Annotated in this window: 69 protein-coding genes and 2 tRNA genes (2 of these 71 only partly in view); 11 read left to right on the top strand and 60 right to left on the bottom strand. The window is 44.7% G+C overall.

The genetic code is table 11. The features are described from left to right. From C1T21_RS06710 to C1T21_RS06550, 33 genes are all read right to left on the bottom strand, one after another. Nucleotides 1-139: the 5' portion of a phage neck terminator protein gene (locus tag C1T21_RS06710; RefSeq protein ID WP_103047695.1), read on the bottom strand. It extends 344 nt beyond the left edge of the window; 139 of the gene's 483 nt are visible here — the first part of the coding sequence; the start codon lies at nt 137-139; its stop codon lies beyond the left edge, outside the window. Continuing rightward, nucleotides 123-476 (bottom strand): hypothetical protein, encoded by a 354-nt coding sequence (locus C1T21_RS06705; protein WP_103047694.1) that lies wholly within the window; start codon nt 474-476, stop codon nt 123-125. The genes C1T21_RS06710 and C1T21_RS06705 overlap by 17 nt, the downstream gene beginning before the upstream one ends. A 10-nt stretch (nt 477-486) precedes the next feature. After that, nucleotides 487-966: a phage virion morphogenesis protein gene (locus tag C1T21_RS06700; RefSeq protein WP_258012383.1), complete on the bottom strand. Its 480-nt coding sequence runs from the start codon at nt 964-966 to the stop codon at nt 487-489. After that, a complete protein-coding gene (locus tag C1T21_RS06695; protein WP_103047693.1) occupies nt 957-1,511 on the bottom strand; it encodes a phage head-tail connector protein in 555 nt (184 codons plus the stop codon). Before C1T21_RS06695 ends, C1T21_RS06700 begins: the two co-directional genes overlap by 10 nt. 1 nt (nt 1,512) lies before the next feature. Beyond that, a complete protein-coding gene (locus tag C1T21_RS06690; RefSeq protein ID WP_103047692.1) occupies nt 1,513-1,851 on the bottom strand; it encodes a hypothetical protein in 339 nt (112 codons plus the stop codon). A 38-nt stretch (nt 1,852-1,889) separates the two neighbouring features. Then, entirely contained in the window at nt 1,890-3,122 is a 1,233-nt protein-coding gene (locus C1T21_RS06685) for a phage major capsid protein (RefSeq protein WP_103047691.1), read from the bottom strand. Nucleotides 3,123-3,165: 43 nt separating this feature from the next. After that, entirely contained in the window at nt 3,166-3,786 is a 621-nt protein-coding gene (locus C1T21_RS06680) for an HK97 family phage prohead protease (RefSeq protein ID WP_258012382.1), read from the bottom strand. After that, the gene (locus C1T21_RS06675; RefSeq protein WP_103047690.1) at nt 3,704-5,041 is read right to left on the bottom strand and encodes a phage portal protein; all 1,338 of its coding nucleotides are present in this window, start codon (nt 5,039-5,041) and stop codon (nt 3,704-3,706) included. Before C1T21_RS06675 ends, C1T21_RS06680 begins: the two co-directional genes overlap by 83 nt. A 16-nt stretch (nt 5,042-5,057) precedes the next feature. Beyond that, entirely contained in the window at nt 5,058-6,767 is a 1,710-nt protein-coding gene (locus C1T21_RS06670) for a terminase large subunit (protein WP_103047689.1), read from the bottom strand. Then, entirely contained in the window at nt 6,764-7,252 is a 489-nt protein-coding gene (locus tag C1T21_RS06665; protein WP_053324988.1) for a phage terminase small subunit P27 family, read from the bottom strand. Before C1T21_RS06665 ends, C1T21_RS06670 begins: the two co-directional genes overlap by 4 nt. 133 nt (nt 7,253-7,385) lie before the next feature. After that, on the bottom strand, nt 7,386-7,625 hold the full coding sequence (locus tag C1T21_RS06660; protein ID WP_103047688.1) for a hypothetical protein: 240 nt from the start codon (nt 7,623-7,625) through the stop codon (nt 7,386-7,388). Then, on the bottom strand, nt 7,622-7,849 hold the full coding sequence (locus C1T21_RS06655) for a hypothetical protein (protein ID WP_103047687.1): 228 nt from the start codon (nt 7,847-7,849) through the stop codon (nt 7,622-7,624). Before C1T21_RS06655 ends, C1T21_RS06660 begins: the two co-directional genes overlap by 4 nt. A gap of 204 nt (nt 7,850-8,053) precedes the next feature. Beyond that, nucleotides 8,054-8,314 (bottom strand): hypothetical protein, encoded by a 261-nt coding sequence (locus tag C1T21_RS06650; RefSeq protein WP_103047686.1) that lies wholly within the window; start codon nt 8,312-8,314, stop codon nt 8,054-8,056. Then, nucleotides 8,304-8,669 carry an HNH endonuclease signature motif containing protein gene (locus C1T21_RS06645; RefSeq protein ID WP_103047685.1) on the bottom strand — a complete coding sequence of 122 codons (366 nt, stop codon included), beginning with the start codon at nt 8,667-8,669 and terminating at the stop codon, nt 8,304-8,306. The genes C1T21_RS06650 and C1T21_RS06645 overlap by 11 nt, the downstream gene beginning before the upstream one ends. Before the next feature lies 1 nt (nt 8,670). Continuing rightward, a complete protein-coding gene (locus C1T21_RS06640; protein ID WP_103047684.1) occupies nt 8,671-8,943 on the bottom strand; it encodes a hypothetical protein in 273 nt (90 codons plus the stop codon). A gap of 190 nt (nt 8,944-9,133) precedes the next feature. Beyond that, the gene (locus tag C1T21_RS06635; protein ID WP_103047683.1) at nt 9,134-9,418 is read right to left on the bottom strand and encodes a hypothetical protein; all 285 of its coding nucleotides are present in this window, start codon (nt 9,416-9,418) and stop codon (nt 9,134-9,136) included. 150 nt (nt 9,419-9,568) lie between these two features. Continuing rightward, nucleotides 9,569-10,045: an ArpU family phage packaging/lysis transcriptional regulator gene (locus C1T21_RS06630; RefSeq protein ID WP_103047682.1), complete on the bottom strand. Its 477-nt coding sequence runs from the start codon at nt 10,043-10,045 to the stop codon at nt 9,569-9,571. Nucleotides 10,046-10,140: 95 nt separating this feature from the next. Beyond that, complete coding sequence (locus tag C1T21_RS06625) at nt 10,141-10,419, bottom strand: hypothetical protein (protein ID WP_103047681.1); 279 nt, start codon at nt 10,417-10,419, stop codon at nt 10,141-10,143. A gap of 5 nt (nt 10,420-10,424) precedes the next feature. Continuing rightward, on the bottom strand, nt 10,425-10,589 hold the full coding sequence (locus C1T21_RS06620) for a DUF3797 domain-containing protein (RefSeq protein WP_103047680.1): 165 nt from the start codon (nt 10,587-10,589) through the stop codon (nt 10,425-10,427). A 52-nt stretch (nt 10,590-10,641) separates the two neighbouring features. Continuing rightward, a complete protein-coding gene (locus C1T21_RS06615; protein ID WP_103047679.1) occupies nt 10,642-11,115 on the bottom strand; it encodes a hypothetical protein in 474 nt (157 codons plus the stop codon). An 80-nt stretch (nt 11,116-11,195) separates the two neighbouring features. Next, on the bottom strand, nt 11,196-11,876 hold the full coding sequence (locus tag C1T21_RS06610) for a hypothetical protein (protein ID WP_258012381.1): 681 nt from the start codon (nt 11,874-11,876) through the stop codon (nt 11,196-11,198). A 122-nt stretch (nt 11,877-11,998) separates the two neighbouring features. Further along, nucleotides 11,999-12,220, bottom strand: a complete 222-nt coding sequence (locus C1T21_RS06605; protein WP_103047678.1) for a hypothetical protein — start codon at nt 12,218-12,220, stop codon at nt 11,999-12,001. Next, the gene (locus tag C1T21_RS06600) at nt 12,217-12,510 is read right to left on the bottom strand and encodes a hypothetical protein (RefSeq protein ID WP_103047677.1); all 294 of its coding nucleotides are present in this window, start codon (nt 12,508-12,510) and stop codon (nt 12,217-12,219) included. The genes C1T21_RS06605 and C1T21_RS06600 overlap by 4 nt, the downstream gene beginning before the upstream one ends. Nucleotides 12,511-12,561: 51 nt before the next feature. Beyond that, complete coding sequence (locus C1T21_RS06595) at nt 12,562-13,269, bottom strand: hypothetical protein (protein ID WP_103047676.1); 708 nt, start codon at nt 13,267-13,269, stop codon at nt 12,562-12,564. A gap of 30 nt (nt 13,270-13,299) precedes the next feature. Further along, on the bottom strand, nt 13,300-13,707 hold the full coding sequence (locus C1T21_RS06590) for a hypothetical protein (protein ID WP_103047675.1): 408 nt from the start codon (nt 13,705-13,707) through the stop codon (nt 13,300-13,302). 86 nt (nt 13,708-13,793) lie between these two features. Next, entirely contained in the window at nt 13,794-14,315 is a 522-nt protein-coding gene (locus C1T21_RS06585; protein WP_103047674.1) for a Holliday junction resolvase RecU, read from the bottom strand. Next, complete coding sequence (locus C1T21_RS06580; protein WP_103047673.1) at nt 14,312-14,557, bottom strand: hypothetical protein; 246 nt, start codon at nt 14,555-14,557, stop codon at nt 14,312-14,314. Before C1T21_RS06580 ends, C1T21_RS06585 begins: the two co-directional genes overlap by 4 nt. 132 nt (nt 14,558-14,689) lie before the next feature. After that, nucleotides 14,690-15,538, bottom strand: a complete 849-nt coding sequence (locus C1T21_RS06575; RefSeq protein ID WP_103047672.1) for a DnaD domain-containing protein — start codon at nt 15,536-15,538, stop codon at nt 14,690-14,692. Continuing rightward, on the bottom strand, nt 15,531-15,932 hold the full coding sequence (locus C1T21_RS06570) for a hypothetical protein (protein WP_103047671.1): 402 nt from the start codon (nt 15,930-15,932) through the stop codon (nt 15,531-15,533). The genes C1T21_RS06575 and C1T21_RS06570 overlap by 8 nt, the downstream gene beginning before the upstream one ends. After that, nucleotides 15,929-16,330: a hypothetical protein gene (locus C1T21_RS06565; protein ID WP_103047670.1), complete on the bottom strand. Its 402-nt coding sequence runs from the start codon at nt 16,328-16,330 to the stop codon at nt 15,929-15,931. Before C1T21_RS06565 ends, C1T21_RS06570 begins: the two co-directional genes overlap by 4 nt. Before the next feature lie 103 nt (nt 16,331-16,433). After that, nucleotides 16,434-16,775, bottom strand: a complete 342-nt coding sequence (locus C1T21_RS06560) for a hypothetical protein (protein WP_103047669.1) — start codon at nt 16,773-16,775, stop codon at nt 16,434-16,436. A 151-nt stretch (nt 16,776-16,926) separates the two neighbouring features. After that, on the bottom strand, nt 16,927-17,205 hold the full coding sequence (locus C1T21_RS06555) for a helix-turn-helix domain-containing protein (protein WP_103047668.1): 279 nt from the start codon (nt 17,203-17,205) through the stop codon (nt 16,927-16,929). Further along, nucleotides 17,192-17,431, bottom strand: coding sequence for a helix-turn-helix domain-containing protein (locus tag C1T21_RS06550; RefSeq protein ID WP_053324965.1), 240 nt, complete (start codon nt 17,429-17,431; stop codon nt 17,192-17,194). Before C1T21_RS06550 ends, C1T21_RS06555 begins: the two co-directional genes overlap by 14 nt. Before the next feature lie 227 nt (nt 17,432-17,658). Here C1T21_RS06550 and C1T21_RS06545 point away from each other — a divergent pair, with 227 nt between their 5' ends. Then, nucleotides 17,659-18,030 (top strand): helix-turn-helix domain-containing protein, encoded by a 372-nt coding sequence (locus C1T21_RS06545; protein ID WP_103047667.1) that lies wholly within the window; start codon nt 17,659-17,661, stop codon nt 18,028-18,030. A 149-nt stretch (nt 18,031-18,179) separates the two neighbouring features. Beyond that, the gene (locus C1T21_RS06540; protein ID WP_103047666.1) at nt 18,180-19,364 is read left to right on the top strand and encodes a tyrosine-type recombinase/integrase; all 1,185 of its coding nucleotides are present in this window, start codon (nt 18,180-18,182) and stop codon (nt 19,362-19,364) included. Nucleotides 19,365-19,475: 111 nt separating this feature from the next. Here the strand turns inward: C1T21_RS06540 and C1T21_RS06535 are convergent. From C1T21_RS06535 to ilvB, 10 genes are all read right to left on the bottom strand, one after another. Further along, nucleotides 19,476-19,546: transfer RNA gene (locus tag C1T21_RS06535), tRNA-Gly, on the bottom strand. A 107-nt stretch (nt 19,547-19,653) separates the two neighbouring features. Further along, nucleotides 19,654-21,795 (bottom strand): bifunctional diguanylate cyclase/phosphodiesterase, encoded by a 2,142-nt coding sequence (locus C1T21_RS06530; RefSeq protein WP_103047665.1) that lies wholly within the window; start codon nt 21,793-21,795, stop codon nt 19,654-19,656. A 341-nt stretch (nt 21,796-22,136) separates the two neighbouring features. Further along, the gene (locus C1T21_RS06525; RefSeq protein WP_103047664.1) at nt 22,137-23,240 is read right to left on the bottom strand and encodes an ATP-binding protein; all 1,104 of its coding nucleotides are present in this window, start codon (nt 23,238-23,240) and stop codon (nt 22,137-22,139) included. Between the two features lie 337 nt (nt 23,241-23,577). Next, the gene (locus C1T21_RS06520) at nt 23,578-23,994 is read right to left on the bottom strand and encodes a hypothetical protein (protein WP_013309391.1); all 417 of its coding nucleotides are present in this window, start codon (nt 23,992-23,994) and stop codon (nt 23,578-23,580) included. 260 nt (nt 23,995-24,254) lie between these two features. Then, complete coding sequence (locus C1T21_RS06515; RefSeq protein ID WP_023987763.1) at nt 24,255-24,794, bottom strand: peroxiredoxin; 540 nt, start codon at nt 24,792-24,794, stop codon at nt 24,255-24,257. Nucleotides 24,795-25,116: 322 nt separating this feature from the next. Beyond that, nucleotides 25,117-26,193 carry a 3-isopropylmalate dehydrogenase gene (leuB, locus tag C1T21_RS06510; RefSeq protein WP_061829127.1) on the bottom strand — a complete coding sequence of 359 codons (1,077 nt, stop codon included), beginning with the start codon at nt 26,191-26,193 and terminating at the stop codon, nt 25,117-25,119. 204 nt (nt 26,194-26,397) lie between these two features. After that, nucleotides 26,398-27,939, bottom strand: a complete 1,542-nt coding sequence (locus C1T21_RS06505) for a 2-isopropylmalate synthase (protein WP_013309388.1) — start codon at nt 27,937-27,939, stop codon at nt 26,398-26,400. A gap of 124 nt (nt 27,940-28,063) precedes the next feature. Beyond that, nucleotides 28,064-29,056: a ketol-acid reductoisomerase gene (ilvC, locus tag C1T21_RS06500; protein ID WP_013309387.1), complete on the bottom strand. Its 993-nt coding sequence runs from the start codon at nt 29,054-29,056 to the stop codon at nt 28,064-28,066. Nucleotides 29,057-29,219: 163 nt separating this feature from the next. Continuing rightward, nucleotides 29,220-29,705: an acetolactate synthase small subunit gene (gene ilvN, locus C1T21_RS06495; RefSeq protein WP_023987760.1), complete on the bottom strand. Its 486-nt coding sequence runs from the start codon at nt 29,703-29,705 to the stop codon at nt 29,220-29,222. A gap of 1 nt (nt 29,706) precedes the next feature. After that, the gene (ilvB, locus tag C1T21_RS06490; protein WP_023987759.1) at nt 29,707-31,452 is read right to left on the bottom strand and encodes a biosynthetic-type acetolactate synthase large subunit; all 1,746 of its coding nucleotides are present in this window, start codon (nt 31,450-31,452) and stop codon (nt 29,707-29,709) included. A 613-nt stretch (nt 31,453-32,065) separates the two neighbouring features. Here ilvB and C1T21_RS06485 point away from each other — a divergent pair. Continuing rightward, nucleotides 32,066-32,506, top strand: a complete 441-nt coding sequence (locus C1T21_RS06485) for a GNAT family N-acetyltransferase (RefSeq protein WP_025724102.1) — start codon at nt 32,066-32,068, stop codon at nt 32,504-32,506. Between the two features lie 34 nt (nt 32,507-32,540). On the opposite strand, the gene C1T21_RS06480 is transcribed toward C1T21_RS06485, so the two are convergent. The 9 genes from C1T21_RS06480 to C1T21_RS06440 form a co-directional block, all read right to left on the bottom strand. Next, on the bottom strand, nt 32,541-32,888 hold the full coding sequence (locus C1T21_RS06480; RefSeq protein WP_023987757.1) for a hypothetical protein: 348 nt from the start codon (nt 32,886-32,888) through the stop codon (nt 32,541-32,543). Between the two features lie 263 nt (nt 32,889-33,151). Next, nucleotides 33,152-34,111 carry an ABC transporter permease gene (locus C1T21_RS06475; protein ID WP_010349245.1) on the bottom strand — a complete coding sequence of 320 codons (960 nt, stop codon included), beginning with the start codon at nt 34,109-34,111 and terminating at the stop codon, nt 33,152-33,154. A gap of 1 nt (nt 34,112) precedes the next feature. Beyond that, entirely contained in the window at nt 34,113-35,192 is a 1,080-nt protein-coding gene (locus C1T21_RS06470) for an ABC transporter permease (protein WP_039269736.1), read from the bottom strand. Next, on the bottom strand, nt 35,185-36,723 hold the full coding sequence (locus tag C1T21_RS06465; protein ID WP_023987756.1) for an ABC transporter ATP-binding protein: 1,539 nt from the start codon (nt 36,721-36,723) through the stop codon (nt 35,185-35,187). The genes C1T21_RS06470 and C1T21_RS06465 overlap by 8 nt, the downstream gene beginning before the upstream one ends. A 140-nt stretch (nt 36,724-36,863) precedes the next feature. After that, the gene (locus C1T21_RS06460; RefSeq protein WP_061829124.1) at nt 36,864-37,901 is read right to left on the bottom strand and encodes a BMP family lipoprotein; all 1,038 of its coding nucleotides are present in this window, start codon (nt 37,899-37,901) and stop codon (nt 36,864-36,866) included. Nucleotides 37,902-38,279: 378 nt separating this feature from the next. Then, a complete protein-coding gene (rplT, locus tag C1T21_RS06455) occupies nt 38,280-38,639 on the bottom strand; it encodes a 50S ribosomal protein L20 (protein ID WP_007429517.1) in 360 nt (119 codons plus the stop codon). 52 nt (nt 38,640-38,691) lie between these two features. Then, nucleotides 38,692-38,892: a 50S ribosomal protein L35 gene (gene rpmI / locus C1T21_RS06450; RefSeq protein WP_013309379.1), complete on the bottom strand. Its 201-nt coding sequence runs from the start codon at nt 38,890-38,892 to the stop codon at nt 38,692-38,694. A 20-nt stretch (nt 38,893-38,912) separates the two neighbouring features. Beyond that, complete coding sequence (infC, locus tag C1T21_RS06445; protein ID WP_013309378.1) at nt 38,913-39,410, bottom strand: translation initiation factor IF-3; 498 nt, start codon at nt 39,408-39,410, stop codon at nt 38,913-38,915. A gap of 310 nt (nt 39,411-39,720) precedes the next feature. Continuing rightward, complete coding sequence (locus tag C1T21_RS06440; RefSeq protein ID WP_103047663.1) at nt 39,721-40,959, bottom strand: glycosyltransferase family 2 protein; 1,239 nt, start codon at nt 40,957-40,959, stop codon at nt 39,721-39,723. Nucleotides 40,960-41,569: 610 nt separating this feature from the next. Here C1T21_RS06440 and C1T21_RS06435 point away from each other — a divergent pair. Further along, nucleotides 41,570-42,097, top strand: a complete 528-nt coding sequence (locus tag C1T21_RS06435) for a phosphatase PAP2 family protein (protein WP_103047662.1) — start codon at nt 41,570-41,572, stop codon at nt 42,095-42,097. Between the two features lie 51 nt (nt 42,098-42,148). Further along, nucleotides 42,149-43,282 (top strand): MGDG synthase family glycosyltransferase, encoded by a 1,134-nt coding sequence (locus C1T21_RS06430; RefSeq protein WP_023987753.1) that lies wholly within the window; start codon nt 42,149-42,151, stop codon nt 43,280-43,282. 40 nt (nt 43,283-43,322) lie between these two features. On the opposite strand, the gene trmB is transcribed toward C1T21_RS06430, so the two are convergent. Then, nucleotides 43,323-44,036 (bottom strand): tRNA (guanosine(46)-N7)-methyltransferase TrmB, encoded by a 714-nt coding sequence (gene trmB / locus C1T21_RS06425; RefSeq protein WP_013309374.1) that lies wholly within the window; start codon nt 44,034-44,036, stop codon nt 43,323-43,325. A 104-nt stretch (nt 44,037-44,140) separates the two neighbouring features. Beyond that, nucleotides 44,141-44,338 carry a hypothetical protein gene (locus C1T21_RS06420; RefSeq protein ID WP_013309373.1) on the bottom strand — a complete coding sequence of 66 codons (198 nt, stop codon included), beginning with the start codon at nt 44,336-44,338 and terminating at the stop codon, nt 44,141-44,143. Between the two features lie 306 nt (nt 44,339-44,644). Between C1T21_RS06420 and mnmL the strand changes: the two genes are divergently transcribed. From mnmL to C1T21_RS06400, 4 genes are all read left to right on the top strand, one after another. Then, complete coding sequence (mnmL, locus tag C1T21_RS06415) at nt 44,645-45,598, top strand: tRNA modification radical SAM protein MnmL/YtqA (RefSeq protein WP_103047661.1); 954 nt, start codon at nt 44,645-44,647, stop codon at nt 45,596-45,598. After that, nucleotides 45,599-46,180, top strand: coding sequence for a tRNA 5-(aminomethyl)-2-thiouridylate-methyltransferase MnmM (mnmM, locus tag C1T21_RS06410; protein WP_103047660.1), 582 nt, complete (start codon nt 45,599-45,601; stop codon nt 46,178-46,180). 169 nt (nt 46,181-46,349) lie between these two features. Next, the gene (locus C1T21_RS06405; RefSeq protein WP_103047659.1) at nt 46,350-47,324 is read left to right on the top strand and encodes a type I phosphomannose isomerase catalytic subunit; all 975 of its coding nucleotides are present in this window, start codon (nt 46,350-46,352) and stop codon (nt 47,322-47,324) included. 25 nt (nt 47,325-47,349) lie between these two features. Then, nucleotides 47,350-48,327 (top strand): alpha/beta fold hydrolase, encoded by a 978-nt coding sequence (locus C1T21_RS06400; RefSeq protein WP_103047658.1) that lies wholly within the window; start codon nt 47,350-47,352, stop codon nt 48,325-48,327. A 126-nt stretch (nt 48,328-48,453) separates the two neighbouring features. On the opposite strand, the gene C1T21_RS06395 is transcribed toward C1T21_RS06400, so the two are convergent. From C1T21_RS06395 to C1T21_RS06385, 3 genes are all read right to left on the bottom strand, one after another. Then, nucleotides 48,454-48,984, bottom strand: a complete 531-nt coding sequence (locus tag C1T21_RS06395) for a YfiT family bacillithiol transferase (protein ID WP_025724260.1) — start codon at nt 48,982-48,984, stop codon at nt 48,454-48,456. 136 nt (nt 48,985-49,120) lie between these two features. Continuing rightward, nucleotides 49,121-50,419: a 2-oxoglutarate dehydrogenase complex dihydrolipoyllysine-residue succinyltransferase gene (gene odhB, locus C1T21_RS06390; protein ID WP_103047657.1), complete on the bottom strand. Its 1,299-nt coding sequence runs from the start codon at nt 50,417-50,419 to the stop codon at nt 49,121-49,123. 5 nt (nt 50,420-50,424) lie between these two features. Then, nucleotides 50,425-53,322: a 2-oxoglutarate dehydrogenase E1 component gene (locus tag C1T21_RS06385; protein ID WP_103047656.1), complete on the bottom strand. Its 2,898-nt coding sequence runs from the start codon at nt 53,320-53,322 to the stop codon at nt 50,425-50,427. A 704-nt stretch (nt 53,323-54,026) separates the two neighbouring features. On the opposite strand from C1T21_RS06385, the gene C1T21_RS06380 reads away from it, so the two are divergent. Next, on the top strand, nt 54,027-55,298 hold the full coding sequence (locus tag C1T21_RS06380) for an MFS transporter (protein ID WP_103047655.1): 1,272 nt from the start codon (nt 54,027-54,029) through the stop codon (nt 55,296-55,298). A gap of 14 nt (nt 55,299-55,312) precedes the next feature. On the opposite strand, the gene C1T21_RS27800 is transcribed toward C1T21_RS06380, so the two are convergent. Both C1T21_RS27800 and C1T21_RS06375 read right to left on the bottom strand, forming a co-directional pair. Further along, nucleotides 55,313-55,435, bottom strand: a complete 123-nt coding sequence (locus C1T21_RS27800) for a hypothetical protein (protein WP_258012380.1) — start codon at nt 55,433-55,435, stop codon at nt 55,313-55,315. A 112-nt stretch (nt 55,436-55,547) separates the two neighbouring features. Next, a tRNA-Pro gene (locus tag C1T21_RS06375) sits at nt 55,548-55,621 on the bottom strand. Nucleotides 55,622-55,786: 165 nt separating this feature from the next. Between C1T21_RS06375 and C1T21_RS06370 the strand changes: the two genes are divergently transcribed. Continuing rightward, complete coding sequence (locus C1T21_RS06370) at nt 55,787-56,092, top strand: hypothetical protein (RefSeq protein ID WP_103047654.1); 306 nt, start codon at nt 55,787-55,789, stop codon at nt 56,090-56,092. Nucleotides 56,093-56,133: 41 nt separating this feature from the next. On the opposite strand, the gene C1T21_RS06365 is transcribed toward C1T21_RS06370, so the two are convergent. Beyond that, a protein-coding gene (locus C1T21_RS06365; RefSeq protein ID WP_076158064.1) for a hypothetical protein crosses the window boundary here: on the bottom strand, nt 56,134-56,251 show its end. Its footprint extends 287 nt past the window's final position; 118 of the gene's 405 nt are visible here — the last part of the coding sequence; the start codon falls outside the window, past its right edge; it ends in the stop codon at nt 56,134-56,136.

Below are 56,251 nucleotides of genomic sequence, written 5' to 3'. Positions count from 1 at the left end.
CGCCTACTCCCTCGAAAGTATAGGTGAGAAAGGAACCAGTTGGAACCGCTGCAGTACCATTCATGTTAATGACCTGAATAGCCAGGTCCTTTTTAATCCCTTCCGCCCACACTTTGCGAATATCATTGTACTGGATCATTGGCAACCCTCTTTTTAACGACATATTTATTTACATCCATGTAATCACGGTCCTGTTCCGAATCCACGGTATACTGTTCGCCTTGATATTCGATTAGATCACCGTTTTTATGGGTTCCGGTAGTGTATAACGTACGGTCTTTATCTGTATATTCGCCGCCTTCTGCAAGCTGAAGCTTTGCGTCAACAGGTTGAAAGTTCCCTTTCCTGATTTGGCGGTTCGGTTTTGCGGGAATAGCATCCCCGTATTCGTCATACTCCTGTCCGGTTGCAGGCTGGATGAATACATATGGCACGGTATATTTTCGAAGGATGCCCCCAAATCTAAACTGACGCATAACTTCCCTCCTATTTGTCCACGATCACATGAGTAATGCTGTCCCGTAGGTCCGCATCTGCAATGAGGATTTTTTTCCCCTGTTTACGTCGGGCATAAAGCGGTGATAGTGGCGGCTGCTTAATCCTATTAAAATTAGCAAGCGTCTTCGTTTCCCCGATTACTCCTATTTCCTCCAAGAAGGCCATAACGTCCATATCGCCCATAGCGACAGGCGTTATGTTCGTGCGGACCCATTTGGAGATACCAGCAGCAGATTTCTTTTTACCAGTCCCGATAAAGCTACGGGCCGGGATTTTCATCTTTGCACTGCCGTACTCATGAACGCCTGCAATCATGGCTAAATCGGCGTTGCCTTGCATACCTATGTGAACCTCTTTTTTGGCAAGCTTGTTTAAGTTGGCCATAATTGCCGGAAGGAAACTCGTTTCATCCAACTCCACGTTAGCGCGGCGAGTTCGTGTCCGTCTTGCTCCAGCTATTACACCCACCTCCCCACATAAGGCGCAAGAAGCGCCTGAACGGTTGAAGAAAATAATGCGTCTGTATCCCCATAGGTAACAGATATATCCCCGACACGTTCAGACTTAACCCCTATTGCAGTAGGATTTTGCAGCATCCCTTGAACAACAAATATACAGGCCACTTCTACCGCCTCTGGCAAGGTGCGTGGATTATCAACTGAATCATCACCCGGAAGCACATACCCCGCCTCATACCGAACCGTTATATTACGCTGTCCTGTATTCCAGCCTTTGGGCAAAAATAAAATACCATCCTCGTTGGCCTCGACATCAAATTCCTCCTTATCCATAGTCGCAAGACCAGAAAATACCGGGAAATTACGCAACACTAAAAAGGACGATCCAGAACCGTCCAACACTTCGGTATATGTTTGTTTTTTGAAAGACCTTCGACAAAAGCTCTCTATAGCTTGGGACGCTGCCAAAATGTACATGTTAAGGTTGATATCTTCGCTAGTATCCTCAATCAGGATACCAAGCTGACTCTTAACCTTTTCAATTGTGGTAAGCATCTTACGCTAAAATTCCCGCTGCGCGGAGTTTAGTTTTTAAATCGCGCAGTTCGGCAAGCACACCAGCCGCGTCCGTTGCTGCTGTGTCCGGTACTGCTGCTGCTTTTGTGGCTGTTAGTTTGCCGTTGATGGTATTCGTTAAACTTGAATCCAGCTTGGCTACTGTTACAGCACCGTTCGCCAATTTTGCAGTAGTAACAGATCCATCGGCCAACTGAGCAGAGCCACCCAAATTAACAGGCGTTCCATCCTTAGTGATTTTTCCGTCACCCACAAAGGCGAGTTCCCCGCCAATTGTTAGCTTATCCGGTGTTGCATGGTTTTTTGTCAAATAACTCAATGCTGTTTCCTCCTTTCAGGGGACTAAGCCCCTAAGTATTAGGCTTCTACTGGAACACCAGTCAGAATAACAATGGCATCCTCGTTAGCTGGTTTACCATCGAAACGTTGAATAATGCGCGTAAGCGTGGTGTCATTCTCGAAGGCATCCCCGCCTTCGTCTGTTGTTTTGGCCTCCAAAACCTTCCGGTCAAAGAAGAAATATCCCTCTTCAAAGTTACCGAAAGCAATCTTGGTTGTATTACTCTCGGTCTTGATGTCGTCAAAGACCTCAACTGGGTAACTGAACAACTTAAAGACATCCGCCTGGGTAGGGTCTGGAACCAAAACGCTGCGCCCGTCAGCATATTTCAAATCAGCAAGGGCTTCTGTTGCTGCTGTGTTCATCACCCATTTGGCACCCAAACGGTACGCCGCATCAACTTTGTTTTTGACTTTACGGAGCAGTTTCACATCTAATCCAGCTGCCGGAACTGGAACAGTTGCGTACTTGGTACTTACGAAGATACCTTCACAAGAATTCTCGCCGCCAATCCCGTTGAACACCTCATCATTTTCAGTGTTCAAAGAGATTTCGGTGTACCAATCTTTGACCTCAGTACTGATATCCACCGCTGAATCATCGATCAGTTCGTTAGTAGCTTCAAAGATGCCGCCGTACTTATGCACTTTGTATTTAACGTCTGTATATTCCGGCGTCTCCATCTTATCGATTGGCGTTTTCTCGTCATAGTTTTTCATCTTCAAATCCGTGCCGCGGCGTTTTGGACGGCTACCAGAGAGCGTACCGACAGGTTTCACGGCAACCAGGTTTCGAATCGATTTCTTGGATTTCTTCTGCAGAATAATTTCCTTGCTGTCATCTTCAGGAACAAGAATGCCGCCTGCAGATTTTTCGCCCTCAACCATGGAACGGGCTTCGCTCTGCGCATCTTTGAACGCTTTACGCTCTTCATCCGTCATGTCCGCATTACGACCAAACTTCAGATACTTTTCATACGCGCTACGGTATGTCGCGCCTTTACGATCTTCCTTCCGCTTTTCCTCGCGTTCCTCATCGTCCCCTGGTTCATCAACGTTTCCGGCTGGTGGTGTAACAGGAGGTGTACTAATGCCGCTCAGGCTGCGAACCACTTCGATCTGTGCGGAAATACCTTCTGCCTCTTTGACAATCGCTCTTGCTTCATCGGTTTTTCCGTCATTGATCAGTTGTTGAGCTTTTTCTTTTAGAGCAGCCAATTGTTGGCGCAGTTCTCTTTCTTTTGGGTCCATTTAAAATTCCTCGCTTTCGTATTTTGGGCATAAAAAAATGACCTTACAATCCTAAAAGGTCAAGTTGGATTTTTAATATTTCGGTTTCTGTCATTCGCCGTAATTCGTGTTCATAGCTTTCTTGGCTACGATTCGATACAAGAGATTCAGCCTGTGTATAGGCTGGGTAGGTTACAACACTAACATCAAAAACCCGTTTAATCTTCCGGATGGTTCGCTTGTATATGCCGGTGTTCGAATCGTATACCCACTCGTCACCATCGTTCTCATAGTCCACTCGGAATCCGAAACTGGATTGATTGATATCACCGCGTTTCATGACTTTTATCAAGTCCTCTGCATAGCTTGTGTCAGGTGGATCAACGTCATATCTCAGACCAAATTCATCCACGGTTAAGGACAGCGTTCCCGATGTGGTCCGGCCTAATATCTTTCCGGTTTCATGGTCAATCAAACACCGAACATCGGTCATATCCGCTTCATCAAATGCGCTCGGGTCAATTTGTTCAATGAATCCGCCAAGATCCTGGGACCATACATTAAACCTTGACCCGTAACCTACAATGCGAACCGAATTACTTTCACCCTCCGACCGCACTTCCACTTTGTTGGTCAGTGTCCGTCTGTCCCAATCCTTCGCTTTTATCTGGCTCAGTTTCTTCACCCCCCTTCCCCGGATCTGTTCCGGTTTGTACTTGTTCCAGCTTGTCCAGTGTGGTCCAGTTCAGCGGAATTAAATGCTTATCGCCCATGTCTCCGATGTTGTCCCGCTCTTCCAACTCGCGAACCTCATTAATGGTGTAAACGCCCATCTGAATCATTTCTTTGTAGAACGCTGCCCGGCTTGTGCTGTCGCCCCGCAGCTCACTGGTGACATTGAACTTGGCATAGCGCCCTTTGTCTCGCAGTCCGTTTCTGGTGAACAGCTTGAAATTGATTTCTTGTTCCCAGTTGGTGATATGCGGCTGAAGCGTATTTTTCAGATACTCAATGGATTGATGCTCGATGTTTGAAAACGTGGCCTTGTCGAGCAACCCCAATTTATGAGGCGGTACTTTATAGAGTTTCGCCACCTCGGATATCCCGAATTTTTGCGTTTCAATGAATTCCGCATCTTTCAACGGCATGCCAATGCTTTGATAATCAAGACCGGCATCCAGCACAGCAATCCGGTGCGCTTTGTCCAATCCAGTGTACAGCTTGTTCCACTCTTCACGCGTTCGATCTTTGGCAGGAGTATCTAATTTCTGGTCCGTCTTAAGCACTCCACCAATGGATGTCCCATTCTTATAAAACTTGGATGAGAATTTTTCCATAGCGTTCTGCGTTCCAAGCTTCTCCCGTAGGGCCGCAATTGGCGTCATACCTTTCAGGCCGGTTGTACTCAACAATTTCAGGTGCAAAACATCCTGCATTGGAATTTTCCGTTGTTCCCCGCTTGGAAGTGTCGTTAGATACCATATTTCATGAGTGGCCCAATCCACGGACACGTCTGTTTGTGCAGGGTTTAACGGCCACAATGCTTTTGGCATCCCCACTTCATCCCACTCAATGTAGGAGTAGAAATTACCCCATGTCACCAGGTGGACCATAGCCAGCTCCTTGAACGTATAGGCACTCATGAACGGATTGGATCGAGTCCCCAGCAGATAGGCAACAGGATGATCCGGGTCCTTTGCTATTTTCCCGCCGCGCTTTCGGAATACCTGAACAGGCAGCTTGCCAATGTCCCCGCCAAGCACTGAAGCAACGGTATATATATTTGAGTTTTTTATTGCATTGCTATTGCTCACGCGTTCGCCGCTGCTTGTTTCCCTGCCTCCCAGCCAGTCCAAAAACCATCTTGTCGGTTTAGTCCAGGTTGATACACTGTCATCCGATCTACGCTCCCAGAAACGCCAATTTCTCCGTCTTCCCAATAGTTACACCCCCTTCCTATAAGGAGAAATCATCACTCAGAATCCGTTGATTCAGGTCGTCTCCGTCTTCTGGAACCGCTACCCTTACATGTGCGTTTATCAACGCTGCAGCCGGGTCAATTCTTTCAATACTCTTGGATTTGTCGAGCATGATATTGCCCTGGGCATCTTCTTTGGTAACTGCATTCGACATTGCCCAACCAAGAACCGGATCGTTTTCATGAATCACGTTTTGCTTGTACACTTCGTCTCTGAAGTTTTTGGAAGGATAATTCAGCGTTTTGATACCCTGGCGTATTTCGATCATTTCATAACCCTCTGCCTGCATGGCATTTGAAAACTGGGTTGCATTGTACGGATCGTAACAAATTTCTTTGATTTTCCACCCATTTTGCTCCGCTTTTGTAGGAATATACTGCATGATAAAGTCATAATCCACGACAGAACCGGGTGTGATGGTGATCCATCCTTGATCGACCCACAAATCATACGGCATCTTATCCGTTTGTTTCCGCGCCTTCAATGTGTCCTCTGGCATGAATGAATGGCTGAACACGGCTAACCTTCCATCTGGCAATTGAATTTCAAAGGAACAGCTCGTCAAATCTATTGTTCTGGACAAGTCAATACCCGCGATTACTTCTAATCCCGTCGTATCAGGCATTGGATTTTCATCGGATGCACCGCATGCTTTCCATTTGGACATATCCATATATCCACTCTGTTTAGCATCCACCCACAAATTCATGTTTTTTATTTTGTAGTTGACCATTTTTTCAGGGTCAGCCAATGCCATTTTTAATTCACTACGCAACATTTTTATACCAGCCGGATAAGTAGTGACAATCGGATTAGCTTTAGGCCAATTACGTTCGTCCTTAATGTCGTCACCATCGTCCAGTTCGTTTACCATTGCAAAATACTCGTCATTGTCCAAGTCAACATTCGGATCAAGCAGTTTGGAAACATAATTGTACTCAATGCGATAACATGGATTATTTAGATTCCGCCCGGCTGTTGTTATGATCATTAGTAACGGCTGTTCCCGCGCTATCATACCGGATACCAAGACGTCATAAAATTCCGTTGTCTTGTGTAAGTGATATTCATCGACAATTCCGCATTGTACGTTTGTACCGTCGCCTTCTTTTCCATCCTCTTTGGACAAAGCTTCCATAAAAGATTCGCTTTTGAGATGTTGGATTAATCCATTTGCTATCTTAATCGTCCCTCGTTTGATCAAGGCGGCGCAGCCTTTCAACATTGCAGCGGCTTCATTCCATACAATTTTTGACTGCTTCTTTTTCGTTGCAGCACAATAAACCTCTGAAGAATATTCTCCAAAGGCTATGGTTTCGTATGACCCTACGCAGGCAAGCGATTGAGATTTAGCATTTTTACGCGCTACTTGCCAATAGGCTTTGTTGAAACGTCTCAACCCTGTTTCCCGGTGTACCCATCCATAAATATTACCGAACACGAACTTTTGAATGATATGGGGTTCAATGTACTGACCCGCCAATGCTCCCTTGCGGTGTTTGAACAGTCTCATCCAGTCTAAAAAACGTTCAGCATATTCTTCGACAAACACATAAGGAAATTCATCGGTATCCTGCCGATCCAAGTCTTTCAAAAAACGTTCACAGGCTCGCTTATGCTTCTGACAAGCGACTATCTCACCGTTTAAAACCATCTCTGAATACAGAACAAGTTCATCAAAAATCATATGTCACCAAATCGCTTGCCTACCGGATCTTGTTCTTGAGGTTTTTCGTCCTTCAATGCAATTTTGGTACGATCATAAACCGTGAAACCAAATTTAGCTTCATATGCCTGCATCAATTTGATGGTTGCATTAAGAGAGGTAAGCGCAGGATTAGTGACGTAGGTAATGCCACCGCGCGAGTTCTCATTTATCAATGTGTAGCCCTTTTCGTCTACCTCCTGCCGTAACTCAAGCATTCGCTCGTGTAGGTCACAATACTGAGCTAAAGCATTCACATCCAAATTAGTGAGCAGCTCTGTTTCTTCCAACTGCTTAACAAATTCACGGAACATAGACTTTGCTTTTTTACCGAGCCAAGTAGGAGGACGGATTTTGTCTCGCTTCAACCGATTGTTAATTTTCTGTTCTTTTTCTTCACGGTCAAATTTTTGTTTTTTTGTTAAATGACCTTCAATCAGATGCAGCGGCTTCGGATTTCTGCCCAAACGTCACTTCACCCCCTTCGCGTACCCTAAATTTGATTTCAGGAACTTTTTTTGCACTTAATGGGGACGCGGTCTATTCCAAAAAATATTTTAGAAATTTGACCCCCCTTCCCCTTTTTTAAAAAATAATATTTTATTTTAATTTAAAATATTTTGATAAGCTTTTATCCAATTCACTTGCAAGTTTCGCTTTTATATCTTGCACTGTACAGGGTTCTTTAACTTCGATGTACAGCTTGATTAAGTTTGTAGCTACCACGTGGGTGCTTACTCTTACATCCTTATCAGTTGAATGGTCATCGTTCAGCCGTTCGTACTCTATCAGCTCCTGTGGTGTACCTTCATGCTCATACTCACCGCATCTAATGATCATGCATTATCCCTCTCTCTTCCGTGCTTATTGACTATATCGCACACACGTTGAGTACGTGCAGCCTTGGCGATAGTCTTATCAAACAGAGAACGCCCTAGCAACCTATCCCACCAACGCAACCGCACCACTACAGCAGTGAAACGCCCTGTTGATCTACGGCCCAATATGATGTGGTTTGTTCGGTCGTCTATAGGCTGTACGGTATGCACATAGATATCAGCCATAATAAGGCCCCCTTTCGTCACACTCCTTATCGTACTGCTCTGATAGGCGTAACACATGATGTATGCGCTCATACTCTGTCATTACGGCGCCTGGATGCAGATTAGGCCAATGCCGCTGTATATAGCCTATCCTTTCATCTCTACGGCTCCTAGCGGTGTGATAGCCCGGTGGGGTCTTAGGTGGGGCATCAACAGTACGCTTTATCATACGATGATCCACTCTACAGACTGGTATTTAGATATCAAGTCCTGTATGAGTTCAGCCATGCTATATACGACAAAGAAGTCTACTGGACGACCGATATAGCGGTCGGTTATGTTACCAAGCTCGTTTTGAAAACAATTCGCATGCCATTGCGATAAAAAGGCCGAGGGATGGATTTTCGAATGAATCCCATCTGTACCAGCCTCAACCAACAGAAATTCATTACTCACAACAATGATTTGATCCGTATTAGTTTCCATTTCCAAAACCTCCATCTTCTTTGGCCGTCTTGATATCGTGGCATTGCTTACACAGCGGTTGCCAGTTCTTCCGATCCCAAAACAGTTGCTTGTCTCCCTTATGGGGGGTTATGTGGTCAACCACAGTTGCGGGTGTCAGCTTATCAACGGCAAGACAACCCACACATAATGGATGCTTGCGCAGAAATCCTATGCGCGTCTTCCTCCACTTGTGGTCATATCCTCGCTGCGCTGCTGTCCCTCTCTGCTGTTCTATCTGTTGGACATGCTGTACCTTATGCTTCACACAATAAGTATCTGTGGAAAGCTCACGACAGCCCGGACGGGCGCATTGGCGCTTAGGTCTACTTGGCATGTTAGCACCTACTCCTTGCTACAATGCGTGAAGGCCGACGATCAATCACTTGAGGCTGTAGCCTTTGCCGATAATTAAGCTTCATGTATGTAGGAGAAATGTGTGGGCTGTATTCATATAGCCATTTCAGATCGTCGGCTGTAAATTTTCTAAATGCTTCAATCAGAGGGGCAAATGATTCTTTGATGCTATTCCACATAGCGGCAGCAGCTTCATGTAGCTTGCGAATAGCGTCCTCAAATGTTTCTCGCTGCTCTTTGGTCAGTCCGTTCATAACATCATCCCTTTCTACAATTCACCCACATGCATGTTTGTTTTGTTCCTGTCCAGTTACCCCATACACATCCTTGACGCTTGGTTGATTTAAACATATGTCTTCCCCCAATTAATAAATGGCACACAGCGGAATCGAACCGCCCATAGTCCTGTATGCACCACAAGCCCGGCATAAGCCGGGTAAGGTATTACTGTAGCTCTAAAACTACTTTGCCGATATGAGACGGGATGGTGAAACCTTCGCTCTCAGTGAGGCTACCGTCCTTATGCAGTGTGATAGCCAGTTGGTCATACTCTCCTGTACCTGTAGGGACAACAGGGTTGCCGTATGCGTGTGGACCAGCAAAGCCCACAACTCTACCGTCAGCGCTCTGCTTCTTGGCATCTACCTCTGTACTAACTACCTTGAAAATACCGTTCTTATCCAGATACCCGTATCCGCCGTTTTTTACTGCGCTTGCTTCTGTACTCATATTTGATTCCTCCTAGATAGTTTTATAGAAAAAAGGCACAAAAAAAGGACCAGCTCATTAGCCAGCCCTACACTTGTTCCTTTCATTTCCACGTTACAAATATATCATGCCAGTTTCAAAACGGCGTGCCATTAATAGGCCAAAAATGTTTCACTTAGCGGCCACTTTTTCAGGAGGCGGATCAATCAATACCTCCAGTCGTAGACCAAAGGCTAGCTTATACAAAGCACGAGCCTTTATACGGCGGAATGTCCTTTCCCCTATGTGCATGTCATTACATACGTTATAATCATATACGTCTTCATCTTCCAGATAGCGCCTACGTAATAACTCGCTTTCCTTTCGACTTAGCCGTAACATGGCTTTATCAAGTAAAATAGACTTTTGTTCCAGTTCCGCTTCCTTATCTACGTTCCACACAGCAGCAGATTCCGCTGGTTTACTAATAGCGTTCGTGCTTCCGTGGAATCTTGGTTCATAACTAGGTGTATTGCTTACCTCGCGCCGGATCAATCCCATTTGCCGATATATACGGACAGTTTCCAAATGCTCCTCCACTTGGCGGCGGGTTTGTTCACTGTCCATAACTGGCAACCCTAGTGTTAATTGTGTAGCTCTTTGCTTCATATATACTTCCCCTCACCTATGTTATAATTTATAGGTGATGTGTTGAAACATATGCCCCCGTGCTCCCTGCCAAGGTTGCGGGGGCTTTGTTGTGTTCATCCTTCATATTTTTGTAGCAGCTCCATGTATTTATCATGCCACATACGTGCTATCTGCTTATGATCCTCTATAAGTTCGTCTGAATTCCTAATTGTGTCGGTTAAAGCAGAAGAAGACTCCTGCATGATAATCTTCATCCGGTCTATTTCTTCAATCAGCATCCCCGCTACGCTCTTCCAGTATGAAACCTTACCGCCTTCAAATTCCTTACGTATTTGCTCTATATTCACCTTTGGAGGACCAGGCATTTTGACAAGATGTTTGAATTTAGGCAACTCATTCACTCCTTATCTTTAACCGTTACACTCCAACCACATTTACATGTACGTATGAAAATATCATCTTCTACAGTCAAGGTCCCTGCCCCGTTGGCAACATGCTCGCTTCCGCAATCAGGACATTTGGAATACTTATTTAATAGCTCTAACGTGCGTAATATATTCATATATAAATTCCTCCTTAGCGGTACAGGTGTTACCTACACCCTGTATTGGTGGTTACTCTTCTAATGCTGTAAGCTCGCTAACCCATACATTTCGTGCAGAATGTATTTCGTTAAAATACACAACAGCAATATCAGATTCAGTTGTACAAATAATCCGACCTTCTCCGTATTGACGATGTACAACGGGGTCATTCTCTTTGAATCCAGTAGCTTCGTTAACGCCAAGGGTTGAAAATTCTCCATCCTTTAAATCTTGTAACTCTTCTTGCGCTTTGCCCAACATTTCTTGCAACCTTGCTATTGTCCGGTCCCTCTCTGCCAACTGTTTTCCTCTCTCAGCAGCCGTTTGGAAGTTAGCTAGGCTTTCCTCATTTAAGCCATTTACCTGCTGCTGGAGTGAGTCTAACAAACCGAGTGCATCATGCGGATCAATCGCCAATCCGTTCCCCTCCTTATCCTGAGCAACGAAAACCGTCTTTGCCGATCTCAACATATCAATCACATGTTTTTGTATATCCATCTTCATGACTGTTCACTCTCCTTATATATAGGGGTATAGGGTAAGAGGCTGTTATGCCTCATCCCTCTAAATCGCTTCGAATTATCCTATTCGTACTCGGGGTTGCTGAATTCTGTTTCGTAATCATCCATGATGACTTTTGACCCATGCGTATATAGCTTAAACAAAGTCGCTTCAAGGCCATACAAACCACCCATGATCGTTTTTTTGTCGAACGACTTATCGGAAATTTCTACACTGTTGATGTAGCCTTCTTTATCAAGGACAAGGCGATATTTACAATTGTATTTGGACTTATCTGGCTCGGGATCAAAATAGATGAACGACAGAACCCGTCTATCAGCATCGACATGGACTGTGATCTCTTGAACTTCCTCGTAATCAAGTTCATTCAACTCGCATTCATCTTCAACCATTTCTTTAATAAGCTCAGAAAAATTGACTTCTTCTCTTTTGGTTCCAAGCAATTCTTGAAGATTTTCCTGCATCTTGGCAACGCCGACATCGTGAATGGATTTTTCCACTTCGCTTTTTATTACGTCTAGAATTATATGGTTGTAAGATGGGATATCGAGGTTCTCCAAATTAATCTGAAGTTGATTGCGTACTGCTTCCTTCAACCCTTTTCCGAAATCGCTCCAGCTCCGCAAAGAATCTTCAACAATGTCCTTGATAGTGTCTTCTAGTTGCTTCTTAATGATTTTCTCTACATAACCTTCTTCGTTTAATGCTGCCAATTGGTTATTAATGATTAAGTTCATATCCATTTCTTATCTCTCCTTTGGTATAGGGGATGCATTGTGTCTCTCCCCCTTATGGAGGGTTGCCCCTCCTTCTTGTCCCCTATGGGGCTAAAATGTGTTATGTCCTCTCTGCCCTTGGGGGCGGTCTATTCGATCCAGCGGTCCCGTTTCGTCCGCTCCATCCAATCATTTTGTAAAATTCCCGTATCAAAAACGTGATGCCGCCGCCCCTGCACGTAAGATACAAAATCTCCAGTGCTTCGCTCGTAAAAACATCCGTTCAATAGTTTTCCATCCATCCCTTTTCGCAAATCCGGTGTTTCCTGTACAACCTCAGCAGAATAAAAGTTAAATTCCAACTGAGTCATACCGTTCCCTCACTATTTAGTTGATTTAGTTGCTCTTTAGTGCGGAAGTAGAAGGGGGCATATCGGTATTCGGATCGGTGCTTTGGATTGTACATGTATGCTACAGGCGTTTCGTTTTCCGCTACCGGACAATTCATGGTTACGCAGCTTGTTCGCGTAAGCAATAACCCTCCAGCCGGAGGCAGTCCATTGTGCCATTTGCCCCGCTGTGCGTCCTTGTCCGGTACCAGCACGGGAACATTGATCCGTTTTACCTCGTCTCTCGAAAGCCAACCATTTGCATTCGGCATATATTCTCACTCCCTTGGTAGAGGGGCAGCCTTAGCCGCCCCAAGGATGTATTAAGCAATGATGGTTACAAAACCGGATTCAATTTCATTTTTCAGTTCTTTTTCTAGAAACTCCTTAATACTTGCCATGGCCTGTAGCTTCCATGCTCCACCGTCCGCCTCAAACAGGGCTGCTTTCGGACCATTTTGCAAACGGAACACAAAGCTACATTCTGGTTGTGGGATATCAATAAACGTTCTGTACGGTTTCAGTTTAACGGGATTAGGAACCGTTACTTTTTCAAGACTGGCGACCCCGCTTTTGGCTGTTACCTGTTGCGTTACCCCATCGTCTGCGTAGGTATTGCCTGTTTCTTCCTTAACGTTCCCTACCAGCTTCAGCACAACATCCCGATCATCGTTTTTTACAAAGCAGGCTTGTAATTGGATGTTGAAGCTCTCTACATCCATGAAGCGTTCAAAATTAATATCTGGAAGTACAGCGGATGCATTTACCAACACGTTGCGGCGTTTGTCTCGGTTGAAGGTGCTGATAACTCGCACGTCAGTTTCACTAAGTACATGGACCAACACGGGGTCTACCTTGTCATAGTTTTCTTTCAGATACGTGACCATTGCGGAAAGAGTGTTAACTTTCAGCGTGGTAGTTGTTGGTTCTTCAATCGTGTTCAATGCACCAGTAGAAAACATTTGTCCGCCAACCTCTTTAATTTCCTTATTTGCCAAACCCGCGATATACTGCATTGCTTCTTTAATCATTTGTAATTCCTCCTATTTTTTGGTTTTATATTATTTAAAGCTAACCACATTACCTGTACCGGACTTTAATTCCCCTGTTTCCGGGTCAACCTCTTCTCCAGTACCAGTGCGGACAGTACCTTCATTATCAAAAAACGACTGATCCTCTTCACCGAAAATCAATTCCTTTGCTACCACATTCCCAGCGTTGTCAGTACCCATGATAAAGGTGGTATCCAATGGGTTATCTGGCGCTATGGTTGACTTGGTGGCAACAGTGGAATTAATGGTTTTCCGTTTTGCGTCCGGTTTAAGATTCACCGTTATTGTGATGCTGCGTGCAGCCGTTGCGGATGTATTAGGATCATCAATATTTTTCATGACACGATCCCACTCTTTATTAAATTTTTCTTGTAAACCACCCTGTACCAGCTTGCTTAATTCAACACGATTAATCATGTAAATACCTCCAAATAATTAATTTATAAGTACATATGTTTGGTTTAACGGCTGTGGAGGGCTGCGGCCTCTGTCCATACCGGGGCCTAATCAACAAACCATACTTTGTCTACTGCTTTAAGGTAATCGACTGGCACGCGTCCAGTAGGGACCAGGTAACCGTAAATATTTAAGTCGTCTTTGCTTATCGACTTTGGTCCTGACCCATTGTATTCCCTCCAGAAAAACGCCAACGACTGAAAAGGCAGCAAGTACGTTTCTCGAAAAGCGGTAAATTCTATAAGCAGGAAACTTATCCCCTTACCTATTCGGTGTTGCTTTTCCAAGTAATCATATTGATGTTGCTCCAGCATGCCCAGCGGGAAGCGTGACAAGGTTTTAATAGACTTTGCTTCAAACGCCACTGCCCGACCTCTGTAGGCCCCGTCATAATCCACGGTGGAGGATTTTTCGAAATATCCGTCCTTAACCCTGTGTCCGCTGGTCTTCGTTACCTTGACTGGCGTAGGACGTTTATTAATCACTGCCACATTAAGATGCTCGTACCGTTCATTGGAAAACTCAATCAGGTTTTCAAACCCCATACCCCTGTTCCCGTATATGCTCATGCCTTTACTCCCTTCACTGTCAGCACGTCAGGACGCGGCTTGATATATCCACAACGCACCTGATCCAATGCAATAATAATTACTTCTTGCCAGCTCTGACGCCCAAAGTGCTCACGAATTTCCTCTATTCCGCATCCTTTGCGCCACATATCGCGAAACTCCGCAAGATCATCCATAGGCCATATGAAATCCATTTCTTCACAAGCCACATACAAATTATTTTCTGGCCTCGTTCTGCCCATGAGCTCTTTCACCTCCGACCCGTCTTAATAGCTCCAATTCCGCATGAATCCGAATGTCATAATCAAGGAGCTCACCCTTTGCAATTGTATGAAGGAGCTCATTCGATTGCTTTTCCATGTATGAAGTTGATGTCACCTCTGCTCCCCCTTTCCTGATTCCATACGTTCAGCCAGCCGTAGCAATTCATCATATTCTTCTTGCGAAACCTCCGGAGCTGGATCTTGGTCCTGAACAATATCTATACTCGGCTTTTGTCCGCCCCGACCGTTGCCTTTGTTCGGTGACTTCTCCTTGGTCCAAGGTTCGTCTATACCCTCAGCCTTCCAATTTTTTAGAATGCCGTTGACATATGACATACTACGTTTTCCGGCAACTACTGCTTTTTTCATAGCTTCACATAGCCAGCGGTTACCATAGTCCTTTTCTAAGATTGCTATTTCATCGGCTATTAGAGGGCTGATTGTTCCAAAGCCTTCATTTTCAAATAATCTAAAAGGGTTATTCTCAATTTCAGGAAGACTACCACCAGAAATCTGTTCAGTTCCGTTCTCTTCCCTTCCCTTCTGTTCAGTTCTGTTCTCTTCTCTTCTGTTCTCTTCTAGAGGAATATTAGGGAAATTCCCGGAACTTCCGGGAAAGTCCAAAGGAGGGTCGGGAAATTTCGAGCGTGTTCGTTTATGCAATCCTTGTTGATGTGCTTCAAAATTGACCACTTGAACCACCTTTTGACCATCAGCTTCATACCATTCAATAAGGCCAGCAGACTGCAAACGGTGCAAAGACTCTTTCACATCAGAAACCAGCTTGTCCAGCATAGGCACAACTAGCGCTTTAACCTTGGCTGGCGACCCTGCCAAACGTCCAAAATCATCTGTGTGAGGAATCATCCACGTGAACAGCAACATATCGAATATGTCCGGCAGTTCATTAACTTTTTCTGAAATTGATATAACCTTAGAAATCATTCTCTTTTCAGCCATCCCTAACGCTTCCCTTCGATTCTGAGTTATTCCTAGAAGTTCCGGGAAGTTCCGGGAAGTTCATGACGTAATAATCTAATACCGCATTAATAGCTGTAGCGATAAAACGCCTTGCTCGTATACCATCTTGCGTACCATCCAACCAGCGATGACAGGGAATACAGACATGGATAAGGTCAGTGACCTTTGTTTTTTCATCAATATGTCCTCGCCCGGTCAAATGCGCCCGTTCCTCTGCCCAAGCTTTACCACAAAGCTCACATATTCCAGCAGATCGTTTTTTTAACTGCTGGTCTACTGTATTGCTTATGTCGCCTTTCTGACGTTGCGTATGCTTGATACGTTTACTGCTGGTTTGCTGCTTTTTACTGTATGGTTGAAAAGGTAAAGTCACGAACCACCACCCCCTATATGCATATCTACACGGAGCCGTAAGCGCAGTTCATAAAGGTGCTCAGAAACAGACTTAAACTCGTTTTTCCATAAAGTCATTCGTTCTAGGTCCTCGGCCTCCTGATCCCGAATATCCAAAACCGCCAAATCTGCCGCATTTTGCTTGTTCCCTCGCTTGGTATTACGCATCGTCTCAGCGTGAACCCTTTTCCGCAGGTTATAAGTCTGCATGTATCTACCGTGCATATAGGCAGACACACGGCCCATAAGCGTATGGGCTTGCGTAAGCAGTTCAATCTTCCGAATTAACGCACCGGGGGAATCATCGGTAAATGACTCCGCTGTATCCCGAATCCCTTGAATGTCCTGGATGTACTGTTTAATTTCCTTAATGTCCATACGCTTTCGGACTCCTGTTTCCATAAATTTAAAATCGTGTTATAATGCCGTTAATTGATTTGTAAAAGGAATCGTGTTGGTAGCACGATTATGGGTCTGTCCATTATGGACAGGCTTTTTTTATTTCTCTCTCCAGTCGAAACAGCCGGAAACTAAGTTCGTTTTGTTCCTTCAAAAATTTACGAGGATTGCGATTGTTAGCGAGAGCATCAAGTTTTTTATAACTTACATCATGTAGCTGTTCCCGAATGAGCTTGCACTCGTTTTGCTTATGCAGTACATCAATCTCCTGTTCAGTCAATTCAAGCAAATCCATGTCTAACGTAACTGTCCCACTAAGCAGACTGTTTACGTTGTATGCGGCCTCGAAATATGTGCTTCCTGGTACTTCTTGATAGCTTCGCAAGCCGGAAGCGTCTATTACTGGTATTAAGCGTGTTTCCAAACTGAACCCCCTCCTTTTGGCGTAATTCCGTTTCTAATTCCTCAATGGCTTCGTCAAAATAGTTTGTCTTGAGGGCAAGCCGCATTTGGTGCAGCTTGCTAAGACGCTTCCAGAGCATATGGCGCTCGGCTAATCTTTCAGGTGTCAATGTTCATGCTCCTTCCTTTTCCTTCTCAGCGATCCATTTATTAAGCGAAGTTTGACTAAAATAGATGCGCCCTCTTTGACGAAAATATGGTGTGCCTTCGTCTTTTATCATTTTTCTAAGGGTTGAATCTGAGACCTTTAAGTATAAACAGGCCTCTGAAAAATCGAATATATTTGCGTACAATCTACGTTCAATTTCAGCTTGTAATTCAGCTAACAATTCCTCACGCAAATCTCGTTTTATATCAGATCGGATAGATTCGAGCAGTTTAAGTGTCTCCATAATCATCACCCACTTGTATTTCCGTCATTTTAATAACGTTTAAATCCAGTTTCAAAGCAATAGCCAATCGGGATAACGCTTCGACGCTTGGCGTATACCGCCCATTCTCAATGTCTGAAATATAATTTCTTGATAAACTTGTCTTTGCCGAAACCTGATCTTGCCTTAGGCCCCTTGCCTTGCGACCTTTTTGTATAAACGACCCCAAGGCTTTCTTGTTAATCATCGTGTGTCACCTCCTGAATAAAATGTATAGTATTCACGACATTTTGTAAAAGCTTAAATACGCTTAAAAACGAGCATTTAAGAGAATTAAACCCATATTGTCGTTAATACACGTCATTTTGCTTTTATTTACTTGTATTTACGACATTAAAAGCATTGTATATCCGACTTTTTATAGTTATAATAATAAAAAAAGTCGGTATAACCGACTGAAAAGGAGAAAATACCTTGAGTATTGGTGAAATATTAAAACGTGAACGTAAGAAAAAAAAGATAACTCAACTAGAACTTTCTCAGAAAGCAAATATGTCCAGATCGTATATAGCAGATATAGAACGTGACAGATATAATCCAAGCGTTGAAACTTTAACATCACTTGCCCGAGCTTTAGAAATAAATCCTTCTGTATTTTTCAATGACCCAAAAACACCGGATTGGGCAACAAATAAAGATAACAAAGACCTAAAGGAACTATTACTGGGAAATGAAGATGTGCTATTCGATGGTGTGCCACTCACTGAAGAAGACAAAAGAAAATTAAATGACATTATGACCGGATTATTCTGGGATTCGAAACGTAAGCAAAACGGCGAGAAATAGAAAATAATACATATAAAAATACAACAGGCGGTTAATAGCACATTTTGCCGCCATAGGTTTTTTTAGCTACAAATAGAACATACGTTCCTTTAAGGGGGTGGTATATCCAAATACAGTTTTTTTACCAATAATAAGAAAGGTTGTTGTACATGGCTTGGACAGAACACTTAGGGGGTAACAAGTACAAATTAGTTGCCCGTGATCCATCGAAAGTAAATAAACCCAAACGGTCTGTTTCCGTTGACGTACCAAAAGAAATTGTTAAATCAGAGAGGAAAACAAAGCAGTGGCTTGCGCTTGAATTAGCAAAATGGGCTGAAAAGGTTGAAGCTGGTAAAGCGAAGAAGTCGGAGAAAGTCACGCTTAGGGATTTTGTACCAATCTGGAAAAAGGGGTACGCTGATAAAAACATGGGGAAATACACTCTTAAAACTAACATGTGGTACATTGAATCTTTCTTAATGCCTGAGTTTGGTAACGTGGGAATTGAAAAAATCACCACATTGCAACTAGTCACGTTTTTTGCAGATTTGAAACGTAAAGACGGCAAAGAATATGCAACAAATACAAAGCTAAATATCTTCAAGGCAGCTAAGTCCATCTTCGACGCAGCATTCACATGGGAAGTAATTACTAAAAATCCTATTGAGGGTGTTCAACGCCCCCGAGCTGGAAAGAAAGAAAAGAAAGCAATGCGTAGTGTGAAGAAATCATACAGCACTACAGAGGTTGAGACGCTTCTAGTAGCCTTATACAGCCTTCCTGACAGATGGAGGTTATATTTCACCGGGTCTATGCTTGGAGGATTTAGACGGGGCGAACTGTTGGCTATAGAATGGCCTGACGTAAGTTATGACAGCCAAGCAATTTGGATTGATAAACAGATAACATTTAACGAACAAGGTGAAAAAATCGAAGGTGAGGTTAAAACGGAAGAAAGTGAAGGATGGATCGCAATGCCAAAATGGTATATGGACCAGCTCAATGATTTTGAAAAAGAGTGGAAGAAAGAAGCAGCTCGCTGCAAAGAATGGAAAGGTGAAGACAAACAATATGTATTTCACAGTGGTCAGGGCGTAATGTACTATCCCACAACCCCTACCGTTACCTGGCGTAAGTTTCTTAAAAAACATAATCTTCCGCATGTAAAACTACATGGTTTACGGCATACCGCTGGTATGCTACTGAGAGAGACAGGGGCAGACCTGAAGACAATACAAGAACGATTAAGACATACCAAAATCGGGACTACAGCAGACATCTATACACACGCATCCGACATCATTAGTCGAGCAGCAGCAGACCGATTAGAATCGTTCGATCCAAACAAATGAAAATTTGCCCCATGAACTGCCCCATAAATAAAAATAGTTCTGTTGGTTTTCCAATTGAGGGTAAAGAAAAAACCCTTGTGGCTCAAGGGTTTCAGAAGCTTTTCGAATCAAAGCGGGTGATGGGAATCGAACCCACGCTATCAGCTTGGAAGGCTGAAGTTCTACCATTGAACTACACCCGCATTTTATAACATCTCGATTCTTATGTATGACATGCTTAACCTATCGTCAACCAGCTGAATCAGGATGTTATTTAGTATAACTTACCTTTCAGCAAAATGCAAGCATACTACATACTATCCTGAACCAGCCAATTCATAGGTTTACGTAAAAACAATTTTTCAAAGACTTCTGCCGGAATGGGGCGACTAAAGTAATATCCCTGACCCTCATGACAATCCTGTGCCTGCAAAAAATGAAGCTGCTCCTCATTTTCCACTCCTTCAGCCGTAACCTTCAGCTTCAAATGGTGAGCCATGGAGGCAATAGTAGATACAATTGCCGCATTTTTGCTGTCGACCAGTACCTCATTTACAAAGGAACGGTCAATTTTTAGACGATCAATCGGGAGATTCTTCAAATAATGCAATGAACTATAGCCAGTTCCAAAATCATCAATACTGATTGCGACACCAATAGCCTTTATGTTTTTCAACTGTTCAAAGGCCCGATCCTTATCAAAAGTCATACTCTCGGTAATTTCCAGCTCCAGATAGCGGGCTTCAAGTTCCGTATAGGTCAAAATGCCCCGAATGACATCCACCAGCTTTTTTTGCTGAAATTGGCGCATGGATAAATTGACCGAAATCGGGATGGGTGGGTACCCGAGCTCCTGCCACTGCTTATTTTGCAGACAGGCCTCCCTTAACACCCATTCCCCCAAGGGCACAATTAAACCACTTTCTTCAGCCACCGGAATAAAATCGCCAGGCATCACCATCCCACGATGAGGATGATTCCATCGCACCAGCGCCTCCAAACTCGTTAGCTCGCCACTTTGCAGGTGAACACGTGGTTGATATACCAATGAAAATTCCTCATTTTCAAGCGCTCGCCGCAGATCATTTTCCAGTTGGAGTCTTTCATGCGCTCGCATCTGCATCGCGCTGGCATACCGCTGAAAATTCACTCCCTGCTCTTTGGCACTATGGACAGCCGTATCCGCCTGCTGAATAAGCTGTTCACCCTGATTCGCATCCAACGGGTATAAAGCTATACCAACGCTCACCATCACATGATAAGACTCACCATTAATATCGAAAGGCTGATCGAACAGCTTCACCATATCATCAATACGATTTCTCATAGCATCTGTATCTTCGTATCCCGTTAGAAGAAAGGCAAATTCATCTCCGCCCATGCTAAAAACAGCTTCCCCTTCATGGCTAAAATGCCCCAAGCGTTCGCCTACCGCATACAGCAAATAATTCCCTGCCATATGTCCAAGCGAATCATTAATCGCCTTGAAACGATCAATATTTAGCACTAAAAGCGCTACTGTCTCATCCGATTTCAATGATTTACGCAATATTTTATCTAAGCGTTGAGAAAGGCGACGACGATTGGGGAGTCCTGTTATATCATCATTATAGGCAATGTGATTAAACTCAGATTCTGCTGCCTGCTTTTCACGATAAGGAACCAGAACCATCAACCGAACCAGCCCGCTCAACATATTATAAAATGCTATCGCGTTGGTCAAAAGTCCCAAAAGGTGATTAATATCGCTCATTTGCTCAGAAAATAAATAGAACAACTGACTCACAACACACAGCCCAATCCCACGAACAATAAGCAACATGCCCAATTCCGCCGGGCGGGCTTTCCGATATTTTCGCACCCCGAAAATAAAAGTGAGCACAAGCAGTAACATGACAGCCAGATTTAACGTCCAGCCCAGGTTGCCTATTTCGTATCGTATACGTAGATCCGGTAAGCCTCCACCAAATGTCTTAATAACTCCTAGAATCAGCAAAGTGCAGCCTATCCCTGCCCACAAAGCCATTGCCTTGTATTCAGACTTCGCCTTGCTAAACGGGAGGAAACAAACACATAAGAGCAAGACAGAAGTAAAGGCACGATTTACAAATAGCAGCCATAACGAAATGCCCGGAGACAAAGCAAAGTCCGTCAGGCTAACGAAACTAAACGAAACAATATGAACAAGGTAAAGCAGACCAGCCACCAAAAATGTAGGGGCAATAAGAAGTCTCTGCAAGGATAACTGTTCCAGTAAAACGGACCAGGATTGATAAAAAATAGAAAAACAAATCGCAGCACAAGAAAATCCTACAATCGGATATAACAAGAAAAAAACATTATGGGAGTATATCTTATTCAAAGTTACGTGAAATAACTGAACCAAGACAAACAAAACTATCGAAGCAATGCCGATACCTATCGTTTTTTTTACTTCCAGCCGTATACTCATTCAGCCTCTTCAGCCCCCTGCATATCGGAGATTCCGATCATCTAAGACGTTTGACAGCTTTGGAAGCCGTTGTTTAAGTCTATAGTATCAAAAATAATGTTGTATTCTGGTATATAATAGCATTTAATCTGTGAAAGGTGAATCATTTTTTTATCTTAAATTCATGAATTCATTTTCGTATTTACGCAAATAACCGAGCTTACAGCACCAAAAAAGCGCATCATCTTGTCAGATTATGCGCTTCAGACAACCTTCTCCAAAAAGGTGATACCTATACCCCAACGCTGCACAACATAAAAGAAATAGTATGTACAGGACCCCTCTGCGAAAACCTCCCCATATTAAACTACAGGAAGCGTGATTTTGAATTGTGTGCCACTTCCATGTTTACTGTCCACATGTATGAAGCCTCCGTGATTTTTGATAATTCGATAGCTCACAGCCAATCCCAATCCGGTTCCACTTTCTTTTGTTGTAAAAAAAGGATCAAATAAACGCGCCAACGTATTGTGATCCATACCTAATCCGTTATCTTCAATACAAATGTGGACATAATTACCCTCAAGCACTGTATGGATATCGATGCAACCCTCTCGTTCCCCACCGATGCTTTCAATGGCATCCATCGCATTTTTAATCATATTGAGGATAACCTGCTTAATCTGCTTCACATCAATGGAAACCTTCATGAGCTCATCATTTTCGTCCAATGCAATCTGGCAACCCTTCATCAATGCTTCGCTTTCTGTCAGCATCACTACCTCTTTCAGCAGCCCCATCACAGATACAGCCGTTTTTTGCGGAGCCGAAGGCTTGGACGAATTTAAGAACTCATAAATAATGTCGTTCGCACGATCAATTTCTGTTAATATAATGCGTGCATACTCATCTCTGCCCAACTCCATCAAATGTGGCCGAAGCAATTGAATAAAGCCCCGGATTGCGGTAAGCGGGTTACGGATTTCATGGGCGATAGAGGCCGAGATGCGTCCCAGCATCGCCAGCTTATCGTTTTGATACGCCGTCTGCTCAATCTGCTTATAATCCGACACATCCTTGACGCTAAACAAAAAATCCCCATCCATCTGATCACCATAGGTCACTGTTATCAACCAATGCCGACCATACTCATCAATCAACTCATGATAGCGCTTTCTATGAAAGATAGTTTCTTTATAAATCCGCATGATTTTCTTCTTCTTAAACCGACTTAACTCAGGATGATGCAAAATTTGCATCAAATTGCGACCTGCTAGCGAACTCCGTGGTAGCTCCAGCAATTTCGCCATTTGCACGTTAATAAAGGTCAGTACCCCGTCACTGTCAAACAGCATGATACCACTATCCAGGTTCTCCAGCACATTTTCATACTTGTTATTGGCGATCTGTGTGGAAGGACAAGCTCCCACGGTATCAAGCAAGGCTTCTTGGAATTCACTGATCATGCCAGGCTTCCCCCTTGTTTCGGAATGACAAACTGGCCGTTTCGGACGCGTAATAATCTTGAAGAAGAGAAAGGCATCTATCGACTACCCTTCAATGGTGTAGAAAACAGTTTCACAGAAATCCGACCATCTCTTTCCAATTCGAGTCTTATTTTATGATAGACAAGATTAAGGATCGCAGTCAATCGGAAAAAGTGTCGAATCCAAATTTTTATCCTGTTTTCTTTCGTCATAATATCTGCGCAACATTACCAAAATGAAAGATTACGTTAGGAACAAGCGCCCTACACACCAAAGAAGCTCTCCAGAATTGAGAGCTTCTTTGGTGTGTAGGATGTCAACTGCCGCTCTTATTATGTTGAAGCCGGGATCGTCTTTGGCTCATAACGGCCAGTCTTCTCTTAAGCTCTCCCTGCCATTTTTCATCATTCATCTGTTTGGCTACCATCAATAAATCCAGAGATATGTCAATTTGACGCTTCACAATTTCAAACGCATCTTCACTTTCACGATTCACACAATTTTCAAATATCGTATCATCGTCTTCCATGACATAATCCTGAAAATCAATCTCGGTTGCCCCATCTCCATGTGCATATTCAGCCAGAATTTCATACTCATTTTCGACTTTATAATGAACTTCAATGCGACGACATACCGGGCAAAACAGCAAAGGAACATTATGAACTTGGGTGCGGTAATGCTTCAGCGTTCCCTTGGTTCCTACCATGCTTGCTCCACAGCAATAACTCATCCGGGCTCAGCCTCCTCTGAACAAAACCTGTTCTGCCTTGTTTATCTTCTACAATACCTTATTCGCTTTCATCAGGCAAAATTCCTCCAGAACACAACAACATTTCCATAATTATTTGTTACTTCACTCTATATTGTCTCATTCAAACAGGCTATCCTCACATCTTACGCTGCACAGAGCAGGCAAGCAAGCCCCCAATAACGGCAGAGTAACCGCTAGTTGGGGGCTTGCTTGTTTAATTTCAACTTGTGAAGCTTATATTACAGATTTTGATCGCCTGGTTTCCAGTTCATTGGGCACAAGCCACCGGATTGCAAAGCTTGCAGTACACGCAAAGTTTCTTCCACACTGCGACCTACGTCGTTGTGGTTAACCACTTGATATTTCAATTCGCCTTCTGGATCAATGATGAACAAGCCGCGCAATGCAACGCCTTCTTCTTCGATCAGAACGCCATAATCGCTTGCTGTTTTTTTCGTGATGTCAGAAGCCAATGGGAAGTTCAGTTTGCCCAGACCGTTGTTTTCTTTAGCTGTGTTGATCCATGCTTTGTGGCTGTGCACGGAGTCTACACTGATACCCAGAATTTCAGTATCCAGCTCTTTGAATTGGTCAGCAGCATCGCTCAACGCTGTAATTTCCGTAGGGCACACAAAAGTGAAATCCAATGGATAGAAGAAAAATACGAGCCACTTGCCACGGTAATCGGAAAGCTTCACCGAACCAAATTCTTGACCGTCTCCAGTCACTGTTTCCAATGCAAAATCAGGGGCGGGTCTTCCTACCAATCTTTCTGCCATAATAATGAAATCCTCCTTTAAAATATGTAAGAAAAACACCGAATGTGTTTTCCTCAATCATCTGTATTGTAATGAACAACTTACTTGATAAATGTTATCATTCGCTGAAATCAAAGTCAATATTATAACCATTACTTTTTTATAATTATTTTAAACTAGCTTAAAAATTCACGGTTTATTCACATTTTGAACTTTTGAATATACATGTAGCTCCTGATTGCTCAGGAGCTACTGTTCTAAACATTTGCCGAAAAGGCTGTACTGTATAACCTTACTATATAATAGGAAGCTTTTTTTCAGAACGGGTACATTTACAGAGTTTTTAACGAATAGCTGCTGCGATCAGATCTCCCATTTGAGTTGTCGAGATCGCTTGAGATTTATCCACCGCAATATCTGCCGTACGGTGTCCTGCATCCAGTACCTCAGCTACTGCTTTCTCAATGGCATCAGCTGCCTTCTCGTACCCGAAGGTGAGACGGAACATCAAAGCAACGGACAAAATCGTTGCAATGGGATTCGCCAGCCCTTGACCTGCAATGTCAGGCGCCGAGCCATGTACCGGCTCGTATAGGCCGAAGCTGCCTTCTCCAAGTGATGCGGAGGAGAGCATGCCGATGGATCCGGTCAGCATAGCCGCTTCATCACTGAGAATGTCACCAAACATATTTTCCGTCACGATGACGTCAAAGCTAGATGGACGACGCAGCAATTGCATGGCGCAGTTATCAACCAATACATGCTCCAGCTCGACATCCGGGTAGTCTACAGCAACCCGGTTAACTACTTCACGCCATAAACGGGAGGTTTCCAGTACATTAGCCTTATCCACCGATGCAAGTTTCTTGCGACGTTTTTGTGCAATTTCGAAAGATTGGCGCACTATACGCTCTACTTCTGTTACATTATATGCACAAGTATCGACTGCCTCCTCACCCTGAGGACTTTCTCGTCTGAACTTCTCGCCGAAATAAATGCCGCCCGTCAGTTCGCGCACCACGATCAGATCCGTTCCTTCCAACACTTCCGGTTTCAATGTAGATGCGTCCTTGAGACAGTCAAAGACGACAGCAGGACGAAGATTCGAAAATAGACCGAGCTCTTTACGAATGCCCAACAGTCCGGTTTCAGGACGAAGTTCCTTTGGATTGTTGTCCCATTGTGGTCCTCCTACTGCTCCCAGCAGAACCGCATCTGCAGCTTGACATACTGCCAGTGTTTCTTCCGGCAATGGTGTGCCCTTCTTATCAATGGCAATCCCGCCGAACAGCGCATGCTCCGTTTCAAATGAAAGGCCGAACACTTCTTCCGTACGTTTCAAAATTTTCTCTGCCTCTGCGACCACTTCCGGTCCAATTCCATCTCCCGCTATTACTGCAATCTTTTTAACGTCTGCCATCACGTACACTCCTCTTGTTATACAGCTATACAACCGTATTTTTCATACCTTCTTTGTAACATACATGGCAGGGCTTTGACCAAGATATAGAATCTATCAATTCAATAGGCACGGCCTATAAGCTGATTTTCTCATCAGAGAAAAAGAAAACAGGACCGGAAACATCCGATCCTGTATAAATCCAACTCTTAAGTCTGCATAAAATTAAGATTTATAATCTACGCGATTACTGTAGTTTTTACGCTTGTCGATCAAACCATTTAGCGCATCTACGTAAGCCCGAGCACTTGCTTCCAGAATATCGGTACTTACCCCGCGTCCCTGCACAGACAGTTCGTTTTGCGTCAGCACTACATGGACTTCACCCAGAGCGTCCTTGCCATGGGTAACAGACTTGATGGAGTAATCTGAAAGTACAACGCTCTCGCCGCTGGCTTGGTCAATCGCATTATAGATCGCATCGACTGAACCATTTCCTTCAGCTTCTGTCTCGATAACCTGACCTTCATCGTTAACCAGACGTACTTGTGCGGAAGGCGTAGCCTTGTTCCCGTAGGTAACAAAAATGGTTTCCAGCTTGAAGACTTCAGGTGCATCTGCCAATTTTTCTTCCAGCAATGCTAAAATATCATCGTCCGAAACTTCCTTCTTCTTATCAGCCAAATCCTTGAACTGCCCAAAAGCGCGATTCAGATCTTCTTCGTTCAATTCGTAGCCCAACTCGATCAAACGCTCACGGAAAGCATGACGACCTGAGTGCTTACCGAGTACCAGCTTACTTTCTTTCAGACCGATACTTTCTGGTGTCATGATTTCATAGGTCGTTTTCTCTTTCAGCATGCCGTCTTGATGAATACCTGATTCGTGCGCAAAAGCATTGGCTCCAACAATCGCCTTGTTGCCCGGCACCACCATCCCCGTCAAACGGCTAACCAAACGGCTTGTGCGCGCAATTTCAGACAATTGCAAAGACGTCTTGGCCTGAAAAAATTCCTGTCTCGTCTCCAGTGCCATGGCGATTTCCTCAATGGCCGTGTTCCCAGCGCGTTCACCGATACCGTTAATGGTTCCCTCGATCTGATCCGCACCGTTCAGGATGGCAGCAAGTGTATTAGCGGTAGCCATTCCCAGGTCATTGTGGCAATGTGCACTCAATTGAATCTTCTCCACATCGACCACATTTTCCTTAATGTGTTTGAATATATTTCCATACTCGTAGGGTGTCAAGTAACCTACCGTATCTGGAATATTGACGACAGAAGCCCCTTCTTGTACAGCCATGGTGACCATTTCAACCACAAAATCAAGCTCTGTACGACCTGCATCCTCCAAAGAAAACTCCACTTTAGGTAAATATTTCAACCCATAGCGTATGGCAGCACGAGCGGTTTCCAATACCTGTGCCTTCTCCATCCGCAGCTTATGCTGACGGTGAATAGGTGAAGTTGCCAAAAAGATATGGATACACGGGTCCTGTGCTCCCTTGAGTGCCTCGCGAACCGCATCAATATCCTGTTCCCTTGCACGTGAAAGGCCAATAACCGTCGAATTTTTTACAGCTTTTGCTACTGCATTAACAGCCGCCAGATCACCCGGAGAAGCAGCCGGGAACCCAGCCTCCATACGATCGATTCCCAGCTTCTCCAACTGATGAGCGATCTCCACTTTCTCACGAGTATTCAAGTTCACACCAGGTGACTGTTCTCCGTCTCTCAACGTTGTGTCAAATATATATATTTTGCGCAACCCAACGCACCTCCTCAGGATTAGGACTCTTAAATTACAATGCGGCTCACGCAATAAGCAGGGCCGCATTGTAATTATTATTTATAAATAATTCATGTTGTCGAGTTCATAGTACAAAAGATTATTACTTTTTGATCCAATGCATCATTTCACGCAATTGTCCGCCCACCACTTCAATCGGATGGTTAGCTTCATTACGACGAGTAGCCGTCAGGAATGCACGTCCAGATTGATTTTCAAGGATGAAGTCACGAGCAAATTTACCTTGTTGAATGTCAGTCAATACATCCTTCATGGCTTTCTTCGTATCTTCCGTTACCACGCGTGGTCCAGTTACATAATCGCCATATTCCGCTGTATTACTGATGGAATCACGCATCGTTGCCAATCCACCTTCATACATCAGGTCAACGATCAGCTTAAGCTCATGCAAACATTCAAAGTATGCCATCTCAGGAGCATAACCTGCTTCAGTCAATGTTTCAAAGCCCGCTTTTACGAGTGCGCTCACGCCGCCGCACAATACCGCCTGCTCACCGAACAGATCCGTCTCCGTTTCTTCACGGAAGGAGGTTTCAATTACGCCCGCACGTGTACAGCCAATGCCTTTTGCGTATGCAAGACCGATTTCTTTGGCTTGACCCGTTGCGTCCTGCTCAATTGCGATCAACCCCGGTACCCCAAACCCTTCTACATAGGTACGACGCACCATATGTCCTGGGGATTTTGGAGCAACCAGCAATACATCGCTATCTTTAGGAGCTACGATTTGTCCAAAATGAACGTTGAAACCATGGGAGAACAAAAGAGCTGCGCCTTTTTTCAGGTTAGGTTCAATTTCATTTTTGTACACAGAAGCTTGAGTTTCATCAGGTAACAAAATTTGAACCACGTCTGCACGGCTTGTTGCATCAGCTACGTTCAGAACTTCAAAACCGTCGTTTCTTGCGACATCAGCTGATTTGCCTTCACGCAAACCAATAACAACATTCACACCACTGTCACGCAAGTTTTGTGCTTGAGCATGTCCTTGGCTACCGTAACCAATAACGGCCACTGTCTTTCCTTTCAATACGCTGAGTTCTGCATCTTTTTCGTAGTACGTTGTAACTGCCATGGTTAATTTCCTCCTTTTAATTGGACCCTTCATAATGAGCGGGTACTCCAAGAGACTTTCCCTCGTGATTAGTATCTAAAAATCTCTTCGAGCCCCCGCTCTTATGCGGGCGGTTCTTTATTGATGTAATGCGCTATAAGCGGTAATTCGTTAAAGCTCCATATTAAGCATTGCCACGTATCATAGCTGTAACCCCGGTTCGAGTCAACTCCCGAATACCGTAAGGCTTCAACAACTCGATCATGGCATCAATTTTTTCTGTATCGCCAATGACCTGTACGATCAAGCTCGTCGTTCCAACATCAATTACAGCTGCTCTGAATGTTTCTACCACGCCCATGATCTCTGGCCGCTGAGGCGGTTCTGCCTTTACCTTTATCATCGCCAATTCCCGAGCTACCATCGGCTTGGAACTGAGATCAATGACCTTGATCACATCAACCAGCTTGTAAAGCTGCTTTTCAATCTGCTCCAGGTTGTTCTCATCCCCTACAGTCACAATGACCATACGCGATAATCCAACTTCTTCCGATTGTCCCACAGTTATGCTCTCAATGTTAAAGCCTCGGCGACCGAACAGGCCGGACACACGTTGCAAAACGCCGGGTTGATCATTTACCAGTACAGCAATGGTATTTTTTGTTGTCATTTTACTCGTCCCCCATCAGCATTTGATCAATTGTCGAACCTTGCGTCACCATCGGATATACATTCTCTTCCTTGCTGACTACAAACTCGACAACGACCGGTCCGGGTGTATCAAGCGCCTCCTGCCAAGCCCGACGTGCCTCTTCCTTATTCGTAGCACGCAGTCCTTTGACACCGTATGCTTCGGCAAGTTTCACAAAATCCGGACTTCCAGCCAGATCAATGTGACTATACCGATTGTCATAGATCAATTCCTGCCATTGGCGAACCATTCCAAGAACCTGGTTGTTGATAATTACGATTTTAACCGGAATGTTATTGATTGCACAGATGGCTAATTCCTGCGAACACATCTGCATACCGCCGTCCCCGTTAATCGATATTACTAATCTGTCGGGATTGGCCATCTGAGCACCGATTGCAGAGGGGAAACCAAATCCCATCGTACCGAGCCCACCAGAGGTGACCCATGAGCGTGGCTGATTGAATTTGTAATACTGCGCTGCCCACATTTGATGCTGTCCCACGTCCGTCGTTACGATTGCGCCGCCCTTGGTCGTTTCATCCAACAACTCAACAACCCATTGTGGTTTAAGCACCGTTTCAGAATCCTTATAAGAATAAGGTTTCTCATTCTTCCAATGCTGAATTTGTGCTCTCCATGCATCAGCTCGATCCGCGCGTTTCACATCCTGATTCAGCAATTCCAGCACTGCCTTCACGTCACCCACGATAGGAATATCTGCTGCAACATTTTTTCCAATTTCAGCAGGGTCGATATCAATGTGGACGATTTTAGCTTGAGGAGCAAACCCATCCAACTTGCCTGTTACCCGATCATCGAAGCGGGCTCCGATACAGATCAACAGATCTGACTGTTGAATCGCCTGATTGGAGGTGTATGTTCCATGCATCCCCGGCATCCCCGTCCACAGTTCATGTCCACTTGGGAAACCACCCAATCCGAGCAATGTTGTCGTAATAGGAATTTCCGTTTTACGAACAAACTCGTAAAGTGCTTCATGTCCACCGGAGTATACAACTCCTCCACCTGCCAGAATGAATGGACGTTCTGCTTCGGAAATAGCTTGAGTTAGCTTGTCTAGTTGAATTTTGTTGGGCAGCACTTTCGGGTTATAACCCCGCATGGTCACTGGTCCCGTTTGTGGAACGAACAACGTCTGGGCTGCGGAAATATCCTTCGGAATATCAATCAGCACCGGTCCCTTCCGCCCTGTGTTGGCAATATGAAATGCCTCATGGATGATTCGCGGCAGATCCTCTACATCTCTTACCAGATAGCTGTGCTTCGTAATCGGCATTGTAATTCCCGTGATATCGGCTTCCTGGAAAGCATCCGTACCGATCAGGGAAGATATAACGTTACCCGTGATGACCACCAACGGCACCGAATCCATAAAAGCCGTCGCAATACCAGTTACCAGGTTCGTCGCTCCAGGTCCGGAAGTCGCGATACATACGCCCACTTTACCGCTCGCCCGTGCATAACCATCTGCCGCATGAATAGCTCCCTGCTCGTGACGAGTGAGGACATGCTTGAAATCCTTAAAGCCATACATGGCATCATAGATATAAAGCACTGCACCACCAGGATATCCGAAGACACAATCTACTCCCTCCAGCAACAGGCTACGGAGTAAAATTTCCGAACCTGTAATCACTTCAGGCTTCATCCACTTTTCACGTAATTCATTGGTTGACCTAACTTCAGGAATTTGTGCACTCATTGGTCATCCTCCTTTACAGAATTTACATACATCTGACATTTGTAAAAACAAAAAAACCTTTCATCCCTAGAACAGACTTGCTGTTACTGAGGGACGAAAGGCTGTAGCTTCCGTGGTACCACCCGTGTTTGCCCGATATTTCGCAATATCGAACCTTGGCAGGTACAGAAATCACAAAGGATCTCCATATCTGGCGTCTGTAACGTAGACCGTACGATTTTCCCTAATAGGTGATTCAGCGCACCGTTAATATCTTCGGGCCCAAATACTTTTCAGGAAAACAGCTCCAAGGTGAGCTCGTTAAAAAGGGATTTTGGTGAAGCTTGCAGCTAATGCCTCACTCTCTGAACAAAAGAGCCCTAATCACTTCGTCCTCTTCATTGCCGTTGAGTTCATGTCATTCTTTCAAATGTTTAGACACATTATATGTCTCCCATCTGGGATAGTCAATACCCATATTTCATAAAAATTTATGTTTCTTTTCTGAAGCACCTCAGAGTCGCACGCTCGTAAGAGGTACCCGCATATTATAAAAAAGACCACACGGTGAGACAGTGCACTCCTCCAAAGCCACGTCTTATCTTGTTAAAAGGGTAAAAAAGGAGGCCCGTTTATGATTCGAAAACGCAGCTCTCAAGATGACACCATCATCTTTCGTCTCATCGAGCAAGAGCTTGTCCCCCTATCGCATTTAAGTGCCCAAGAGATGGAACAAATACGCAAAGAATTACCCCGGCGCTTAAACCGGGGCATCACTTTTGTAGCTTGCAGACCGGATAATGCACAGGTTGTTGGCTTCATTCATGTTATGCTGCATGGCGAACTATTATACATTGATTTGATCGCAATCTCTTCGGCTCATCAAGGTATGCGATACGGAAAAAAACTGCTGGAGCATGCCGAACACTACGGACGACTGCGTCGCTGCAAGCGGGCTAAAGTTATGGTGGACGAAGACAATATCAGGGGGATCCATTTTTATCTGCGTCATCAATATCAAATGCTGCGATACGTAGCTCTGAGCCGATGCCATGAACTCGAAAAGTCACTGTAAAAAGCATCTTTTTCGAGCTCAAGATTTTGTATGACTAAAATAAATTAGGGTAATACGGATATCCTACTCCGGGGTATCCCCCGTCTGTATACGGGCCTGGCTGCGGACCATATCCTGGTCCTCCATAACCTGGACCGTAGCCACCATATCCCCCACCATAGGCACCAATGTATGGAGCTGTGCCGATGGCAAGCAAGTCAAACAGCACCAGAGGAATAATCGCCTTCGTGTTTACTTTTTTCTTGCGGTTTGGTTGAAGAACCAGTCGGTTACCCGAAATGCGAATCAGCTTGCCGCTGACCTGGGAACCATCCTTGCGAGTAGCAAAGATGACTTTGCCAACAAGCTTCTCCACCTGCTTTCTGGTTACTGCCTGTTTCATCGTATTTCCTCCTTCTTTCTCAACGGATGGACAGATTGAACGGCTCCTTGATAGCTCATCACCACCACGAAATAGACCGGAGCTGACAGGGGCCGAGCGTCCCGTCCAATCTGCATAGCACAGTCTATTCCATTCATGCCAGTAGCGTATGTTTAAATGCCTGCACAATATAAAAAAAATCTGGTACCTGCACATGCAGATACCAGATTTTTTATACACCAATGTACATTTTTCAAAACATACACATCAGCTGTCTATAAGTTTTAACGCTTGCTTGGATCATAAAGTTGACCTAAAGCGGCCGGAGCGCGTGAACGTCCGACAGCCGCTACCAGTACAATAATCGTCAGGAGATACGGCAACATAAAAATAATTTCCTGGGGAATACTTTGCGACCATGCGAACAGCTGCACATAGTTGCGAATGGCTTGTGAAAAACCAAAAAACACTGCTGCGCCAAAAGCGCCGAGCGGATTCCATTTACCGAAAATCATAGCGGCAATAGCAATATATCCCTGCCCCGAAACTGTATTGTGCGAGAACATGTTGGTTGTAGTCAGAGTGATTGTAGCTCCACCAATCCCAGCCAACGCCCCACTGATCATAACACCAATATAACGAAGACGATTTACTTTAATACCCACTGTATCGGCCGCTCCTGGATGCTCCCCAACGGAACGCAAACGCAAGCCAAACGGTGTTTTATACAAAGTAAAATAGCCAATAATAACTAATAGAATGGCTAAGTATGTCGTTGGGTAGGCTTGGAAAAAGGCTTTTCCTGCAATCGGGATATCCACAAGGTAAGGGATGGATATTTCGTTGAAACCCTGAATCCGACCCGTGTCACCATCACCCTCAAATAAAAGCTTGACCATGTACAGTGTACTACCCGCTGCCAAAAAGTTGATAACTATACCACTTATTACCTGATCAGCTTTAAACGTAATAGAGGCCACAGCATGAATTAGCGAAACCAGAATACCGAACACCGCAGCTGATAGCACACCTACCCAAGCCGCAGAGGTGCCTCCTAGTCCAGCTTGCTCGGCATAAAATCCGCCAACACCCGCTGCAAACGCTCCAAATACCATAAGTCCTTCCAACCCGAGGTTCGTTACACCGGATTTTTCCGAAAAAACTCCGCCGAGAGACGCAAAAATAATCGCCGTCGCAAAAACGAGCGTTGTATGGATTAATTCACCAAGTGTTAACCAACTCATTTTACAACACCTTCTCTTTCTTCCGCTTGGAGTAGAGCGGCTTCACAACCCAACGTACAATACCTTGGGCCGCAATGAAGAAAATAATCGAGCCAATGACAACCCGGATAATTTCGGGCGGTACATCTGCGCTAAAGCTCATCCCCGCAGAACCATACGTAAGCGTTCCGAACAAAACAGAACCGAGCAGCACACCAAATGGGTTATTCATCCCAATCAGAGCTACAGCGATACCATCAAAGCCGGTTCCCGGTGATCCTGCCATGACAGATTGATAATGGAATACTCCCAGCACTTCAAAGGCGCCTGCCAATCCGGCAAAAACCCCACTAATGAACATCGCTTTTATGATATTACGATTTACATTCATACCTGCATAGCGGGATGCATCCTGATTAAATCCGACAGCCCGAAGCTCATAGCCCTGCTTTGTTTTCCACATGAAAATGTAGAAAAAGACTGCCGCCAGCACAGCAATAACTGTGCCCCAATGTACCCGAGCATTCCCCATCATCTGGGACAGCCATTCGATGGAAATTGAAGCAGAAGGCTGAATATCCACAGAACGATTTTCACCATCCATAAGTGCGAACTGATTGATCACCAAATTAGCCAAATACAGACCGATCCAGTTCATCATAATACATGTAATAACTTCATTAACACCTCGTTTGGCCTTCAAATAGCCAGCAATCGCAGCCCACAGACCTCCGAAAACTGCACCTGCAATCACAGCCAACGGTGCATGTATGATAGCTGGCAACCCATGGAGTTTAATGCCCACAATCGAAGCAGCTGTCATACCTACCAGAAACTGACCTTCGCCGCCAATATTAAACAATCCGGCGCGGGCCGCAAAAGCAAATGCCAACCCCGTTAAAACCAGCGGAGTCATCTCACGGATAGCCTCTCCAAAGTTGTAGGAATCTCCGTATACACGGCTAAACAAAGCAGAATAGGCCACAATAGGGTCATACCCGCCAATCAGCATCACAATAGCACCCAGAAGGAGACCCAAAATAATAGAGACCAGCGCCAGTACAAAGGAGTCTTTTGTGAATATTTTCAATAGATTAGCCATTCTCTACTCCTTTCTTCACTGCACTTCCTGCCATCATCAGTCCCAGTTCCTGGTCATTCGTTTCTTCTGGCAGCACTTCCCCGACAATCTTGCCCTCATAGATGACAGCAATTCGGTCGGATACATTCATAATCTCATCCAGTTCAAAAGATATAAGCAACACAGCTTTACCTTGGTCCCGCTGGGCAATCAGTTGTTTCTGGACAAATTCAATAGCTCCGACATCCAGACCGCGTGTAGGCTGTGCTGCAATGAGAAGGTCTGGATTTTTATCAATTTCACGCGCAATGATAGCCTTCTGCTGGTTCCCACCAGATAATGCTCTTGCCTTCGTGTGAATATCCGGTGTTCTTACATCAAACTTTTCGATAAGACTTTTGGCCTGTTTCTCTATAGCATCTTTGTTCAAGAAGCCATTTTTACTGTAAGGCGCCTGGTAATACGTCTCCAGCACCATATTTTCACTCATAGAAAAATCGAGCACCAGCCCATGCTTATGACGGTCCTCCGGTATATGTGAAACGCCTGCCTCTGAAATTTTGCGTGGTGGCTGATTGGCCACCTCTTGTCCGAGCAAACGAATGCTCCCACCATCCACCTTGCGTAAGCCTGTCAAAGCTTCGATCAGCTCACTCTGTCCATTACCATCTACTCCGGCAATCCCCAAAATCTCGCCCGCCTTAACCTGCAGGTTCAACTCATTTAGAACATTAATGCCATCCTTGTTTTTAGAAATTACATTATTCATTTCCAGTACCGTCTGTCCTGGTTGCGCAAGCTGCTTGTCCACTTTAAAGGACACACGACGACCCACCATTTTTTCAGCCAGCTCATTTGGTGTTGTTTCAGACGTCTTGACTGTATCAATAACCTGACCTCGACGAATGATCGTAACGGTATCTGCAATTTGCATAATTTCTTTAAGTTTATGAGTAATAAGAATAATTGATTTGCCTTCAGCGACCAAGCGCTTCATAATATCCAGCAACTCAGTGATCTCCTGCGGTGTCAGTACAGCTGTAGGCTCATCGAAAATCAGAATATCTGCACCGCGATAGAGCGTTTTGATAATTTCTACACGTTGCTGCATACCAACAGATATATCCTCAATTTTGGCATTCGGATTTACCTGAAGGCCGTACTGCTCAGACAACCGCTGTACTTCTGCGGCAGCCTTTTTATAATTGATTTTCAGACCCTTACGTGGCTCCGAGCCCAGGACAATATTTTCGGTCACGGTAAACGGCTGTACGAGTTTAAAATGCTGATGCACCATACCAATCCCCAGATCAATCGCCTTATTTGGACTATCAATCTGTACGGGTTTACCTCCGATTTCAATGGTCCCTTCATCCGGCTGATACAGTCCGAAAAGAATATTCATAAGCGTAGATTTACCCGCGCCATTCTCACCCAAAAGGGCATGAATTTCTCCCTTATGCAGCTTGATGCTGATGGAGTCGTTGGCAACGATGCCGGGGAATCGTTTTGTAATTTGCTTTAACTCAACGACGGGGGTCGCTGCATCCATGAGATCACCCTTATACACTTTATAGTATGTGCTCCAATGAGCTGATTTTGCCCGTTATAATCCATATAACTCCAGACGTAAGAACAAGGCTAGTCTTATGAACCAGCCTTGTCGCCACTTCTATGTTCTTCAAGCAAAACTTATTTCGAAGGAACTGTAATTTCGCCTTTAATAATTTTTTGCTTGTATTGTTCTACAAGATCAAGTACGTCTTTAGGTACGTTTTTCGTTGATGTGTCTGCCAAACCAATACCATTATCCTTCAGAGCCAGTGTCTCGACACCGCCCTTAAATTTACCATCAATTACTTCTTTAGATACGCGTTTTACAGCTTCATCTACACGTTTTACCATCGAAGTCAATGTTACGTCGTCACCAAACTCAAGCGATTGGTCTTTATCTACGCCAATAACCCATACTTGCTGACCTTGTTGCTTACGTGCGAGTGCTTCATTAAATACACCTGTACCAGATCCGCCAGCTGCATGGAAAATAATATCTGCACCGCTGTTATAGATCGTCGCAGCTGCTGCTTTACCCAGGTCCGGCTTATCAAATGCACCTGTGTAGTTAACTTCCAATTTTGCATTTGGATTTACAGCTTTAATTCCTGCTTCGAATCCTTTTTCAAAACGTTTGATCAACGGGCTGTCTTGTCCACCCACAAAACCAATTTTGTTTGTTTTGGTAAGCTTACCAGCTACAACCCCCACCAAGAAGGAACCTTCATTTTCAGCAAAAACAACCGATTTTACGTTAGGCGCATCCACGACACTGTCAATGATCGCCAAATTCTTGCTTGGGTTGTCTTTCGCTACTTGTCCAATCGCATTCGCCAGATTAAAACCGATTCCCCAAGTCAGGTTAAAATCACCCTTAACAAATTGGTTCAGGTTAGGAATATAATCTTGATCGGATTTACTTTGCAGGTATTTAACTTTAACGCCCGATTCTTTCTCAGTGGCTTGTAGTGCCTCCCAAGCAGATTGGTTAAACGATTTGTCGTTTACTCCACCCACATCTGTAACCATGCCGATTTGGACATTCGATGTTTTGGCAGAACCACCTGTGTCTCCACCATTTGCGTTGGACGCACCTTGATTTTTGTTACCGCAGCCTGCGAGAATGACCGAGATCGCCAGCAGCATAACCAAAGACATACTGAACATTTTCTTCATGCTGATACTGTTCCCCCTTAGTGTTAGATCCCTGGACTGTCTCTTTTCTTTGAACATGTACATGCTCATGCATGTCATTTACTGACGAGACAGATCGTACAGAAGACTTACTTTAGAGATTATACAATTATGATCGGCTAAAATCTAGACAATTAATAACCTTGGGTCAATTTTTTTTAAAATCTCATCAATGTAAGCGTTACAAAGTTAAAAAAAACATACATTCTTCCATCTCACGTCATATTTATTCGTATTTTGGAGAAAACGAAGTCTTTTCCGTAACATTGAGTATGTACAAAAAAAGGCATCCCTACACAGCGTACTGCTTGGGATACCTTTTTACCGCTTTCGCGGTTTCCACGCCTTCATTATTAATAATTAAGCGTTGATTTTGCCTTTAGCAACAGTTGCCAAAGAGTTGAATGCATTAATATCATTGACTGCAAGATCAGCCAAGATTTTGCGGTTAATGTCCACACCAGCCAATTTCAGGCCGTGCATCAATTTGCTGTAAGACAAACCGTTCAAACGAGCTGCTGCGTTGATACGCACGATCCACAGTCTGCGGAAGTTACGTTTCGTCTGACGACGGTCACGGTATGCGTAAACAAGCGATTTCATTACCTGCTCGTTAGCTGTTTTAAAAATGCGGTGTTTGGAACCAAAATAACCTTTAGCAAGCTTCAATACTTTTTTATGACGACGACGAACGACGAATCCGCCCTTTACTCTTGCCATATCAATAGACCTCCCAAATAATGTTTATACTTCATTCATTGCAGTGCTAGTGCTATTTCAGGTTAGCAAGACCTTGTTTCAGACGCTTAACGTCCCCAGGTGCCATCTCAGGGTTAGTACCCAGAACGCGTTTTGCACGTTTGGATTTGTGGGAAAGCAAATGGTTTTTGTAAGCTTTGTAACGCATTACTTTACCAGTACCGGTAATTTTGAAGCGGCCTTTAAGGCTGCTATGTGTTTTCATTTTAGGCATTGAACTTCCTCCTTAATTTGTCATTGACTCTTTGGAGCCAATATCATAATCATGCTGCGTCCTTCGAGCTTGGGTTGGCGCTCCACGGTACAAAGATCAGCAACTTCCAATTTCACACGTTCGAGAATTTTTTGACCCACATTAGCATGGGTAATTTCACGACCGCGGAAACGAACGGAGCATTTCACCTTGTCCCCTTCATTCAGGAACTTTACCACATTGCGAAACTTGGTTTGGTAGTCATGTTCCTCGATGTTGGAACGGAACCATACCTCTTTGATGTCAACGATCTTCTGGTTTTTACGGGCTTCCTTTTCTTTCTTCTGTTGCTCATAGCGGAATTTACCGTAATCCATAATCCGACACACGGGCGGCTTCGCTTGAGGCGCCACGTTTACGAGATCCAAGTTTGCGTCAATCGCCATTTGCAAAGCTTCACGCGTCGGTGTAATCCCGATTTGTTCCCCATTCGCACCAACTAGACGTACTTCTCTCACCCGAATCTCATCATTGATCATATGTTCCTTACTAATAACCCTCCACCTCCAGAACCTGTTATTGTTGTATTGTGTTTAAGCACAAAAAAGGGATGACGACTATACAGCCGACATCCCTGTCTGATACTCAATTCATCATGAAAGTTCAATTCACAAATCATTGGATCATGACCAGCCGGCAATACCGGGCAGGTGAGAAGTCGGACCTTCTACTTATTAATCCATACTTTTCAATTAACATACTCAAATATCTTATCACGGTGCAATCGAGGTGTCAACACTTTAATAAAAAATGAATGACACCGATCTTCAGTCCTATTTTACCGTCCAATTAACCTTGCTTGCTCTGAACCTCTTCCAGGCGAACGACACGCGTATGCTGGGTATGGCTCCATTGCTTGTTGTTCTGTGTAAAGAACGCATAGAACGTAATCGGATACCACGAGACCAGATATACCGGGAATAGCAGCAGGTACAGATATACTTTTTTGAACGTGACCTTTTCCAAAATCATTGCGATCACAAAGGTAGCAATATTCAGACCCACAGCTATAGCACCGGTCCAAGCCGGGAATTGCACATAAATATTTTCGATATTAGGTCCACCAAATAACGCAATATCTATCCACATAGCTACTGTCATCAAGAAGGTGAGCAGTACGATATACACGTTTAGACCATAAAGAGCCATATCGAATTTAATCAGGCTTCTATGCTTGATACTTTGCCACAGCAACGGGAAGAAATAACGACGAGCAACCGTGAAATGACCTTGCATCCAGCGCAGACGCTGTCTGGACGAAGCTTTGAACGTCAACGGCTTTTCATCATATACCTTGGCATCGTAATTAAATCTTGGATATACGTTGCGTTGTGTGCAGCGCATGGTGAATTCCAAATCCTCTACGAGACTTGTCGCACCCCAGCCCATTTCCTTAAGCAGATTTGTTTCAAAGCACATGCCTGTACCACCGAGGAAATTAGCCATGTTCAGATTGTGACGTGACAGCTGCCACAAACGGTTGATGTACCAATAAGATACCCCGTATGCCGCTGTAATCCAAGAATCCTCAGGATTCTTAGTATCAATGTACCCCTGAATAACACGGGCACCTGTACACAGATCATTGTTCATTTCACTCAAGAAATTGGTATGCGCCAAATTGTCAGCATCAAACATGACAATGGCATCATATTGGCGCGGCATAGCCCATAATTCCTTGAGCATCCACTCAATAGCGTAGCCTTTACCACGCAGATTCGGATTCGTACGTTCACAAGCATTCATGCCGTGAGCGCGAACGATGTCCGCAGTCTTATCTGTACAGTTATCACAGATTACGAACACATCGTAAAGTTCCTTCGGATAATCAAGTTGCTTCAAATTTTCCATCAATGCTCCGACAACCTGTTCTTCATTGTGGGCAGCGACTAAAATGGCAAATGATTTTTCTGGAGCCGCGTGCTCTTTCCTTTTCTTGCGAACCAATCCGAACAAGGAGAATGCAAACTGATAGACTGCGATCACCGCCAGTATAATCTGGAGTGTCACGAAAATAGCGTCTAACATGATCTCTTGTTACCCCCTTTTTATACCCCTTAAAATCTTGCGTTTGTTTGTTTTCTATCTGTGTAGCGCAAGTTGCGGCGCTTTGCGCGCCTTTTCTGTAGTTTTTGACCCGACCCTTGCTTTCTTCATTGGCTGTGCGCAGCCCCCTTTTGGCTGACACAGGAACGCCATTACGATTTTCGTTGGTTTTCAATCTTTTGTCAAAGCCCTTAAACCGGTCTCAGCAGCAAAAAAACACAACAAACTCCCGTTTGAACCGGGAATGCGGCGCTGGTCTTCTCATTCATGACGCTTAGGTCTTATTTTCATCCATTTGCTAACTTTTTATTTCTTTGGTCCCTCCTTTTTGTGGGCCAATTAGCAACCACTTCTAAACACTCTATCTTATTAGACGGAGGAACGCAAAGAAAGTTATACAATTCAGCTTATATTCCATTAACATTTTTGTGTAGAATTGAACCAAGTAAGTTATGAATCTTTAGTGATTCTTGAAATGAACAGCGTTTAAAAATATGATGAGAGCAAGAGAATAATTACTTATGGTCTGATTATGTCAAAATGACTCAAAATATTTGCCGACTGACCTGAACCGGCAACCGGAGGAAACCAAATGCAACGTCTAGTCGTAAAACTTGTAAATCTGGAGCAGCAGTTGTTCAAATGGATCAACGGACGCTTACACAACCGTTTTTTGAACTTCTGGCTTTATTATCTCACACATTTAGGCGGGGCTACCTTTACTATAGCCTCCACCCTCCTTATTTGGTGGCTCGCTCCGAATCCGTGGAAAGATTCCGGTATGAAGGGAGCCATCGCTCTCGGGGTTAGTCACATCCCCGTAGCTATCGTTAAAAAGCTGTATCCGCGGATTCGCCCGTATTTGGCGCTACCAGGTACAAATACATTCCGCAACCCCTTGTCGGACCATTCCTTTCCCTCAGGGCACACGACCGCTATTTTTTCAGTAACCGTGCCTTTCATGCTACAGTCACCGATGCTAACATTGCTGCTGTTGCCTGTAGCGTCAATTGTTGGTTTTTCTCGAATTTATCTGGGTCTTCACTACCCAACGGATGTACTCGCAGGAGCGGTCATCGGAACGTCTGCAGCAATAGGAACGGTTGCATTCTGGCCTTAAAGCCGATATGGTATGATTGAGAACATCCCAGCAGGAACAGGTGAAATGAGAGTGGCTAAAAAACGAGTGTTATTATTATCGGAAGGTTTCGGTGCCGGACATACTCAAGCTGCCTACGCGCTCTCAAGCAGTTTGCGGAAGCTTTCTCCGAATGTGCAGACCAGAGTGCTGGAGCTGGGGAGTTTTTTGAATCCAAGAATGGCCCCGCTTATTATTACAGCATACAAGAAGACTGTTGTATCGCAGCCTCGTCTAGTCGGATTGGTTTACCGTCATCAGTACAAAAAATCATTAAACCGTCTTACAACGCTCGCTTTGCACCGTCTGTTCTACACGCAGACCCGAAACATTCTCCGGCAGCTTCGTCCCGATTTGGTGGTATGTACTCATCCCATCCCAAGCGCGGTAATTTCACGTTTGAAGCGCTTAGGCTTACATGTTCCGCTTTGTACTGTCATTACAGACTACGATGCACATGGAACATGGATTAGTCCCGAGGTTGACCGGTACTTTGTATCTACGCCTGAAGTCATGCGTAAGCTGCGCGCACGCGGAGTACCCGTCTCGAAAATCCAGGTGACCGGTATTCCCGTTCATCCAAATTTTTGGGAACATCCTGGGCACGATGAAATTAGAGAACAATTTGGACTTAAACCCATCCCGACCGTACTCGTTATGGGTGGCGGCTGGGGCCTTATGAATGACGAAGTCATACATCGTTCGCTTACTCAGTGGAGAGAAAACATTCAATTTATTTTTTGTTTGGGGCATAATGATAAAATTCGTCGTAAAATGCAATTGGATCCTAGGTTTAATCATCCAAATATTCATATCTTCGGATTTACACGGGAAATCGACAAATTAATGGAGGTATCGAATCTGCTCATCACCAAACCCGGCGGAATGACATGCACCGAGGGATTGGCCAAAGGGATTCCGATGCTGTTTCACAAACCTCTCCCTGGACAGGAGGAGGAAAATTGTCAATACTTTACGGCTCAAGGCTTCGGAGAACCGATTACTTCGCTGGATGTTGTCGTTAAATGGATGAACCGACTGCTACACGATTTTCCAGAAATCGTCCGCAAGCGACAGGAACACGTCCATAATGTAGCGCGATATTATCCTCTTCAGAGCGCACAGAGTATTTTGGATATACTGGAACCGAACAGGGTGCTTTCCTAAAAGGAAGCACCCTGTCTTATTTTATCCATTTGCTCTGTTTTTATTTCCCGTACTTTTCAAGGCGTGTTTTTCCGTACTCTTCCAAAGCATCTTTGCCGATCAGCACCTCGACTCGATGAATATTCATACCTTTGCCCATAAACTTTTGTTCATATTCCGTCATGACATGCTCCTCGTTGATCCCCTCACGATGAAGGTTTAACGAAATATTCGTCATCTGCAAACCGCTATCGGCAAACGAATTCAGAGAAAACTCAAACAGTGTCTCCGAATCGGTTTTAAAATGAATTTGTCCTTTGCTGTTCAAAAGCTGACGGTACTTGTCCAAAAAACGCGGATGCGTCAAACGACGACGTGCATGTTTGGCTTTAGGCCAGGGATCACTAAAATTCAGATAAATGCGTTCAATCTCTCCTGGTTCAAAAACATTCTCAATCTGTTCAATGTTTGCCAGTGCCAATTTAATATTAGGCGGTGTATCAACCTCTGAATTACTCCAGGCCAGACGAGACTTTTCTGTTGCACGGCGAACCAGCTCATCATACATATCAAAGCCAATATAGTTAACCTCCGGATTCCGGAAGCTCATTTGGCTTATAAATTGCCCTTTACCCATACCGAATTCCACATGAATGGGACGATCATTACCAAAAAGCTGCTGCCATTTCCCCTTATACTGTGCTGGCTCCAAGATGACTAGGTCCTGCTGTTCTTCCAGACTTTCCCGAATTCCTTTTCTTCCGCGTAAACGCATGTTACTCCTCCATATACTCTGTTATCAAGGAAAAAGGAATTTCACCCCCGCTTGAAGATACGGAAATGAAATTCCTTTTTCAATATATTTGGATTGGGGTCCAACTAATTTAATTGTTCATAGTCTACCCCATCAGCAGGTGAAAAATCAATTGTCTTTTGGCAAGCCGCTCTGATTTTTTGACGGGCGGTCGTTCCAATCTGACGATCCTGCCCAAAACGGACACCAGTCAATGCCAATGCCTCATCAAAGGTTAACTCAACAGTAACTTTATCCATACGCGTCTTATCCTGCGCATTCATAAAAGATCACCTCACGGGTTATTTGTGATGGAACCGACGTGCACTTACCCTAAAACAGGCGATAGAAACAGCATAGCTGCCTCCCTGAAGAATAATCATTAGCAACGGATAACTTTTATCTTCAGGATCGAAAACAGTCCTTTTATTGTATGTCTGGTACCGCTTACAATATAACACATTGTGTAACCTTTTTCAATCCGCAACGCCATAAAATCCGCACATTTTATTGACTTGTTCGGTCAAATGATTCCCAATGAAGACTGATTTTTGTTACAATAGGGTGATCGTAAAAAAAGGAGTACACCCATGAAAACAGATTTATTGCCTGCTCCTCTCCTGTGGGGAGATAAACGGTTCCATACTTGGAATTACGAAATGCGTGAGCAATTTCAAAATAAAGTGTTCAAAGTCATGCTGGATGCAGGTTTTACCTGTCCGAATCGCGATGGCTCCATTGCTAAAGGGGGTTGCACCTTTTGTAGCGCACGCGGGTCGGGTGATTTTGCTGGGCGTCGTCGTGATGATCTGGTCACCCAGTTCAATACGATTCGGGATCGGCAGCATCTAAAATGGCCAAACGCCAAATATATTGGCTATTTCCAAGCCTACACTAATACGTATGCCCCGGTTGAGGAACTACGAGAATACTTCGAAGTTATTCTGGAGCAGCCCGGTGTTGTCGGTCTGTCCATCGCTACACGTCCTGATTGCCTGCCTGACGATGTAGTGGATTACCTTGCCGAGCTAAACGAACGCACGTACCTGTGGGTCGAAATGGGTCTGCAAACTATCCATGAATCGACCTCAGAGCTGATTAACCGCGCTCATGATACTCAATGCTATCTGGATGCGGTGGAAAAGCTGCGCAAGCGGAATATCCGCGTGTGTGCCCACATCATTTATGGTCTGCCGCAAGAGACGCATGAAATGATGCTCGATACGGGACGGGCAGTAGCCGCTATGGATGTGCAGGGCATCAAAATCCACCTGCTGCATCTCATGCGCAAAACGCCCATGGTGAAGCAGTATGAAGCGGGATTGCTACGCTTTCTGGAAAAGGACGAATACGTTAAGCTGATAGTTGATACGCTGGAGTTTTTACCTCCCGAAATGATCGTTCATCGGTTAACCGGAGATGCCCCACGCGATTTGCTAATGGGACCCATGTGGTCGCTTAAAAAATGGGAAGTGCTTAATGCCATCGATCATGAACTGAAGTCACGTGAAACGTGGCAGGGAAAATACTGGAGGCAACCTTAAATGGGGTTCCTATCCGTCCTGAGCTACGCTCATCAATTGGTGGCTGCGCGGGTGCAGCCAGGCGATACTGCTATAGACGCCACCGTCGGCACAGGAGCAGATACGTTGTTTCTGGCAAAAGCTGCTGGCAAACGGGGCCGTGTCTATGGCTTCGACATCCAGCAAGAAGCACTGCATTGCGCCCGTCGTCGACTGGAAGAAAACGCTTCGCCTTCATTAGCAGAAGTATCGCTACTGCTACAAGGTCACGAGCAAATGTGGGAGGCCGTTCCAGACATGCTGCATGGCAAAGTCGCTGCGGTCATGTTTAACCTCGGCTACTTGCCATCCGAAGGCGCCGATCCGACTGTCATCACGCATACAGACAGCACGCTCGTCGCACTTAATGCTGCCTTACAATTGCTGCGACCACGCGGCATTCTGACTGCCGTACTCTATCCAGGTCACGCCGGAGGCAGTGAAGAAGCAGATGCCGTTCTTCAATGGGCTTCTGCTCTCCCAGTCTCCAGCGGTCAAAGCATTATTTATCGTCAATTACAACGAGCCGCTTCGCCTTACGTAGTGGCGGTTGAGAAGAAATAATGTCGGATTTTAAACTCAGGTTATGAGCGGCTTTTTTAGCCGCCTTACATATATCATTTTTTTAGCTCGTTTGGGCGCTATTCATCCCAGTTTATTGCCCCAGCGGCACGTTATTGATTTCCCTATTTTGTTAGGTCGCACTCATTACTCAATATGGAGGAGAGAAATTATGCTAAAGCCATACCCGCTGCAATTTCAACCTGAGTTCAAAGAGAGAGTTTGGGGAGGACGGGCCTTAGAGCAATTTGGTCTAACCCCACCAGAAGGACATATAGGGGAAGGATGGATGATTGCCGATCATCCAAACGGAACAACAACGGTTATCAATGGTGAGCTGGCAGGCAAAGGACTGGATGAAATCCGCGAGACCTACGGGAAGGATTGGCTCGGGGCCAAGGGTGTATCGGAAAAAGGCGGACGATTCCCACTTTTGATCAAACTACTGGATTGTAATGATGACTTATCCGTTCAGGTGCATCCGACAGATGATTACGCAGGACTTCCAGCCGGAGAATTAGGAAAAACTGAAATGTGGTACGTGCTTGATGCCAAGCCAGATGCCAAGATTATTTATGGTCTGACCGAAGGTGTAACCCGCGAGAGTCTGCGCACAGCTCTTGAAAGTGGGGATATCCTTGGCAGTTTGCGCCAGGTTCCAGTCGAAGCAGGCGATACGTTCTTCATCCCCGCCGGAACCGTACATGCACTGTGTGCAGGCGTTGTCGTTGCTGAAATCCAACAAAATTCGGATACTACCTATCGCTTATATGACTACAACCGCCCCGGACTGGACGGCAAGCCTCGTGAGTTGCATATCGAGGATTCCCTTAATGTAACCTCCTACAAAGGTGCAGGCGCAACAACGATGAAAACGGACGGCTTACAGCCTGGAAAATGGCTCCAGCTGGCAGCCTGTGAGTATTTTGTTGTGGAAAAGGGTATCGTAGATGGAAGTTGGGCACTTTCTACAACGGAAGACAGCTTCACCATTCTCGTGATTTGTGAAGGCAGTGGGACCATAACATGGAACAATAATACCGAGTCTCTTTCCTGTAAAGCTGGAGATTGCTTCCTGTTGCCCGCTAACCTGAGCGGTTACACGCTGAATGACGGAATGACCGTACTTAGATCTTATCTTCCTTAAAGCTTAAAGGATGTGATGTCTAATTATGCGGGAATACACCTTCACCATCGCTGAAAATGACGGAACAGAGCTTTTTGCCTACCGCTGGCTGCCTGATCAGAATTTGCCCATTAAGGGGATTGTTCAAATTTCGCATGGTATGTGCGAGACGTCCTATCGCTACATCCGACTGGCCGAAAAGCTTACTGCTTGCGGTTATGGCGTGTATGCCAACGATCATATCGGTCACGGACGCACAGCTGGTGATCCTGATAAGCTGGGTATGCCGGGAGCTAATGCGTTTAATCGAATGGCAAACGGCATGCTGGAGCTAGGCGAAATTGCGGCTAAGGAGTTCCCTGATCAGTCTCGTTTTTTGCTGGGTCACAGCATGGGGTCCTTTTTAACCCAGAAAATTATGTATGATGATCGGCAGGCGTATCACGGGTTTATTTTATCGGGAACCAACGGACGACGTAGTCTTCTAAAACTCGGAGAGCAAGTTGCTCTACTGCAAGCCAAGCTACAAGGAATGGATCATCGCAGCATGCTGCTCAACGCTATGGTCTTTGGCGGCTTTAACCGTGCCTTTCGTCCGGTTCGTACAGCGTTTGACTGGCTGTCCCGTGATCCTGAGGAAGTAGATCAGTTCGTTCACGACCCATTATGTGGAGCTATTTGCACGACAGGCTTTTTTCTGGATTTTTTCAGGCTATTGCAAGAAATCCACTGGCCTTCCTCGCTGAAACACATCAATCCCAAGCTACCAGTTTATATTTTTGCCGGGGATCGTGATCCAGTGGGTTTGTTCGGTAAAGGTGTGTTGTCACTAGTGGAAATGTATCGAAGCCTAGAGCTTCAGGACATCGAATATCGCCTCTATCCTGACGGTCGTCATGAGATGCTTCATGAAACAAACCGCGAAGAGGTGATGAGTGACATCGTGGACTGGCTCGACCGTCATGTTAACACAGAGGTGACCTCTGTTTCCGCATTGTCTGGAGACTCCGAGGCACCCGGATAATCAACCTCGCCCAAGTCATCAGCCTTGTGAGGAAATAAGAAAAGAAACCTTTAAAACCACGATTAAAAGTGGGATTGAAGGTTTCTTTTTTATTCTCTTATATTCATTTGGATATAGTTTTAAAAATCACCATGCATTTCGTTCTCTCAGGGAAGTAATATGAGCTGTGTGATGCTTGCCATGCCAGGCATAGATGCCGATGTTTCGTTCCAGGCGGATCGTCTGGCCCGATTCAGGATGAATAAACGATCGGTGCAGCTGATCCTCTCCCAACGATCGCAACACGGTCACCCACCGTTCATGAAGTCCTTCCAGCAATTGCAACGAAGGTTCCAGTGGAAGCTCCCTGGCGTCTGGTATTTCGGCCCAACGCCCCTCATCATATGGCTTGATCGTCGGCGTATCCTCCGTCAGTGCCAGCTTAAAACGGATATAGCTGTTCATATGGCTGTCTGCCACATGATGAACTACCTGCCGAATCGTCCAGCCCCCTTCGCGATAAGGCGTATTTAGCTGCTGCTCATTCAGTCCTTCGACCGCCCGACGCAGCTGTGCAGGCAATTCAGCAATGTCGTGAATCCATGCGATAAGCTGTTCTTCTGTAATGGTATCTGGAACAACGAATGATCCTATCGGATAGCGCAAGTCTTTGTCCAAAACAGTTCCCGCCCTTCTCTACATCTACTGCCTGTAATATCAGTTGCCTTATGTTATAACTATGCAGGAAAAAAAGCAGACTCGCAAGAGTCTGCTTTTGTCATACACGTAAAGAGAAGATCCACTTACCTTTATTTTATCCTTCCAGTAACAATGATTCCGGATCTTCCAGCAATTCTTTGACCGTTACCAGGAAACGAACCGCCTCACTACCATCAATAATCCGGTGATCGTAGGACAACGCGATATACATCATCGGACGATTTTCCATGCGTTCCTCGTCGATGGCAATCGGGCGAAGTTGGATCTTATGCATTCCCAAAATACCCACTTGCGGCGTATTGAGAATTGGCGTAGACAGCAGGGAACCGAAAATACCTCCATTGGTTATAGTAAACGTTCCTCCTTGCAAGTCGGCCAGAGAAAGCGAATTGGAGCGTGCTTTGCCAGCCAAATCTGCAATACTTTTCTCGATCTCAGCAAAGCCAAGACGATCAGCATCCCGTACAACTGGCACGACCAAACCTTCCTTGGCAGATACAGCGATCCCGATATCATAGTATTTTTTCAGTACGATATCATCGCCATTAATCTCTGCATTCACGGTAGGGAAGCGCTTGAGTGCACCAACCACTGCCTTTGTAAAGAAGGACATAAAACCCAAGCCTACATCATGTTTTTCCTTAAACTTATCTTTACGGCGTTTACGCACATCGAGAATGGCGGTCATATCCACTTCATTAAAAGTGGTGAGCATGGCAGCTGTTTGCTGTGCTTCAACAAGACGCTTAGCGATCGTCGCTCTGCGTCGAGACATCCGCTGGCGTTCCACAGGCTTGCTGTACTCCGTTTGTGCTGGAGACGGAGGCCCAGGCTTGCTAGTAGCGGGAGACGCAGGTACAGATGCTGCACGTGACACTTCAGAGCTGTTATGCGTTTTTACGTCCTCCTGGAAAACACGTCCCAGCGGGTCCTTTCCCTGTACCTGCTCAAGATCAATCCCGCGCTCACGCGCCAACTTCCGGGCGGATGGTGATGCCGTCTGGCCATTCCCGTCGCTATTCGATGAAATAGGCGGTGCAGACTTTTCTTCTGCTTTACCGCCGCCTTCTACGGAAGACGGTGAAGTCGCTACGGACGGTGCTTCTGGCGCTTGAGTCGCTGCTACTTCTCCAGCACCGGTTGATTCCGCACCACCACTGCCGCTTCCGATCAAGCCAACAGCTTCACCGATGACCACAGTATCTCCCTCCTGACGAAGGATTTTCTGGACCACACCTGCTTCTTCCGCACTAATTTCCAGATTGACCTTATCGGTTTCCAGCTCCAGTAGAACATCTCCCTGTCCTACGGAATCCCCTTCCTTCACAAGCCATTTGGAGATTGTTCCTTCCGTGATGGATTCTCCCATTGCTGGCACTATAATATCGCTCACAGCCGCTACCTCCCAAGTGTAATATTGTTTTTGGAATCCTGCTTCAACGCCGATTGAATAATTCGCTGTTGTTCTAGGCTGTGTACTTGCTGATAACCGCTGGCCGGGCTTGAACGATCTGGTCTGCCTGCGTAACGAATTTCCGCTCCCTGTGGCACAACATTCCGCAGACGAGGTTCAATGTAACTCCAAGCCCCCATATTTTTAGGTTCTTCCTGAGCCCATACGAACTCCTTAACATGTGGGAAGCGGCCGAAAATATTCCGAATTTCCTCTTCTGGGAAAGGGTATAGCTGCTCTACACGAATAATATGCAGACGCTCTTCTGCCTCATTCTTATTCTTATCCTTTTCCAATGCTTCTTCGAGATCAATGGCAATCTTGCCACTGCACAGTACAATACGCTCTACACGATCCGGACGTGCACCCAGACCAGGCTGTTCCAACACAGGACGGAATGCTCCTTCGCTGAATTCAGAAGCAGGCGAAGCGACACGATTGTTGCGAATCAGGCTCTTCGGTGACATCATTACAAGCGGGCGAGCTTCCTCACTTTCGCTTAATGCAGCCTGACGGCGCAGCAGATGGAAATACTGTGAGGCACTGCTCAAATTAGCAACAGTCCAGTTATTTTGTGCGGACAACTGGAGAAAACGCTCCAGACGTGCGCTTGTATGCTCTGGTCCTTGTCCTTCGCTACCATGCGGTAACAGCATCACTAGACTCGATTTCTGTCTCCATTTGGCACGGCCTGCGGAGATGAATTGGTCAAAAATAACCTGTGCACAGTTAGCAAAATCGCCGAATTGTGCTTCCCAAATCACTAACGTTTCAGGAGAATACACGTTATAGCCATATTCAAATCCGAGGACAGATGCCTCAGACAATGGACTGTTATGAATACTGAATGAAGCACGTGCTTCCGGCAATGTATGCAACGGGCAATGTGTACGGCCTGTTTCAGGCTCATGCAGCACAAGGTTACGGTGAGCAAATGTAGCTCGCTCCGCATCCTGACCTGTCATACGAATAGGCTTGCCGTCTGCGAGAATGGTGGCCAAAGCCAGCGTCTCCGCCAAGCTCCAATCTACCTTTTCCCCTTCGTTCAGAGCGGTTTTTCTACGCTGTAAAATTCGATCCAGCTTCGGATATACATGAAAAGCCTGTGGCCATTTGAGTAAGTTTTCATTGATTTGGCGCAGCTTTTTCAATTCCACTGCAGTCCGTACCATAGAATTCTGATTCTTTTTCGCCTTCACAGGACTCATTTCCGGCTCTTGTTCCGGTTGATTCTTCACATGCTCATGCGCTTCCTTCAGTCTGTTTTGGACCTTTTCAATGAGACCGGCACTAAACGCTTCATCCACTATACCCTGCTTCATCAGCTTTTGAGCGTACAATTTGCTCACCGTCGGATGATTCTTCACCTTACGGTATACCAGCGGTTGTGTTGTTTCCGGGTCATCGGATTCATTGTGACCATAACGACGGTAACCAATCAGATCAATCAAAAAATCCTTCTTGAAACGATTGCGATATTCACCAGCCATACGTGCCGCTGCAATGCAGGCTTCAGGATTATCCGCGTTCACATGTACAATTGGAATTTCATAGCCTTTAGCCAAATCACTGGCATAACGGGTCGAACGTGAATCGACACTCTCTGTCGTAAAACCCAAACGATTATTCACAATAATATGGACCGTGCCGCCATTACGGAAGCCACGCAAATTCGTGAAATTAAGTGATTCTGCCACGATACCTTCACCTGGGAAAGCCGCATCACCATGCATAATAATTGTAGCTGCCTTGCTCACATCCAGCTTCGGATAACCAGCCTCACTGCGGTCTTCCTGTGCAGCTCGTGAAAATCCTTGTACTACCGGATTTACATATTCCAGGTGACTCGGGTTATTCGCCAATGTCAGACGGGCCTGCACTGCTCCCCCATCTTTTACAAAACGATCAGCACCCAGATGATATTTTACATCGCCAGTCCAACCGTAGTTAATTCCTGTGGAACCTTCCGACGGGATCAAATCCTTATTCGGCGAATGATGAAATTCAGAGAAAATTTTACTGTAAGGCTTGCCCAGCACATGAGCCAGTACATTCAAACGGCCGCGATGCGCCATACCCATCAGGACATGACTTGCTCCTGCATTTGTCGTTAGACGAATAATCTCGTCGAGAACAGGGACAAGCACATCATTACCCTCGATGGAAAAACGTTTCTGTCCGACGAATGTTTTATGCAAAAACTCTTCGAACTGTTCTACTTCTACCAATCTGCCTAGCAACGACTTGCGTTCCTGTGTTGTAAGTGGCTTGGAGGACCAGCCAGATTCTGCATAGCTGTTCAGCCAGCGGCGTTCCTCCTCGTTGTGAATATGACTAAATTCATAGGCAATCGGTCCTGTGTATGCTACACGTAACCGTTGAATGGCTTCCCATCCGTTAAGTGTTCCCGCAGGAGCGTTATCCCATATTAAAGAGGCTGGAAAAGCCTTTAAGTCTTGTTCAGTTAAACCGTAAGATGCTGGATTAAGCAAGCGTGTATCCTGCTCTGCATCCATTCCCAGCGGATCAATCTGGGCGGCTAAATGTCCGTACTCACGGATATTCCACACCATTTTCCCCGCTGTAACCGCTTTCTGTAATGTGTTTGAATCAAGGTGCCCCAAAGCACTTGTGGGGGGGCCTTGCAATTTGTTGTCTATCATGGAAGCAGCCGAATATTCGGATTGTGGCGGCTCACCCCATTGATCAAACAGCTCGCGGTAAGCCGGATCAACCGTTCCGGGGTCCGCTACATACTTTTCATACTGGTCCTGCACATAACCTAGATTAGGTCCATAATACGCCTGCCAAGGTACCTGTCTGCTGCTCTCTTCCATTGTCATCTCGTTCCCTCCGTCAAATTTTGAAATTCATAGCTGGACGGAAATCATTTTCATTTTTTATTAAGTCTTCAATTTAAGTTGTTCACAATATGATCACATTATATGAAATCCTTCATCAAAAGTCGAATTTCACAATTCTTATTCCTCTTCCATTGTATAAAGTTTTCTAGCTATGAGCATTTCCTTTTTCTCAACATATCCATGCGTAAATGAGATGAATCGGGCTATTCTGTAATTCTCCCTCCCATTATAGACAATTACCGTATGGATTATTTCAGATAACATATCGGACAATTAAAACAAGCCATTCCACAAAAAGAAGAAGAGCTTTGACTGGTATAAAAAAGTAATCGCCACAAATGGCGAGGATTTCGCTTAATTAACATTGGAAACTGACACCTATTTGTAAGTCAGGAATCAAACACCTGGCAACTTAAATAACCAGCTGTCGGATATCAACCGTCGGCTGGTTACTTAAGTTTATATTGCCCCTCATACTACGCCAAACCATTTTGAAAACAACTTCCCAGTCCACCCCACTATGATTACGTTAACAGCAGAATTTGAAAGACAGAGGGTCCAATACGATGCAAATTCAAACTTAAAGTGACATTAAAGTCACTTTTCTGTACAATATTCCTACTTTTCACTATTATTTTAATTAGGCATCTAAAAACCGCTTTGAAAGCGAAAGGGATGGAACTGTGACTGGATTAAAACAAGTACTCAGAAACAAGAATTATATCAGGTTTTTTCTGGCAACCTTCGCCTCACAAATGGGAGGAATTATCGGGGTTACTGCATTCATGTTTTATTTGTTGAAACGGTTTACAAATCAGCCATACTATGCAACGCTTGCCGAGTTAATGTATTCGCTTCCGATGCTGGTAGTATTTCTCGTGGTTGGAGTGCTGGCAGATCGGATGGACCGACAAAAAATCGCTGTTAATTGTGACTGGATCAGCGCTTTTTTATCCTTATGTTTGCTTATTTTTATTTGGGTCGATTCGATTCCTTTGATATTTGCCCTCCTCTTCATTCGTAGTGCTGCCTCCAAATTCTTCTTCCCAGCCGAAAGTGCCATTATACAGGGGATATTAAGCGAAGATGATTACACCATTGCCGCAGGCCTCAATCAAATGATGGGGAGTCTTTTCATGTTATTTGGAGGAACTCTGGGGGCCGTCGTCTACTGGCACTTTGGAATTACTGGAGCCATCCTAATTGATGCTATTTCTTTTATTGTGTCTGCACTGCTTATTCGTTCCTGCAAAATTCCAAAGGAAGTACGCCTTCCGAACGGGGCACATCAATTTAAACAATTAAAATTCAAACTTGTCATGATCGATTTTAAACAAGGGTTTCTTTACATATTACGCAACAGACTATTGCTTTGGTTGGTTTCAGGCTTTTTTATGTTCGGTATTTTAAATGGTGGTTTTAGCGTTTTACCGATGTTTATTCTTAAATATAAGCTAGCTCCAGGCAACTATGAGCAGTATATGGTTTGGACAGGTATTATTTTTGGAGCTGGTGTGTTGCTTGGTACCCTAATCGCTTCTCTCATCTCCGCCAAGCTAAAGCTACACCAAATGATTGCAGCGGGAGTTCTGGTAGCCGGAATAGGTATGTGCATACTTGGATTTGTTAACCACCTCTATGCTTTTCTGATTATCAACTTTGTCATTGCACTGATCCTTCCATTCATTAACATTGGTATAGGAGGATGGCTTCCTCGTATTGTAGATCCTCAAATGATGGGACGTGTGCAAGGTTTGATTAATCCGTTAATGATGCTGTCCCAGTCTCTTACATTAGGTTTCATTGCTGTCAGCTTTCCTTCATTTATTTCAATTGAAGTCTTGTTTTTATTAGTTGGGGTCTGTACCGTTATTGTAGGAATATACTACACTATTGTGCTTCCCCGTTATGCTGATTACAGCACTTCTTCTAAGGCCCTTCAGGAATCTTTATAGGCAAATTAAAAAAGTCATATAGCAGACCATTCCGCCAGCGATTGTTGAGTTGCCACTTCTGCCTCCGAATCCAGTGCAGAAGTGGCTTCATCATATCTCCCCTCAAATGCTCGACAAGTCCATACATTCGTTGGCATATGACTAGCTCGTCAAAGTCCAGTTGAGACAAAGACCGATAGGGTATGTAATATTCAAAAAAAAACGCCCGGCAGACGCATTAGCTGCATCAGCAGGACATTTTGATTGAAATCGGAGTAGCGGGATTCGAACCCACGACCTCACCCACCCCAAGGGTGCGCGCTACCTAGCTGCGCTATACCCCGATAACCAAGTGTATGTAGATCGATGCTGTTATTCACCATTATATTCTGGTCATAAAATCCTGTAAAGGGATTATTTTCTCATCCTTCCGTTGCATTTTTAAGTTGTTTTCATTATGGTAGATACAAAAGTTAAGAGGTCAAAAACAGAGATGATAGGAGCTAACCATGCAAAGCAAAAAAGTGATTATACCCGTTGCATTACTTCTTTTAATACAGTTAAGCGTTCCTATGTGCTATACCTTTGCACAGGATAACCTTGTCATAGATCATGAAACGAAAGAGAGAATCAAAGAACAATATGGCTTGGATGAACCGGAATTTCCTCCATCAAAGCAGCAGCAAAACATATTATTGGGAGGTGATTTTGGATTTACTCCCTCTGGTGATGCTGTTGTGGCGGAATTGACCATATTGATTCGGTATCCGCTCATTTTTATCAGTCAACAACTGGTACATTCACTGAAATCATAATTTTTTTCTACAAGTTCCATGATATAGAGCATAAGAATCATTTATTTCGTAGCAAGTTGTCTGCCACTTGGGGTCACTTCATCCTTCTTATTGAAAAGGTTTAATTCAATGGGTCCCCTCCCATGTAGCCACAGCAGTTCATCGAATAAAAATGTCAGT

The organism is Paenibacillus sp. F4 (assembly GCF_002894905.1).
GTDB classification, from domain to species: Bacteria; Bacillota; Bacilli; order Paenibacillales; family Paenibacillaceae; genus Paenibacillus; species Paenibacillus polymyxa_B.
The sequence above is the reverse complement of the archived record's forward strand: the minus strand, read 5'-3'. Positions and strand labels throughout refer to the sequence as shown.

What these genes read in the sequence shown, in the direction of transcription:
- C1T21_RS06475 (WP_010349245.1), bottom strand. Translation starts at nt 34,111, where the DNA reads ATGAGTTGGTTAACACTTGGTGAATTAATCCATACAACGCTCGTTTTT.
- C1T21_RS06600 (WP_103047677.1), bottom strand. Translation starts at nt 12,510, where the DNA reads ATGCCGAATGCAAATGGTTGGCTTTCGAGAGACGAGGTAAAACGGATC.
- C1T21_RS06400 (WP_103047658.1), top strand. Translation starts at nt 47,350, where the DNA reads ATGCGGGAATACACCTTCACCATCGCTGAAAATGACGGAACAGAGCTT.
- C1T21_RS06695 (WP_103047693.1), bottom strand. Translation starts at nt 1,511, where the DNA reads ATGCTTACCACAATTGAAAAGGTTAAGAGTCAGCTTGGTATCCTGATT.
- ilvB (WP_023987759.1), bottom strand. Translation starts at nt 31,452, where the DNA reads ATGAGTGCACAAATTCCTGAAGTTAGGTCAACCAATGAATTACGTGAA.
- C1T21_RS06550 (WP_053324965.1), bottom strand. Translation starts at nt 17,431, where the DNA reads ATGATTAACAAGAAAGCCTTGGGGTCGTTTATACAAAAAGGTCGCAAG.
- C1T21_RS06540 (WP_103047666.1), top strand. Translation starts at nt 18,180, where the DNA reads ATGGCTTGGACAGAACACTTAGGGGGTAACAAGTACAAATTAGTTGCC.
- leuB (WP_061829127.1), bottom strand. Translation starts at nt 26,193, where the DNA reads ATGGCAGACGTTAAAAAGATTGCAGTAATAGCGGGAGATGGAATTGGA.
- C1T21_RS06585 (WP_103047674.1), bottom strand. Translation starts at nt 14,315, where the DNA reads ATGAGCATATACGGGAACAGGGGTATGGGGTTTGAAAACCTGATTGAG.
- C1T21_RS06655 (WP_103047687.1), bottom strand. Translation starts at nt 7,849, where the DNA reads ATGGCTGATATCTATGTGCATACCGTACAGCCTATAGACGACCGAACA.
- mnmM (WP_103047660.1), top strand. Translation starts at nt 45,599, where the DNA reads ATGGGGTTCCTATCCGTCCTGAGCTACGCTCATCAATTGGTGGCTGCG.
- C1T21_RS06615 (WP_103047679.1), bottom strand. Translation starts at nt 11,115, where the DNA reads ATGAAGATGGATATACAAAAACATGTGATTGATATGTTGAGATCGGCA.
- C1T21_RS06530 (WP_103047665.1), bottom strand. Translation starts at nt 21,795, where the DNA reads ATGAGTATACGGCTGGAAGTAAAAAAAACGATAGGTATCGGCATTGCT.
- C1T21_RS06645 (WP_103047685.1), bottom strand. Translation starts at nt 8,669, where the DNA reads ATGCCAAGTAGACCTAAGCGCCAATGCGCCCGTCCGGGCTGTCGTGAG.
- C1T21_RS06605 (WP_103047678.1), bottom strand. Translation starts at nt 12,220, where the DNA reads ATGACTCAGTTGGAATTTAACTTTTATTCTGCTGAGGTTGTACAGGAA.
- C1T21_RS06705 (WP_103047694.1), bottom strand. Translation starts at nt 476, where the DNA reads ATGCGTCAGTTTAGATTTGGGGGCATCCTTCGAAAATATACCGTGCCA.
- C1T21_RS06620 (WP_103047680.1), bottom strand. Translation starts at nt 10,589, where the DNA reads ATGAATATATTACGCACGTTAGAGCTATTAAATAAGTATTCCAAATGT.
- C1T21_RS06580 (WP_103047673.1), bottom strand. Translation starts at nt 14,557, where the DNA reads ATGGGCAGAACGAGGCCAGAAAATAATTTGTATGTGGCTTGTGAAGAA.
- C1T21_RS06370 (WP_103047654.1), top strand. Translation starts at nt 55,787, where the DNA reads ATGCAAAGCAAAAAAGTGATTATACCCGTTGCATTACTTCTTTTAATA.
- infC (WP_013309378.1), bottom strand. Translation starts at nt 39,410, where the DNA reads ATGATCAATGATGAGATTCGGGTGAGAGAAGTACGTCTAGTTGGTGCG.
- trmB (WP_013309374.1), bottom strand. Translation starts at nt 44,036, where the DNA reads ATGCGTTTACGCGGAAGAAAAGGAATTCGGGAAAGTCTGGAAGAACAG.
- C1T21_RS06480 (WP_023987757.1), bottom strand. Translation starts at nt 32,888, where the DNA reads ATGAAACAGGCAGTAACCAGAAAGCAGGTGGAGAAGCTTGTTGGCAAA.
- C1T21_RS06470 (WP_039269736.1), bottom strand. Translation starts at nt 35,192, where the DNA reads ATGGCTAATCTATTGAAAATATTCACAAAAGACTCCTTTGTACTGGCG.
- C1T21_RS06525 (WP_103047664.1), bottom strand. Translation starts at nt 23,240, where the DNA reads ATGATCAGTGAATTCCAAGAAGCCTTGCTTGATACCGTGGGAGCTTGT.
- C1T21_RS06685 (WP_103047691.1), bottom strand. Translation starts at nt 3,122, where the DNA reads ATGGACCCAAAAGAAAGAGAACTGCGCCAACAATTGGCTGCTCTAAAA.
- C1T21_RS06660 (WP_103047688.1), bottom strand. Translation starts at nt 7,625, where the DNA reads ATGATCATTAGATGCGGTGAGTATGAGCATGAAGGTACACCACAGGAG.
- C1T21_RS06595 (WP_103047676.1), bottom strand. Translation starts at nt 13,269, where the DNA reads ATGATTAAAGAAGCAATGCAGTATATCGCGGGTTTGGCAAATAAGGAA.
- C1T21_RS06405 (WP_103047659.1), top strand. Translation starts at nt 46,350, where the DNA reads ATGCTAAAGCCATACCCGCTGCAATTTCAACCTGAGTTCAAAGAGAGA.
- ilvC (WP_013309387.1), bottom strand. Translation starts at nt 29,056, where the DNA reads ATGGCAGTTACAACGTACTACGAAAAAGATGCAGAACTCAGCGTATTG.
- C1T21_RS06640 (WP_103047684.1), bottom strand. Translation starts at nt 8,943, where the DNA reads ATGAACGGACTGACCAAAGAGCAGCGAGAAACATTTGAGGACGCTATT.
- C1T21_RS06385 (WP_103047656.1), bottom strand. Translation starts at nt 53,322, where the DNA reads ATGACAATGGAAGAGAGCAGCAGACAGGTACCTTGGCAGGCGTATTAT.
- C1T21_RS06590 (WP_103047675.1), bottom strand. Translation starts at nt 13,707, where the DNA reads ATGATTAATCGTGTTGAATTAAGCAAGCTGGTACAGGGTGGTTTACAA.
- C1T21_RS06575 (WP_103047672.1), bottom strand. Translation starts at nt 15,538, where the DNA reads ATGGCTGAAAAGAGAATGATTTCTAAGGTTATATCAATTTCAGAAAAA.
- C1T21_RS06435 (WP_103047662.1), top strand. Translation starts at nt 41,570, where the DNA reads ATGCAACGTCTAGTCGTAAAACTTGTAAATCTGGAGCAGCAGTTGTTC.
- C1T21_RS06670 (WP_103047689.1), bottom strand. Translation starts at nt 6,767, where the DNA reads ATGATTTTTGATGAACTTGTTCTGTATTCAGAGATGGTTTTAAACGGT.
- C1T21_RS06460 (WP_061829124.1), bottom strand. Translation starts at nt 37,901, where the DNA reads ATGAAGAAAATGTTCAGTATGTCTTTGGTTATGCTGCTGGCGATCTCG.
- C1T21_RS06520 (WP_013309391.1), bottom strand. Translation starts at nt 23,994, where the DNA reads ATGAGTTATTGCTGTGGAGCAAGCATGGTAGGAACCAAGGGAACGCTG.
- C1T21_RS06515 (WP_023987763.1), bottom strand. Translation starts at nt 24,794, where the DNA reads ATGGCAGAAAGATTGGTAGGAAGACCCGCCCCTGATTTTGCATTGGAA.
- C1T21_RS06485 (WP_025724102.1), top strand. Translation starts at nt 32,066, where the DNA reads ATGATTCGAAAACGCAGCTCTCAAGATGACACCATCATCTTTCGTCTC.
- mnmL (WP_103047661.1), top strand. Translation starts at nt 44,645, where the DNA reads ATGAAAACAGATTTATTGCCTGCTCCTCTCCTGTGGGGAGATAAACGG.
- ilvN (WP_023987760.1), bottom strand. Translation starts at nt 29,705, where the DNA reads ATGACAACAAAAAATACCATTGCTGTACTGGTAAATGATCAACCCGGC.
- rpmI (WP_013309379.1), bottom strand. Translation starts at nt 38,892, where the DNA reads ATGCCTAAAATGAAAACACATAGCAGCCTTAAAGGCCGCTTCAAAATT.
- C1T21_RS06555 (WP_103047668.1), bottom strand. Translation starts at nt 17,205, where the DNA reads ATGGAGACACTTAAACTGCTCGAATCTATCCGATCTGATATAAAACGA.
- C1T21_RS27800 (WP_258012380.1), bottom strand. Translation starts at nt 55,435, where the DNA reads ATGCCAACGAATGTATGGACTTGTCGAGCATTTGAGGGGAGATATGAT.
- rplT (WP_007429517.1), bottom strand. Translation starts at nt 38,639, where the DNA reads ATGGCAAGAGTAAAGGGCGGATTCGTCGTTCGTCGTCGTCATAAAAAA.
- C1T21_RS06630 (WP_103047682.1), bottom strand. Translation starts at nt 10,045, where the DNA reads ATGAAGCAAAGAGCTACACAATTAACACTAGGGTTGCCAGTTATGGAC.
- C1T21_RS06610 (WP_258012381.1), bottom strand. Translation starts at nt 11,876, where the DNA reads ATGGATATGAACTTAATCATTAATAACCAATTGGCAGCATTAAACGAA.
- C1T21_RS06650 (WP_103047686.1), bottom strand. Translation starts at nt 8,314, where the DNA reads ATGGAAACTAATACGGATCAAATCATTGTTGTGAGTAATGAATTTCTG.
- C1T21_RS06465 (WP_023987756.1), bottom strand. Translation starts at nt 36,723, where the DNA reads ATGGATGCAGCGACCCCCGTCGTTGAGTTAAAGCAAATTACAAAACGA.
- C1T21_RS06420 (WP_013309373.1), bottom strand. Translation starts at nt 44,338, where the DNA reads ATGAATGCGCAGGATAAGACGCGTATGGATAAAGTTACTGTTGAGTTA.
- C1T21_RS06565 (WP_103047670.1), bottom strand. Translation starts at nt 16,330, where the DNA reads ATGGACATTAAGGAAATTAAACAGTACATCCAGGACATTCAAGGGATT.
- C1T21_RS06440 (WP_103047663.1), bottom strand. Translation starts at nt 40,959, where the DNA reads ATGTTAGACGCTATTTTCGTGACACTCCAGATTATACTGGCGGTGATC.
- C1T21_RS06635 (WP_103047683.1), bottom strand. Translation starts at nt 9,418, where the DNA reads ATGAGTACAGAAGCAAGCGCAGTAAAAAACGGCGGATACGGGTATCTG.